General features: G+C 27.1%; 57 protein-coding genes (1 of these 57 cut by a window edge). 15 read left to right on the top strand and 42 right to left on the bottom strand.

The window, feature by feature from the left end:
• The first annotated feature begins 151 nt into the window (after positions 1-151).
• From IR151_RS13615 to IR151_RS13600, 4 genes are all read left to right on the top strand, one after another.
• Positions 152-358 carry a helix-turn-helix domain-containing protein gene (locus IR151_RS13615; RefSeq protein ID WP_227435217.1) on the top strand — a complete coding sequence of 69 codons (207 nt, stop codon included), beginning with the start codon at positions 152-154 and terminating at the stop codon, positions 356-358.
• Between the two features lie 110 nt (positions 359-468).
• The gene (locus tag IR151_RS13610) at positions 469-786 is read left to right on the top strand and encodes a PBECR2 nuclease fold domain-containing protein (protein WP_413927186.1); all 318 of its coding nucleotides are present in this window, start codon (positions 469-471) and stop codon (positions 784-786) included.
• Between the two features lie 535 nt (positions 787-1321).
• A complete protein-coding gene (locus tag IR151_RS13605) occupies positions 1322-1705 on the top strand; it encodes a YtxH domain-containing protein (RefSeq protein WP_227435214.1) in 384 nt (127 codons plus the stop codon).
• Positions 1706-1707: 2 nt separating this feature from the next.
• Positions 1708-2061 carry a hypothetical protein gene (locus IR151_RS13600; protein WP_227435212.1) on the top strand — a complete coding sequence of 118 codons (354 nt, stop codon included), beginning with the start codon at positions 1708-1710 and terminating at the stop codon, positions 2059-2061.
• Between the two features lie 160 nt (positions 2062-2221).
• Here the strand turns inward: IR151_RS13600 and IR151_RS13595 are convergent, their stop codons facing one another.
• The 5 genes from IR151_RS13595 to IR151_RS13580 all read right to left on the bottom strand — a co-directional run bounded on the left by IR151_RS13595 (position 2222) and on the right by IR151_RS13580 (position 6029).
• Positions 2222-3013 (bottom strand): N-acetylmuramoyl-L-alanine amidase, encoded by a 792-nt coding sequence (locus IR151_RS13595; protein WP_227435210.1) that lies wholly within the window; start codon positions 3011-3013, stop codon positions 2222-2224.
• Between the two features lie 123 nt (positions 3014-3136).
• Positions 3137-3580, bottom strand: a complete 444-nt coding sequence (locus IR151_RS13590) for a deoxycytidylate deaminase (RefSeq protein ID WP_227435208.1) — start codon at positions 3578-3580, stop codon at positions 3137-3139.
• A gap of 222 nt (positions 3581-3802) precedes the next feature.
• Positions 3803-3937 carry a hypothetical protein gene (locus tag IR151_RS20265; protein WP_009889851.1) on the bottom strand — a complete coding sequence of 45 codons (135 nt, stop codon included), beginning with the start codon at positions 3935-3937 and terminating at the stop codon, positions 3803-3805.
• A gap of 549 nt (positions 3938-4486) precedes the next feature.
• Complete coding sequence (locus tag IR151_RS13585; RefSeq protein ID WP_227435206.1) at positions 4487-5287, bottom strand: ABC transporter permease; 801 nt, start codon at positions 5285-5287, stop codon at positions 4487-4489.
• Positions 5277-6029 (bottom strand): ABC transporter ATP-binding protein, encoded by a 753-nt coding sequence (locus IR151_RS13580; protein WP_227435204.1) that lies wholly within the window; start codon positions 6027-6029, stop codon positions 5277-5279. The genes IR151_RS13585 and IR151_RS13580 overlap by 11 nt, the downstream gene beginning before the upstream one ends.
• A gap of 169 nt (positions 6030-6198) precedes the next feature.
• Here IR151_RS13580 and IR151_RS13575 point away from each other — a divergent pair, with 169 nt between their 5' ends.
• Positions 6199-7557, top strand: coding sequence for a hypothetical protein (locus IR151_RS13575; RefSeq protein WP_227435203.1), 1359 nt, complete (start codon positions 6199-6201; stop codon positions 7555-7557).
• Positions 7550-8182, top strand: coding sequence for an OmpA family protein (locus tag IR151_RS13570; RefSeq protein ID WP_227435201.1), 633 nt, complete (start codon positions 7550-7552; stop codon positions 8180-8182). The genes IR151_RS13575 and IR151_RS13570 overlap by 8 nt, the downstream gene beginning before the upstream one ends.
• 361 nt (positions 8183-8543) lie before the next feature.
• Here IR151_RS13570 and IR151_RS13565 read toward each other — a convergent pair whose 3' ends face one another.
• Positions 8544-9950, bottom strand: coding sequence for a sensor domain-containing diguanylate cyclase (locus tag IR151_RS13565; protein ID WP_227435200.1), 1407 nt, complete (start codon positions 9948-9950; stop codon positions 8544-8546).
• Between the two features lie 449 nt (positions 9951-10399).
• Between IR151_RS13565 and IR151_RS13560 the strand changes: the two genes are divergently transcribed.
• Positions 10400-11563 (top strand): ComEC/Rec2 family competence protein, encoded by a 1164-nt coding sequence (locus IR151_RS13560; RefSeq protein WP_227435198.1) that lies wholly within the window; start codon positions 10400-10402, stop codon positions 11561-11563.
• Between the two features lie 164 nt (positions 11564-11727).
• Here IR151_RS13560 and lexA read toward each other — a convergent pair whose 3' ends face one another.
• The 10 genes from lexA to IR151_RS13510 all read right to left on the bottom strand — a co-directional run bounded on the left by lexA (position 11728) and on the right by IR151_RS13510 (position 20149).
• Positions 11728-12363, bottom strand: coding sequence for a transcriptional repressor LexA (gene lexA / locus IR151_RS13555; RefSeq protein ID WP_227435195.1), 636 nt, complete (start codon positions 12361-12363; stop codon positions 11728-11730).
• A 102-nt stretch (positions 12364-12465) separates the two neighbouring features.
• Entirely contained in the window at positions 12466-13593 is a 1128-nt protein-coding gene (locus tag IR151_RS13550) for a tyrosine-type recombinase/integrase (protein ID WP_227435191.1), read from the bottom strand.
• Between the two features lie 328 nt (positions 13594-13921).
• Complete coding sequence (locus IR151_RS13545) at positions 13922-14767, bottom strand: hypothetical protein (RefSeq protein WP_227435188.1); 846 nt, start codon at positions 14765-14767, stop codon at positions 13922-13924.
• 29 nt (positions 14768-14796) lie between these two features.
• Positions 14797-15168, bottom strand: coding sequence for an ACT domain-containing protein (locus tag IR151_RS13540; RefSeq protein WP_227435185.1), 372 nt, complete (start codon positions 15166-15168; stop codon positions 14797-14799).
• 153 nt (positions 15169-15321) lie between these two features.
• Positions 15322-15582, bottom strand: a complete 261-nt coding sequence (locus IR151_RS13535) for a stage V sporulation protein S (RefSeq protein ID WP_003424039.1) — start codon at positions 15580-15582, stop codon at positions 15322-15324.
• 188 nt (positions 15583-15770) lie between these two features.
• Positions 15771-16715: an acetyl-CoA carboxylase carboxyltransferase subunit alpha gene (locus IR151_RS13530; protein ID WP_227435182.1), complete on the bottom strand. Its 945-nt coding sequence runs from the start codon at positions 16713-16715 to the stop codon at positions 15771-15773.
• A gap of 20 nt (positions 16716-16735) precedes the next feature.
• Positions 16736-17590: an acetyl-CoA carboxylase, carboxyltransferase subunit beta gene (gene accD / locus IR151_RS13525; RefSeq protein WP_227435179.1), complete on the bottom strand. Its 855-nt coding sequence runs from the start codon at positions 17588-17590 to the stop codon at positions 16736-16738.
• 14 nt (positions 17591-17604) lie between these two features.
• Complete coding sequence (accC, locus tag IR151_RS13520; protein ID WP_227435176.1) at positions 17605-18966, bottom strand: acetyl-CoA carboxylase biotin carboxylase subunit; 1362 nt, start codon at positions 18964-18966, stop codon at positions 17605-17607.
• 15 nt (positions 18967-18981) lie between these two features.
• On the bottom strand, positions 18982-19434 hold the full coding sequence (gene accB / locus IR151_RS13515; RefSeq protein WP_227435173.1) for an acetyl-CoA carboxylase biotin carboxyl carrier protein: 453 nt from the start codon (positions 19432-19434) through the stop codon (positions 18982-18984).
• Between the two features lie 268 nt (positions 19435-19702).
• Positions 19703-20149 carry a hypothetical protein gene (locus IR151_RS13510; RefSeq protein WP_227435171.1) on the bottom strand — a complete coding sequence of 149 codons (447 nt, stop codon included), beginning with the start codon at positions 20147-20149 and terminating at the stop codon, positions 19703-19705.
• 270 nt (positions 20150-20419) lie between these two features.
• On the opposite strand from IR151_RS13510, the gene IR151_RS13505 reads away from it, so the two are divergent.
• Positions 20420-20698, top strand: a complete 279-nt coding sequence (locus IR151_RS13505) for a hypothetical protein (RefSeq protein WP_227435168.1) — start codon at positions 20420-20422, stop codon at positions 20696-20698.
• Positions 20699-20849: 151 nt separating this feature from the next.
• Here the strand turns inward: IR151_RS13505 and IR151_RS13500 are convergent, their stop codons facing one another.
• From IR151_RS13500 to IR151_RS13475, 6 genes are all read right to left on the bottom strand, one after another.
• The gene (locus IR151_RS13500) at positions 20850-21581 is read right to left on the bottom strand and encodes a hypothetical protein (protein ID WP_227435165.1); all 732 of its coding nucleotides are present in this window, start codon (positions 21579-21581) and stop codon (positions 20850-20852) included.
• A 148-nt stretch (positions 21582-21729) separates the two neighbouring features.
• Complete coding sequence (trmB, locus tag IR151_RS13495; RefSeq protein ID WP_227435163.1) at positions 21730-22374, bottom strand: tRNA (guanosine(46)-N7)-methyltransferase TrmB; 645 nt, start codon at positions 22372-22374, stop codon at positions 21730-21732.
• 139 nt (positions 22375-22513) lie between these two features.
• A complete protein-coding gene (locus IR151_RS13490) occupies positions 22514-22834 on the bottom strand; it encodes a Fe-S cluster assembly protein HesB (protein WP_227435162.1) in 321 nt (106 codons plus the stop codon).
• A gap of 343 nt (positions 22835-23177) precedes the next feature.
• Positions 23178-23867: an ABC transporter ATP-binding protein gene (locus tag IR151_RS13485; protein WP_227435161.1), complete on the bottom strand. Its 690-nt coding sequence runs from the start codon at positions 23865-23867 to the stop codon at positions 23178-23180.
• 16 nt (positions 23868-23883) lie between these two features.
• The gene (locus IR151_RS13480) at positions 23884-26364 is read right to left on the bottom strand and encodes an FtsX-like permease family protein (protein ID WP_227435160.1); all 2481 of its coding nucleotides are present in this window, start codon (positions 26362-26364) and stop codon (positions 23884-23886) included.
• A 241-nt stretch (positions 26365-26605) separates the two neighbouring features.
• Entirely contained in the window at positions 26606-28012 is a 1407-nt protein-coding gene (locus IR151_RS13475; protein WP_227435159.1) for a sensor histidine kinase, read from the bottom strand.
• 503 nt (positions 28013-28515) lie between these two features.
• On the opposite strand from IR151_RS13475, the gene IR151_RS13470 reads away from it, so the two are divergent.
• Entirely contained in the window at positions 28516-29376 is an 861-nt protein-coding gene (locus IR151_RS13470) for a YitT family protein (RefSeq protein WP_227435158.1), read from the top strand.
• Positions 29377-29544: 168 nt separating this feature from the next.
• On the opposite strand, the gene IR151_RS13465 is transcribed toward IR151_RS13470, so the two are convergent.
• Complete coding sequence (locus IR151_RS13465) at positions 29545-30099, bottom strand: GNAT family N-acetyltransferase (RefSeq protein ID WP_227435157.1); 555 nt, start codon at positions 30097-30099, stop codon at positions 29545-29547.
• A 254-nt stretch (positions 30100-30353) separates the two neighbouring features.
• Positions 30354-31241 carry a LysR family transcriptional regulator gene (locus tag IR151_RS13460; RefSeq protein WP_227435156.1) on the bottom strand — a complete coding sequence of 296 codons (888 nt, stop codon included), beginning with the start codon at positions 31239-31241 and terminating at the stop codon, positions 30354-30356.
• 118 nt (positions 31242-31359) lie between these two features.
• Between IR151_RS13460 and IR151_RS13455 the strand changes: the two genes are divergently transcribed.
• Positions 31360-32559: a coenzyme F420-0:L-glutamate ligase gene (locus IR151_RS13455; protein ID WP_227435155.1), complete on the top strand. Its 1200-nt coding sequence runs from the start codon at positions 31360-31362 to the stop codon at positions 32557-32559.
• A 139-nt stretch (positions 32560-32698) separates the two neighbouring features.
• Here the strand turns inward: IR151_RS13455 and IR151_RS13450 are convergent, their stop codons facing one another.
• The 5 genes from IR151_RS13450 to IR151_RS13430 all read right to left on the bottom strand — a co-directional run bounded on the left by IR151_RS13450 (position 32699) and on the right by IR151_RS13430 (position 38393).
• Positions 32699-35254, bottom strand: coding sequence for an ABC transporter permease (locus IR151_RS13450; RefSeq protein ID WP_227435154.1), 2556 nt, complete (start codon positions 35252-35254; stop codon positions 32699-32701).
• Positions 35251-35937, bottom strand: coding sequence for an ABC transporter ATP-binding protein (locus IR151_RS13445; RefSeq protein WP_227435153.1), 687 nt, complete (start codon positions 35935-35937; stop codon positions 35251-35253). Before IR151_RS13445 ends, IR151_RS13450 begins: the two co-directional genes overlap by 4 nt.
• A gap of 83 nt (positions 35938-36020) precedes the next feature.
• A complete protein-coding gene (locus IR151_RS13440) occupies positions 36021-36929 on the bottom strand; it encodes a sensor histidine kinase (RefSeq protein ID WP_227435152.1) in 909 nt (302 codons plus the stop codon).
• Between the two features lie 2 nt (positions 36930-36931).
• Positions 36932-37603: a response regulator transcription factor gene (locus tag IR151_RS13435; RefSeq protein WP_227435151.1), complete on the bottom strand. Its 672-nt coding sequence runs from the start codon at positions 37601-37603 to the stop codon at positions 36932-36934.
• A gap of 145 nt (positions 37604-37748) precedes the next feature.
• The gene (locus IR151_RS13430; RefSeq protein WP_227435150.1) at positions 37749-38393 is read right to left on the bottom strand and encodes a TetR/AcrR family transcriptional regulator; all 645 of its coding nucleotides are present in this window, start codon (positions 38391-38393) and stop codon (positions 37749-37751) included.
• Positions 38394-38697: 304 nt separating this feature from the next.
• On the opposite strand from IR151_RS13430, the gene IR151_RS13425 reads away from it, so the two are divergent.
• The 5 genes from IR151_RS13425 (at position 38698) to IR151_RS13405 (ending at position 44804) form a co-directional block, all read left to right on the top strand.
• Positions 38698-39762, top strand: coding sequence for a 4Fe-4S dicluster domain-containing protein (locus tag IR151_RS13425; RefSeq protein ID WP_227435149.1), 1065 nt, complete (start codon positions 38698-38700; stop codon positions 39760-39762).
• A gap of 156 nt (positions 39763-39918) precedes the next feature.
• Positions 39919-40605 carry a response regulator transcription factor gene (locus IR151_RS13420; RefSeq protein WP_227435148.1) on the top strand — a complete coding sequence of 229 codons (687 nt, stop codon included), beginning with the start codon at positions 39919-39921 and terminating at the stop codon, positions 40603-40605.
• Positions 40595-41626: a sensor histidine kinase gene (locus IR151_RS13415; protein WP_227435147.1), complete on the top strand. Its 1032-nt coding sequence runs from the start codon at positions 40595-40597 to the stop codon at positions 41624-41626. The genes IR151_RS13420 and IR151_RS13415 overlap by 11 nt, the downstream gene beginning before the upstream one ends.
• 82 nt (positions 41627-41708) lie before the next feature.
• The gene (locus IR151_RS13410; RefSeq protein WP_227435146.1) at positions 41709-42374 is read left to right on the top strand and encodes an ABC transporter ATP-binding protein; all 666 of its coding nucleotides are present in this window, start codon (positions 41709-41711) and stop codon (positions 42372-42374) included.
• 12 nt (positions 42375-42386) lie between these two features.
• The gene (locus IR151_RS13405) at positions 42387-44804 is read left to right on the top strand and encodes an FtsX-like permease family protein (RefSeq protein ID WP_227435145.1); all 2418 of its coding nucleotides are present in this window, start codon (positions 42387-42389) and stop codon (positions 44802-44804) included.
• Between the two features lie 102 nt (positions 44805-44906).
• Here the strand turns inward: IR151_RS13405 and IR151_RS13400 are convergent, their stop codons facing one another.
• The 13 genes from IR151_RS13400 to miaA all read right to left on the bottom strand — a co-directional run.
• Positions 44907-45698, bottom strand: coding sequence for a class I SAM-dependent methyltransferase (locus tag IR151_RS13400; protein WP_227435144.1), 792 nt, complete (start codon positions 45696-45698; stop codon positions 44907-44909).
• A gap of 32 nt (positions 45699-45730) precedes the next feature.
• On the bottom strand, positions 45731-46318 hold the full coding sequence (locus IR151_RS13395; RefSeq protein WP_227435143.1) for a TetR/AcrR family transcriptional regulator: 588 nt from the start codon (positions 46316-46318) through the stop codon (positions 45731-45733).
• A gap of 176 nt (positions 46319-46494) precedes the next feature.
• Positions 46495-47907 carry a hypothetical protein gene (locus IR151_RS13390; protein WP_227435142.1) on the bottom strand — a complete coding sequence of 471 codons (1413 nt, stop codon included), beginning with the start codon at positions 47905-47907 and terminating at the stop codon, positions 46495-46497.
• 151 nt (positions 47908-48058) lie between these two features.
• Positions 48059-49357 (bottom strand): acyl-CoA thioesterase/bile acid-CoA:amino acid N-acyltransferase family protein, encoded by a 1299-nt coding sequence (locus tag IR151_RS13385; RefSeq protein ID WP_227435141.1) that lies wholly within the window; start codon positions 49355-49357, stop codon positions 48059-48061.
• A gap of 357 nt (positions 49358-49714) precedes the next feature.
• Positions 49715-50590: a kinase gene (locus IR151_RS13380; protein WP_227435140.1), complete on the bottom strand. Its 876-nt coding sequence runs from the start codon at positions 50588-50590 to the stop codon at positions 49715-49717.
• A 182-nt stretch (positions 50591-50772) separates the two neighbouring features.
• Positions 50773-51459, bottom strand: coding sequence for a DUF554 domain-containing protein (locus IR151_RS13375; RefSeq protein WP_227435139.1), 687 nt, complete (start codon positions 51457-51459; stop codon positions 50773-50775).
• A gap of 51 nt (positions 51460-51510) precedes the next feature.
• The gene (locus tag IR151_RS13370; RefSeq protein ID WP_227435138.1) at positions 51511-52050 is read right to left on the bottom strand and encodes a prolyl-tRNA synthetase associated domain-containing protein; all 540 of its coding nucleotides are present in this window, start codon (positions 52048-52050) and stop codon (positions 51511-51513) included.
• A 59-nt stretch (positions 52051-52109) separates the two neighbouring features.
• Positions 52110-52742, bottom strand: coding sequence for a cyclase family protein (locus IR151_RS13365; RefSeq protein WP_227435137.1), 633 nt, complete (start codon positions 52740-52742; stop codon positions 52110-52112).
• A gap of 83 nt (positions 52743-52825) precedes the next feature.
• Entirely contained in the window at positions 52826-53908 is a 1083-nt protein-coding gene (locus IR151_RS13360) for an SIR2 family protein (protein WP_227435136.1), read from the bottom strand.
• A 138-nt stretch (positions 53909-54046) separates the two neighbouring features.
• Positions 54047-55393, bottom strand: coding sequence for a M20 family metallopeptidase (locus tag IR151_RS13355; protein ID WP_227435135.1), 1347 nt, complete (start codon positions 55391-55393; stop codon positions 54047-54049).
• Between the two features lie 69 nt (positions 55394-55462).
• On the bottom strand, positions 55463-56743 hold the full coding sequence (locus tag IR151_RS13350; RefSeq protein ID WP_227435134.1) for a methionine gamma-lyase family protein: 1281 nt from the start codon (positions 56741-56743) through the stop codon (positions 55463-55465).
• Positions 56744-56866: 123 nt separating this feature from the next.
• Positions 56867-57127, bottom strand: coding sequence for an RNA chaperone Hfq (hfq, locus tag IR151_RS13345; protein ID WP_003428780.1), 261 nt, complete (start codon positions 57125-57127; stop codon positions 56867-56869).
• A gap of 115 nt (positions 57128-57242) precedes the next feature.
• A protein-coding gene (gene miaA, locus IR151_RS13340; RefSeq protein ID WP_227435241.1) for a tRNA (adenosine(37)-N6)-dimethylallyltransferase MiaA crosses the window boundary here: on the bottom strand, positions 57243-57671 show its 3' portion. Its footprint extends 507 nt past the window's final position; 429 of the gene's 936 nt are visible here — the last part of the coding sequence; the start codon falls outside the window, past its right edge — the gene reads right to left on this strand; its stop codon occupies positions 57243-57245.

Genomic DNA, 57671 nt, shown 5'->3' with positions numbered 1-57671 from the left:
GTTATTTCTGATTTAGTAGAAATAATTTCTAATTTATTATAAATATAATATGTCTTAAAGTGTATGTCAATACAAAATTCTAATAAAATAGAAGTTTGTTTTGACATTATAGAAATATTGATGTTATCATTTACTCAAGAGAGGTGATAAAATGATTTCATATAAACCTTTATGGAGAATGATGTTTGATAAAAATATTAAAAAAATGGAATTTAAAGAAAAAGCAAATATAAGTAATGGAACTCTTTCAAAGTTAAGTAAGAATGAATATGTTGCATTAGCTGTAATTGAAAAAATATGTTTAGTTTTTGATTGTACTCCAAATGATGTTATAGAAATAAAAAAAGATATTGAGTAGTAAAATTTATGATACTAATGTGATACTAATATGTTTTACAGTGTGTTAGAAAATATGGAAATAATAAAAATAATAGATTAGCTTACATGCAATAGACGAGATTTTATCAGATTATAAAGAAAAGTAATCCTTCTGGTGTTATAAAACATATAAAGAAAAAACATAGAGGTCAATTGAGTAAAGACATTTTTAATGATATACTAGAAACTATAAAAACAGTGCTAAAATCTCCTGAGTATATAGGAAGTCATCCTAAAAAACCTGGTAAAAGTGTAGAATTTGTAAAAAAACTTGATGATTATATATTAGTTGCTACAGAACTAGATACAAAAAAGGGATATCTATATGTCTCTTCATTATACGCCATAAAAGAAGCAAAATTAGAAAGTAGAATTAGTAGTGGAAGAGTATTACAATATGATGGTTAACATAATATTATTAATTTTTCCTAAAGCATTGAAAAATATTATCAAATAAGTTATAATATAAATATATATGTAAATATTTATTTATTAGATTTGAGGTTGGAAAAGGCACCCAATACGCTGCTTATAGGGTAGTTAATAGAGATGCAGGATACGCCGCCCTGCCAAATCTAATTAAATTTAAAAGAGAGGATTAATTCCTCTCTTATTGTTTTTTTAATTAATTTATTTAAAAGGGTTAAAAATATGGAGATATTTAGCACAAAAGAAATAAGATGTTTAAATGCTAATGAAGAATTGTATTTAGAAACTGCATCAAAATTTTTGATATACAGTGAAAGAGTAGGAGACTTATATTAAAGAGTTTTCAGATACTTATATTATAGAATTTTTGGAATGTAGTTTAGAATTCTTATTATATATATAAATACTAGAAAGAACTTTTTATTAGTTTTTAAAAATTTAGTTAGAAACTATATCATTATGGAAAAAAATGTATTATAATATTTAGAAATATTATAATAAGGAGCGATTGGATATGAACTTATCAAAAAAAATAGAAGATAAAAGAAAAGCTAAACAAAGAGCTGAAAAAGCCAAACAAGCTAAAATTGCAACGGCTGGTGTTGTACTAGGAGCTGTTACTGGTGCAGTTGGAGGAGTATTACTAGCACCTAAATCAGGAAAAGAAACAAGAGAAGATATAAAAGATGCATCTCAACAAATTGCGGATAAAATAAACATGAAAACAGTGGATGTAAAAGGTAAGATGTCTGAGAAATTAGAAGACAGAAACGGAAATTTCATTGAATCAAAGCAAAAGATAAGAAATTATATAGATAATAAAAAACGTGTTGAAGATTCTAGCGAGGAAGATAAAGTAATAGACATTGTTGAACCAGTAAGTGTCACTGAGGAATAACAATGAATAACACAATAACAATTAATATTAGTATAATATATGTATTATTAGCTATACTTGGGTGTATCGCTTTAATTTATTTAATTATTGTACTTGCTAAATTACATAAGATTTTAAATACTGTTGGAAATGTATTAAATGAAAATACTCAAAATATAAATACAACTTTAAATAATCTTCCTAGTGTTGTAGATAGTTTTGGAGAAGTAGGCGAGAATATGAAAGATGTAACAGAGGCTGTTACTGAAGTTACAGCAGACTTTCTTGTTACTAAAGACAGCGTTAAATCAAATATGGATGTCATAGTTGATATATTAACTATAATTAAAAATATTTTTTCAGATAAAAAATATTAATACGATAAGCTTTAGTATTTCTGTGAATTTAAAACTTTACTAAACTAATTTTCCAGAAAACACTTTATAAAGTACAAATAAATAAAGATGTATCTATTGATGAATAAACATAATAAGTAGATACATCTTTTTATTATATAGTTATAAAATAATATCTATTTTATAACTTACCTACTTGTCTTAATGCTAATTTTACAGTTTCATATCTATCAGCACCATTTATTATTACATCACCTTTTACAAGATTATTAGCTTCTCCACCTACAACATAAACTTTTTTGCCTAAACCTTGCTTATAGCTAGATGCTTCTACTACTAAAGCATCTTTCAATTGCCAGTATAAAATTTGAGCAGCAACTTTATCAGCGTCCCCCTTATAAACTATTACATTTTCATACACTTTATCTCCCCCTTGAGAATTTGATATAGATTTATTTAATATTCCTTCTGCTATTAACTTAGCAACTTTATCTTTATTATTAACATAGTAATCTGTATCTGCTTTGCTATCTACAAAGCATACTTCTATTAGTATAGCTGTTGCGTTAGTGTGATTAAGCCAATAAAGATCTCTAACATCAGATTTTGCACCTCTATTTTTAAATACTGTAGCTAGTTTAGCATTTACCTTTTCTGCATATGCTTTTCCATTATTAGATTTATATATAGTTTCTGTACCTTCTGGGGCTGAAGTTGTAACATTTGCATTAAAATGAATCTGAACAGCTAAATCAGCTTCTTGTTTATTTGCTATAGCACATTGGTCAGCTAAATGATTATTTGATGCATCAACTTTTCCTGTATAAACAGTAGCCCCTCCTAATTTAAGCCATTTAACTATTAAGTCATTCATTATTCTTGTTTCTTTACTTTCGTTTATATATCCTACAGCTCCTGTACCTTTCCCAGTTAAAGTGTGCCCTGGTATTACTACTACTTTCAAATTATACATCTCCTTTATGATTAAATTTAACTTCTATTTAATATATGCACAATTTAAAATTTTGTTTCTTTTTATACTTTAATTATCTAATATAAAATATTTTGTAAAATTATAGAATAATATGTGTAAGTATTAAAATTGCAATTTTGTATATAACACATTGCTTGATTGTAATAATCTCAAGGCATATTCATCCATCCTATATCCAGTTTTATAGTAGATATGTTTAATTCCAGATTGAATTATGGCCTTAGTACAATTTAAACAAGGAAAATGGGTTACATAAATAGAACAATCTTTAACTGATATGCCTTCTTTAGCACAATAGTAAAGGGCATTTTGTTCGGCATGAATGGTTCTAATACAATGACCATCTCTCATCTCATGACCAACTTCACTACAGTGATTATCTCCAGATATACTACCATTGTATCCAGTAGATACGATTCTGTTTTCTGAGTTAACAATTATAGCTCCAACATAAGCTCTGTCACAAGTACCTCTTTCAGCTACTGTCTCACATAATCTCATAAAATACTCTTGCCATGAACATCTATTTTCAAGTTTACTTTCCAAACTAAATACCTCCAAATCTTATCTTTAATATATAAGATTTATACCTCAAAAACAGTATTAAAAACAAATTTGTTTTATAGCTAAAAGTATAAAAGATAAAATAAATTTTAAATTGTTTTTTTAATAATTAAATCTTATTTCATTAAACTTTTTATAAAATTTTCATCATAAAATATGAAAACTGTCTTAATAAAATCAAGACAGTTTTTTTATAATCAAAATTTATAACACAAGTTCATATTTTTCTTTAAACTCTTTTACAGCTTCAGGCCATGCCTTTTGTTCTGTAATACCTTTTTCTTTGGCTATTTTAATTGCAATTTCTCTTATCATTGCAGCTCCTTCTAATATTCCCATTTTTAATCTCCCTTCAAGTATCTTTTTGTACAGAATATAAATAGTGCTGAAATTTCTTACATATTACATCTACTACAATATCTATACAACATATAACTTATGAATTCCTTTTATTTTTATGCGCCTTTAACCGACATATAATTATATGCATTAAGCCTTAAAATTATGAATTTGATGATAATTATTTTTTATCTTTTATATACAATTGTGTAAGTTGCAAAATAGGGTAATCAGTATTTTAATTGTTCTATTACTTTATAATATACTCAATAAAAAATAAGATTGTATGATACATCTCCAGATATTATGGAAAGATGAATTGTACTATTGGATTTATGTAATAAAATCAGTAAAAATCTAACTTATTTTACTGATTTTATACACTAAAAACTGTAGGTAAATTTGCTTTATGTTTCTCACAAATATTCCTACAGTTTCACATATTAAAGTTATATAGTTATAATTTTTTAATTGTACAATTCTAGTATTTCTAGAAAACTATCCTATAAATACTAGAATGATTAAAATTTACTAAATAATATTTTTTATTTATCTAGAATTATATATTTTTTCAATAATGTTAACTATAGCATACATTGCCCATGCACAAACAGCTAACACGAATACACCCATCATTACTAAATCTAACTTAAATACTTGACTGCCATAAACTATCAAGTATCCTATTCCATATCTTGATACTAAAAATTCTCCTACTATAACACCTACCCAAGCCATACCAATATTAATCTTAGTTAAGTTTATTAAATTTCCTGTATTTGCGGGTAATATAAGTTTAAATAGGATTTGTGATTTGCTAGCTCCAAAACTCTTTAACATCTTAATTTTTTCTTCATCTATATTCATAAAGTAATTATAGGCTGAAAGTATGGTAACAACAACGGAAATAGTTACAGCTGTTACTACAATTCCTTCTATTCCAGCACCAACCCAAACTATAATTATAGGAGCCAAAGCAGTCTTAGGAAGAGCATTTAAAACTACCAAAAATGGGTCTAATATTTTTGATAATTTTTCTGACCACCAAAGAGCAATAGCTACTAAAATACCTAAAACAGTTCCTATAACAAGACCAAGAACTGTTTCATATACAGATACTCCAATGTGTTTAAATAGTTGGCCACTAGATGCATATTGAATAAACAAATTGTAAATATCACTTGGTTTGCTGAATAGAAAAGTATTTATAACATTTAAATCAGCTAAAATCTCCCAAATTATAATAAAGCCAATTAAAATTAATAGTTGATAAAATAATACATTTCTTTTTTCTCTTTTTACACCTTTAATATAGTTTATATATCCTTCAGATCTTTTATTAAGCCTCATGTGTATCTAGCTCCTTCCATAAGATGTCGAAATACTTTTGAAAATCGGGAACTTTACGTGTTTTGAGAGGCGTTTTTGTTCCATCCATATTAAGTTCAATGTCATAAATATTTTTTATAGTAGCTGGTCTTTTAGATAGTATTGCAACTTTATCTGATATGCTTATTGCTTCACCAATATCATGTGTAACTAAAATAGTAGACTTATTTTCATTTTTAATAATACTATAAACATCATCACAAACCAACAGTCTAGTTTGATAGTCAAGAGCTGAAAAAGGTTCATCTAAAAGTAAAACATCTGGATTTACAGAAAGTGTCCTAATAAGAGCAACTCTTTGTCTCATACCACCAGATAATTCTTTAGGATACATACTTCTGAAATCCCATAGTCCATAAGTCTTTAAAAGCTCTTCAACTCTATCTAAAGATTTTTTATCTTTTTTACCTTGAATTTCCAAACCAATAGTTATATTATCCATTATATTTCTCCATTCAAGCAGATTGTCTTTTTGAAACATATATCCAATATTTCCAGTAATCTTTACATCACCACTAGTTGGTTTTAAAAGATTAGTAAGAATATTTAAAATTGTAGATTTTCCGCTTCCAGAAGGACCGAGTAATGTTAGTATTTCACCTTCTTTTAAATTAAAATTGACATCCTTTAATACTTCAAGCTCGCCTTCCTTAGTGTAGAAGTTCATATTGATATTTTTAACTTCTACTATGTTGTCATTCATTATGCCACCCCCTATAACTTTTAGCTCGTATATATTATGTTATTAACATTACAACCTATTTGTACCATTTTTCATAAATATAATATAAATATTTTGTTTATTTACGTATTTTCTTAGTAACTTGTACGTATAAATTATAGATAAATAAATTATAAGGTAGGGGATAAAATTGAGTAACATAATAACTAATTTGATAGAGTCAATATTTACTAATCCAATAACTATATTATTTTTACTTGCAATAACTGTGTATTCTATTTTTAAAATTATGGAAAACAACAAGTTGTATTTGTTTGTAAGTTCAAAACTAGAAGAAATCAACCAAGACTATAAAACGAGTGTATTTTATAGCAAAATAAGGAATGATTACTATACATATAGTAAAGAAAATCCTTATGCTGATGTAAATATAACTTCGTTTGTAGAAGAAGTTGTATCAGATTTAAAATATAATAACTTACCGATATTAGAAAAAATTAGGAGCATAAAAAATTCATCTTCAATAAGTATATTACTTGGAGTTTTAGGTACATTTGTTGGGCTTTCTACAATGCTTTTATGTGTTGATACTAAAGATATTATAAATTCACTTCCTTCGACTATTAGTAGCATGCAAACTGCATTTACAACTAGTATATTTGGAGTGGTGTTTTCTCTAATTATAGGCTATTTTACAAAGATAAAAGACTGTGAACATGTTTTGATACAAATAATGTTAAAAGCTGAGAATCTACTGACTTCTGAGGTAACTCATATTAAATCAGAAAGAATGGATTTAAAAGTAGAGGAGGTAAAAAATACAATAAAACAAATAAGCAAGTCTATAGAAGCTATTGAAAAATTTGATAAAATATCTAAAGACTTAAATGATTTTAATGACGAATTTATTAGTGGAATAGAAGCTTTAAAAAGTCTTTTAGAAGGCTCTCAAAGTTCTATTAAGACATTTGACCAAAGTGTAAGAAAATTAGATAAACAGTTTAATATTTTAAATGTAAAATTTGTAAAACTGTTTGATAAGTATGATAATCAAGATAATATAAATAAGGAAATTTTATTTGATATAAAAGAATCCTCAAAAAATATATATAATTCCACTGAAAGCCAACATAAAATTAAAGATTATATAAGAAATATAAATGCAGGATTTGCTTTATATGAAAGAAGTGCTCAAGATTTGTTAACTAAATTAATGACTCATGAAAACAAAATATCTCAAAATCAAAAAATTCTTTTAGACGAAAAATATACTCTAGACGATTCAATTAAGAATCTTTCAAGTATTATTGAGAACTTTTCTAATGACTTACAAGCCAAACTAGATATAATGTTTGAGAACTCTTTAGACATTCAAGATAAGCTAGATGTTATGTTTAATAACTCCTTCATGCAAGACGAAGTTCCTCTTGATAGTGAAGACTTATTTGAAAGTAATATTGATAGTATATTTAATCCTTTAAGTGAAGAAATTTATGAGATAGAAAAGAAAGAAATAAAGGTCATAGGTGAGGATGAGTTAAATGAATAATAAATATAGAAGAACTGTTAACAGAGAATTTGAAAAGAGTAGTTTCTGGCCAACATTTACAGATTTATTATCCACTGTGTTGATGGTTGTAATTCTTATATTATTTAGTTCAGAAAGTATCTCAGGTTCAGTTGAACAGGATTTAGCTAAAAATGTGAATGCTTCTGTTGAAGATACCTTTAAAAAAAGTGGTATACCTGTGAAAGTGGATAAGGCTAATGGTCAAGTAACTTTTGGTGAAAGGACAATGTTTGATGTAGATAGTGATGTCTTGAAACCAGAGGCTAAAGAGATGTTAAAAATGTTTGTTCCAAAGTACATAGAAACTATTTATAAAGATTATGGCGACTATATATCTAAAATAGTTATAGAAGGCCATACAGACGATGTAGGAAGCTATATCTATAACTTAGATTTATCACAAAGAAGGGCATATAGCGTTGCTAAATTTATAGTAGGAGATGAAATAGGTAATTATAAATATAAAGATAAGGTAACTAAACATATTATTGCAATAGGTAGGTCAAAAGCTGAACTCTTAAAAAACGGAGATAATAGTGTAAATAGAGATGCATCTAGAAGAGTAGAGCTAAAATATGAAATAAATATTAATCAAAATAAATAGTTAAAAAATTATAAAAAAAAAGAAGGCAGTTGGTGTGAGCTTTAAGCCTTCTTTAAGGAAAAAGTTTATTTATTTTTGTTGATATTTAATATATTATAGTTTTTGGAAGAATTTTGCAATATTTTAAACATAAATGGGCGTTTAAAATGCATAACTGGGTACTACTGATGTAAAATAATTCATTTTATATAATATAAAACTTATAAGGTGTCAATTTTCTATGTTATTGCTTTATAAATTATTATTTAAATATTATGTAAAAAAACATCGTAAAAACTCATATCATGTTACAATTAATTAGTAAAAGGGTAATAACTAATTCTAGTTATTACCCTTTTACTGCTGATTAAAAAATTTAGATTTAATCATTTTTTATTAACTGGTAGCCAAAACATATTCCTGAACCGCCAGTTTTTTTAATTTGATACATTGCCTGATCTGCTTTATTAATTAATTCTTCAGCATTATTTCCATCTTCTGGATAGCAAGCTATACCAACACTAGTATTACAATATATAGAACCATTTTTTAAATTCCATGGGTTTTTAAACCTTTCATGTATAAAACTTACTAAATTACGTATGTTATTTTTTGTAATGTCACCACCAATTACAGCAACAAATTCATCTCCACCATTTCTATAAACTGAATTTTTAAGAAGTGGAATTGATGAGAAGAATTCCCCCAATTTTATAAGAAACTCGTCACCAGCATCATGCCCATAATTATCATTAATTACTTTAAAACCATCAATATCGAAAAAGATTACATACCCTTGCTCATCTTCTTTAGCATTGTCAATTCTATTTTTACATTCTTCAATAAGCATTCTTCGGTTTGGAAGACCTGTTAATACATCATAATTTGCCATATATTCAATTAATTCTTCATTCTTTTTATTATCAGTTATATCTGCACTACTAACAAGATGAGCAAGACGACCATCAATCCATCTGAAAGCTGTACTAAATACTCTAAACCATGCTCCATCAAAAGGTCTTTGATAATTCCAGGTATGTACTCCTGTAATGTTGCCGTTTTCATCAATAAGATTTTCTTGTGGGCAAAACTCACAATGAGATGTCTGCCCAGGGAAAAGAACCTGCCAGCATTTCTGACCCAAAAATTGAGATATCCCACCATAAGGTTCAGCCATTGACTTGTTTACATATATAATATCATATGTATAAAAATCAATGACATAAATATCTATGCCTGTATTATTTATTATGCTTTCAAGTGCAGTCTGTGTGAAGAAAACTTTATTTCTATGTATTCTTACACTTAAATACTTTTCAAGTAGTGAAAGGACAATACATAGTGTATTAAGTTCAGAATCAGAAAAATCTATTTTCCTAGATGTAGTATTTAAAAATAAAATAAAGCCATAATTATTAAAATTCTCATCTATCACAGATATTCCAATCAAAGATTCTGCATGAAAAATATTCATAAAATCAATCTCACATGGTTTATAATTTTTATTTTTATTTAAATAAATTATTTTCTGATGAGCTAATTGCTTTTGAAAATCCGATTCAATTTCATATGCATTGAAACTATTACATAATTTTATGTCATTCAAACTGTAATTCTCAATTAAATTAAAATGATTATATTGGTCTACTTCATATACTAGAGCACATTCAAACGAAAAACTATTACATATAAGTTCAAGCGATTTAGTGACTTTTTTTGTATCTATTTGTTTTCCAACAATTATATCAGCTAATGCTAGAATGAGTGTATAATGTGAATTATCTTTCATTTTTACCTCCTGAGTAAAAATTCTGTCAATAACTCATCCTTTAGCTAGGTTTGAAATGGGAATTTCTTTCCTCAAATATAGGTTATGATAGTTAAACTGACAGTTATCAAAATCTAGAAATATATTTTTATATTACTAAGAATAGCTTATTTAGCTATTTTCTCTTGGTTAATACATATATTATAGTATATTTTTCCAATGGATTAAAGCTTAAAAATCCTTTATTTTGTAATTTATCATCATTACTATTATATTAAATATTATTACTTAAAAATATATAAAAAGTTAATAAATTATATTATTAAAATAAAAAAAGTTGAGATATTATTGTTTTATTATTAATACAAGATAAATTAACTGTATAGGATAAATATTGATATCAAATGGCTAATTATGATAGAATAAGTCGGTAGATGACATAAAGTATTGTGAAAATGGAGGAGTAAGTTATGATAGAAGGTAATATAAAAAACAAAAGAAATTGTAAAATTAAAGCTTTGGTATTTTTATTGATAATTTCTATATCTATTTATTTAACTGGATGTAGTAGTGCAACAGACAGTGAAAATAATCAATCAAATAACCAAGAAACTTTATCTAGTAGTATATCAAATGATAAAAATATAAAAATTCATTTTATTAATACTGGAAATAGTGATGCAATATTAATTCAAGAGGGCAAAACTTTTACGTTGATAGATGGGGGAGATAACGATGATGAGAATTTAATGGTAGACTACCTAAATAATCAAGGGGTAAAAGATATTAAGTATCTTATAGCTACTCATTCTCATGCAGACCATCTAGGGGGACTTGATTCTGTTGTAAAAAATTTCAATATAGAAAATGTTTTTGTATCAAATGGTTCAGCAGAAACAAAGAGTTACAGAGATTTTATAAATGCTTTAGCAAATAAGGATTTATCTCCAAGTGTACCTCTTGAAAATAAAAAGTTTTATCTTGAAGACTCCTATTTTGAAGTTCTAAATACAAATGGAGGAGATACTACTAATGAACAATCACTAGTACTTGCATATAATAATGGTAACGATAAAGCCTTATTTACAGGTGATGCTGAGGAAGGTACAGAAAAAGAAATACTATCAAAACTTGGAGAAGTAGACCTTTTAAAAGTAGCTCATCATGGTTCTCGTAGTAGTTCATCTCAGGCTTTTTTAGATAAAGTAAACCCTGAATATGCAGTAATTTTAGTTGGGAAAGGTAATTCATATGGTCATCCACATGAGGAAACAATGAACAAATTAAAAAAGATGGGTGTAAAAGTACATAGAAGTGACGAATGTTCAGATATAGTATTTGAATCTACAGGTGATGGAGTTTTTACAAGCTGTAAAGATGGAAGTTACAAAAAGGGTGTTAGAGAAGATGGAAACTACGAAAATTTAAATAACAATACAGACAAAAACGAATCCTTAAATAAGGAACAAAATGTATCAAATTCGTCAAAAACAGTGTATTTTACTCCAAAAGGGAAGAGTTATCACTCAACTAAAAATTGTAGTGGGCTTTCAAGAAGTAAAAAAATATTATCAGGTACAATTGCAGAAAGTAAGAAAAATGACCCATGTGATATATGTTATGGAAAGCAATAGTTAAAATATCAATAGCTAAAGTATGAGAAATAATAAATAAAAAGCATTAAATATTATAAAAAAGTAAATGCATATAAAAATAAGCTATTCCAAACAGATAAAATAAAGAAATTAAGATATATTTTATCTATTAAATAGCTTATTTTTTTGATATTCTTTAATAGTTATTTTATAACTCTAAATACACCAGTTACAATACCTACAATTTCAACTTCTGAGTCTTTAAGCATAATTGGTTCCATAAAATCATTTTCTGGTTGAAGTCTTATAGAGTTTCCTTCTTTAAAGAATCTCTTGACCGTCGCAGATTCACCATTTATAAGTGCAACCACTATCTGAGAATTTAAGGCTGTATTTTTTTTGTCTACTACAACGTAATCTTCATCTAAAATTCCTGCATTAATCATACTTTCGCCTTTTACTTTTAATACAAAATTATTACTGCCCTTTACTAAACTGGCAGGGAATGGAATATATTCCTCTATGTTTTGTTGAGCTAAAATGGGTTCTCCAGCTGTTATTTGACCTACTAAAGGAAGTTCTATTATTTCCTGGTTAGCTCCAGAAACATCATTGACTTTACTACGCTCTAAAACTTCAATAGCTCTTGGTTTAGTAGGGTCTTTTCTTATGTATCCCAGTTTTTCAAGTTTATTTAGATGAGAGTGCACAGTTGAAGTAGATCGTAACCCTACAGCAGTACATATTTCTCTTACAGCAGGTGGATAGCCTTTTAATATGATTTGAGATTTTATAAATTCCAGTATTAAAACTTGCTTTTCAGTTAGATCTAAATACATAACATCACTCATTTCCAAACATATTTTGTTTTTATTTCCATACATTTATATTTTTAATTATAACATAATCCATTTATATCTGCAAACATTTGTTCCTGATTTTTAATCATCTTCAATCCATTCAAAATTCTTAACTATATCACGTTTTACATTTTTTTTATGTGCGGCATAAAGTTGAGTAGTCGTGACATTATCATGGTCGAGTAAATTTTGAACATCATATATAGAAAATCCTGTTTGAATCAGAGAAGTTGCAGCAGTTGCTCTTAATTTATGAGGGCTATATCCATTATCTCTAGTTGTATCTAATGGAATAGAGGTATATTTTTTTACAAGTGTTCTTATAGCTTTTGCTGTAATCCTCTTATTTTGAAGAGATAAGAACAATGCATCTTTAACTTCATCATCTAGTAAGTCATCTCTTGTTCTCTCATTTTGTAAATAATCTTTTATTACATGTTCACAAGTATGATTTATAGGCATTAAGACTTCTTTTCCACGTTTTCTATATATTTTAAATTCACCTCTTGAAAAATTAAAAGAGGAGATATTAAGTTCTCTGAGTTCATTTAATCTAAGCCCATATGTAACAAATAGAGCTAATATAGCCTTATCACGTAATCTAGTTTTTTTCCAATAAACTTTTTCTTTTTCAGTAAGACCTTCACCTGTTTCTACTGACTCTAACATTTTTGCAACTTCATCTATTTCAAGACGCTTGATAGCATCTGGTTGTGGTTTAGGTAGCTTTATTGGATTAAATCCATCAGTTATGTTACTATCTATTTGAGAATTTCTATATAAAAATTTAAATAGAGTAGAGATGGATGATTTTTTTCTTGCCAGAGCTCTATTGTTATTTTCAAAAATTAATGTATTTTTCTCTGTATTTTTATAATATCTACTGCAATAATCACCTAAAAATAAGTTTATATCTCTTGATTTTATAATGTTAAAATCACTTTCTGTAATGTCCTTTATACAATCTGCACTTGTTAATTCCTTTGTCTCAATCATGTATAAACAGAAAAACTTTATATCTTCTAAATAAGCAAGTCGTGTAGAGACAGCAACAGAACCTTTTAGATATATAAAATAATCTTTCATAAATGCAGGAAGTTTATTTTCCAAAAGTAGACATTTTTCTATAAGTTCGTTTTCTTTGATGACAATATTATCAGGTTTATCAGATTTATTATGTACTTTTATAATTTTCTTATCATTATTCAAATTTAAACCTCCTAAAATTAAAATATGAATATTTGTAAGTTATTTTTATTAATAACAATGTAGCTATGTTAGCATAAATATTTAATTTAATCAATTAATGTATTTTTTAAGAGATTAGTAGTACTCTAATTGGTTTTTGCACTAACTATTCCCTAAATCCACATTTAAAGACTAGTTCAATCCGAATGCTCTTTTTAAATTTCTCAATATATACTTAATAAGTATTTACTAAAATATATTGAGAAATTTTATGTTTTAGTAAACTCTCTTTCAATTTTGAATTTTACTATCTTTTCAATGAAAGTAAAATAGTATAAGATTTAATATCTTAATTAAAATTTTTAAATGGACTTACCAAACTTAAAATATAAGATATTATGAGAGTTACTATTGAAAAAATAACACCTATTGTCATAAAAAAACTTATAAATATATTGTACTTCACTATTAAATTAGAAATATTTAAGCTGTTAAGCCCAAATAAGTATATAATTAAACTAATTGCAAATATAATTATAACTATAAAACTCAAACCCTTTAAACTGCTTTTTAAATCGGCACTACTAAGTGACATATGAGTGGAAATTGAATACATTAAAAACATAAATATAAAATATCTTAATGAATATATATCAGGCGTTAACAATATTATTTTTACAAAATTAAAAATATCATCTAAAATAATCTGTGTAAAACCTGCTATATTAAAGTTATTAATCATACTTACATATAACTTTAAATCTATGCTTTGTATTATTTTAATATAGCTATCTGGTAATAGTATTCTAAAAAGTAAAATAATTATCATTGTTCCACCTATAATTGGAGCGATTCCTATAAAAAAATTTCCTATACTCTGATAAATATTATCTTTTTTATAGCTATGATTTACATATCCTAATACTCCATCATTTTTACTTTCAATTGGTCTAAAGAATTTTACTGAATTTATTTTATGCATAAAAATCAAACACATTATTAAATGACTCAATTCATGTACAAAAGTTCCTATAGCTCCAGTTACAATGACACCAGTTTTTCCAAAAGATAAAAAGATATATTTATTATTTAAATTTTCTATAATACTAAAAATCAATCCAAATACAATAAATATTCCTATAAAACAAAAGATATTTATTATACTTATTTTAAAAATCTCAACTATATGAATCATAAACTATGACCTCGCATTTAAGTATTCAACTACTCTATCTCATATCCATTACAGTTTAAAATTTTACAAGCATTTTTTATATCTTTTTCTTTGATTAAAATATAATCTGTATCATATGTAGAAATTGCAAATATACTTATTTTATTATCAGCTAATAACCCACTTATCTTAGATAAAATTCCTATAAGTGAAAAATCTAAAGGGCCTAAGATTTTAAGTATTCTCCATTCTTTTTCTGACTTAATATCAGAAGGAATATTGTTATTTGAACATACAATGCTCAATTCATCATCAGTTTTAGTTATAGAGTAAAATTTTTCTGTATCTATCCATGTTGGTATTTTACTGTTATTATTTAATCTACATACTGCATACTCTTCTAAAAATAGTTTTAATTTCATAATATACATCTCCTTCAAACTTATTTGTTTAATTAAGATTATACATTAAAATTTATATAAAATAAAATATATCGAAGTAAAAAAGGTTCACTACAGGACATCATTTCCATAGTCAACCTTTAAAACTTGATTAAATTCTAACAAAAAGATATATTATCTAGGTTCAATTATAAGTTTGATGGCAGTTTTCTTATCACCTTCGATTTCTATATCAGTAAATGCGGGAATACACACTAAGTCCATTCCACTAGGTGCAACAAATCCTCTTGCTATTGCAATTGATTTTATTGCTTGATTTAGAGCTCCAGCTCCTATAGCTTGTATTTCTGCAATACCTCGCTCTCTCAGTACTCCAGCCAAAGCTCCAGCTACAGAATTAGGATTAGATTTTGATGAAACTTTTAGTACTTCCATTTCAACATCTCCTTGTTAATTTGTTAAAGTATCCATTACCTAAAGTACTAAATCACAATTGCCATTTACTAATTACAATCATCATTTAAAGTATACTTTTATAAAAATATACTTCTATAATAGATTTAAGAAAACCTTTATTTTTTAAAACCATTTTATAATGAAAAATCTACAAATTTCTTTATATTCTATAAGCATTTTCCAATATTTCTAAATTTATTATACCTTTGAGACATTATTTCTTCTTTAGGCATATCTTTATAATGATTTAATCTTTCTAAAATATAAGACTTCATTTCCTTTGAAACAGCTTCTACATCTTTTTGTGCACCACCAAGAGGTTCTTTTATAATCTTATCTATTATTTTTAAATCATATAAATCATTACTTGTAAGTTTCATAACATCACAAGCTTCCTTTGCTTTAGATGAATCTTTAAATAAGATACTCGAAAGACCTTCAGGTGAAATTACAGAATAAACCGAGTGTTCTAACATACACACATCATTGCCTACTCCAATTCCTAAAGCTCCTCCACTACCACCTTCACCAATTACAAAGGTAATTACTGGAACAGAAAGTTTACTCATTTCAAGTAAGTTTCTTGCAATAGCTTCTCCTTGTCCTCTTTCTTCTGCCTCTAGGCCACAAAATGCTCCTGATGTATCAATAAATGTCACTATCGGTCTGTCAAATTTTTCAGCTTGCTTCATAAGTCTTAACGCTTTTCTATATCCTTCTGGATGAGGCATACCAAAGTTTCTTTTTATATTTTCTTTAGTATCTCTTCCCTTTTGGTGACCAACTATAGTAACATTGAATTTTCCTATTTGCCCTATTCCTCCAACTATAGAAGGGTCATCTTTATAAAGCCTATCTCCATGAAGCTCTAAAAAATTAGAACAAATATGTTCTATGTATTCCAAAGTTGTAGGTCTTTTTATATCTCTACTTAACACTACCTTTTCATATGGTGATAGATGTGAAAAGGCATCTTCTCTAAGCTTTGCTAATTTTTCATTAAGGGAATTTATTTTATCACTTAAATCTATGTTATTTGCCTCAGAAATAGCTATTAATTGTTTAATATCATTTTCCAAGACTTTTATTTTATCATTATTATTTTCAATCAAAACAGTTCCTCCTTTATGCCCTATTTCTTGTGCATAGCAAGAATTTGATACAATACTTCCTTCATTTTTCTTCTATCTACTATCATGTCAATAAAACCTTTTTCAAGTAAAAACTCAGAAGTTTGAAATCCTTCAGGAAGTTTTTGATTTATTGTTTGTTCTATTACTCTTGGTCCTGCAAAACCGATTAATGTATTTGGTTCAGAAATTATAATATCTCCAAGCATAGCAAAACTAGCAGTTACGCCTCCAGTAGTAGGGTCAGTTAAAACTGATATATATGGTAATGACTTTTCTTCAAGCTTAGCAAGTGCCTGAGAAGTCTTTGCCATTTGCATAAGAGATACCATACCTTCTTGCATTCTAGCTCCTCCTGAAGCAGAACAAATAATTATAGGTAAATTGTTTTTGGCAGCATATTCTATTGAGTAAGTTATTTTTTCTCCAACAATAGAACCCATGCTTCCCATCATAAAATCAGGATTCATTACACAAATAACTGTTTTAATTCCATTTAATCTTCCATAACCTGTGACAACAGCTTCTGACTCATTCGTTTTTTCCTTATAAGAGTCTACTTTTTCTTTATATTTAGGAAAGTTTAATGGATTTTGAAATTCTATATCAGAATTAAATTCCATAAAAGTCCCTTTATCAATCAATAAATTTATTCTATTTCGAACTCTTAAACCATAATGTCTTGAGCATTTTGGACATACAAATGAATTTTCTTCTATGTCTTTTCTAAATACATGACTATTACATCCTTTGCAATAAGTCCAAAATTTATCATCTACACTATTCTTTTTAAAGTTGTCATCTAAAGAAATCGTAACATACTTAGATTCTTTTGATGATAAAAATTTTTTTATCATAATCTATTTACTCCTTATAATGTAGCAAATTCTTTCTTCATAAAGACATCTTCTATAAATTTGGTATGATGAGTATCTTTTCTAAACTCTTCACTTGTTACAAGTGCCTTTTGGAATTCTACATTTGTATTAATACCTTCTACAATAATTTCATCTAGAGCTCTATAAATTCTATTTATACATTCTTCTCTAGTCTCAGCCCAACATATTAATTTACCTATCATAGAATCATATAAAGGTGGAATAGTATATCCTGTATATACAAAAGTATCAAATCTAACGCCAAAACCTCCAGGTAAATTTAATGACTCTATTTTACCTGGTGATGGAGCAAAATTATTTGATGAATCTTCAGCATTTATTCTACACTCAATAGCATGACCTCTAAAAACAACATCTTCTTGTTTAAAAGGTATTTCTTCTCCATTAGCTATAGATATTTGAAGTTTTATAAGGTCAAGATTTGTTACCATCTCTGTGACTGGATGTTCAACTTGTATTCTTGTATTCATCTCTATAAAATAAAAGTTTTTATCTTTATCAACTATAAATTCAATAGTACCAGCACCAATATAACCTACACCTTTTACTATATCCACTGCAATTTTATGAAGATTTATTCTTTCTTCATCTGAAAGGTATGGACTTAAAGACTCTTCTATTACTTTTTGATTTCTTCTTTGCATAGAACAATCTCTATCACCTAAATGTATTGCATTTGAATGTTTATCACCAAATACTTGTACTTCTATATGTCTAGGATTTTCTATGAATTTTTCCATATATAAATCGCTATTAGAAAATGCTGCTAAAGCTTCTGAACTTGCCATATCAAAATTTGAAAAAAGCTCTTCTTCCTTTCTAACGATTCTCATACCTTTTCCACCGCCTCCACTTGAGGCTTTTATCATAACAGGATAGCCAATTTCTCTTGCAACTTCTAAAGCTTCTTCCTTAGTTTTTAAAACAGACTCTGAACCAGGAACAACAGGGATATTTAATTCCATCATAGTTTCTCTCGCTCTAGATTTATCTCCCATCAAAATCATTTGTTCTCTTGTTGGACCTATAAAAATAATATTATTCTCTTCACATTGTTTTGCAAATTCAGGGTTTTCTGATAAAAAGCCAAAACCTGGATGAATAGCATCACATTTTAATTTAAGAGCAAGGTATATAATATTTTCTATGTTATTATAACTCTTGCTTATATTGTTTGGCCCTATGCAAATAGATTCATCAGCTATATATCTATGAAAACAATCTTTATCTATTTCAGAATAGATAGCGACAGTTTTTATACCTAGTTCTTTACACGTTCTGATGATTCTAACTGCTATATCACCTCTATTTGCAACTAGTATTTTTTTTATCAACTTAAATACCTCCTACTACAATGGTTTTATCTTAAATAAAGGTTGATTATATTCTACTAGTTCTTCATTATCAACTAATACTTCAATTATTTCACCTTTAATTTCACTTGTTATTTCATTCATTAGCTTCATTGCTTCTAATATACATAAAGTGTCACCTTCTTCAACTACATCGCCAACCTTGACAAAACCTTCTGCATCTGGACTTGGAGAATCATAGAATGTCCCCATCAAAGGAGCTACTACTATTGATAAATTCTCATTAGATACTACAGGTTCCTCATTTACAAATGGCTTTTCTAAAGAAAGATCTACTACCGATTCTTGTTGTACACTTAAAACAGGTGAGCTTGTAACTTCAGTTTTTTTAGATGCTTCTAATTTAAAATCACTACTTTCAAGCTTTACATATTCTAAGTTAGTTGAGTCTATGACCTTTAATAATTCCTTAATTTCATTGATGTTCATGTTGTTACCCCCTTGTATTATTACCTGGTGCTAATATTATATCACAAAAAGCAAATTTATAAAAGAAAAAGTGCTGACTATAGAATCAACACATTCAGATATATTTTAATTTTAAATTAACAACCAGTAAATTCTTTTGTTTTAATTTTCCATTATTAATATAAATTATAAGTATAAAATGAATAAAATTCAATATATTTTGCAAAATACAATAAAATACAAATTAATACCTCGGGAATTTTTAAGACAAATACCAAAATTATGCAATTTAGACTTCGCTTTCTTTCATATTAGTATCATTTTCTTTGTTTTTATATAGTATATCTTTTAATTTAGTGATTAAAATACTACTATATAAGTTAAAAGTCATTAAAATTGCAGGAATTATAAAATAAAATCTAGCACCAATAAATCCAAAAACTACTGTAACAAGTATCAATCGTTTATTTAAAGTAAAAAATGGTATATCAAAAATACTTTTATCAGATGTATCTGGAGTATAAGAACGTATAATTCCAAAAACCAAAGTTAGCATACAAAGTGGAAGTAATACATAGCTTGAAATTATTCCTAAAAATCCTATACTTTCAAAGTAACTGCTAGCACTATTTGTATAAACAAACATATATCCATTTAAATAAGCACATATACATGATATAATACCAAAAGTTCCTCCTAAGGATTGAGTGTACCAATTAAAAAATTTAGATTCCATATACCTCGCCTCCTAAAACTGTATATATAATGATATGCATTTAAATAATGAAATATATCTTTATACACTCATGAACAAAATTTTATTAATTTTAATAATTTATATTTAAGAAATGCAAAGTATAGTGTAGTATATATTAATGTAGATAAAGTTTTATAGAACTTAATTAAATTATCTTATATGGATTTAGTACAAGTTTAAAAGGTTATATTAGGGTTTTATATTTGATTAAGCTGAAAAATTTATTATAAATGAAGGGATGTTTTCGCTTTGGTAGATACATTAGAGTTTGGTCTTAAAGTTTTATTTTTTATATTATCGATAATTTGGATGGGAAAAATAATGATTTTAAGAACTGATAAGCAAATAGTAATTAATCCTTTGCTTATTGGTATATCTGCAGTACTTGTGATGTTGCATACCTCACAAAGTAATATTGAGTTTTTTGGACTAGATGTTCAGTATATAAGAATAGTTTTGTATATAGTATATTCATTGATAATTTTAATAGGAATATGGTCTACTAACAAAAGAAATGGGATTTTTTAGATAATCTATTTATAGATATCTAAAGGTTGCTAGTAACAAAACATTAATATTAGTGCCTTGTTACTAGCAACCTTTGTTTTGATTTAATATTAAAATTAAAAATATAATAATTAAATAAGTTGTATAAATATACACTTTATTTTATTTTATGTTATTTTACATTTACAGTGATTAAAACTTCTTGAGATGTATTTAAATCATCTTTGTCATTTAGTATAACTTTCACTACTGCTTGCCCTTTATTATTACCCTTAATAATCATATCTTTACATGAAAGTATACTCTTATCACTTACAGATACCACAAAGTTTAAATCTTTCGGAAGGCTATTAGTTACTTCCCAGTATTTGTAATAACTATCAATTTTCTTTGTTACTATTTTTCTCAAATCAATACTCTCGCCTTTTGATATGTCAATATTATGGTATTTAGAATCTAATTTATATTGATTATCTTTTGTATCAATAAAATTCAAATCACAATTTACATCTACACCATTATTTGAAAGAGAATTAACTGTATTATCATTAATTAAATAATTATTTGCAAGATTAATTGAGTCCATATCTTTTAGACCTAGTATTTCTCTAGGAAGTTCCTTTATGTTATTGTTCCAAAAAATAAAATTGTCTATGTTTTCAAGATATGATATACCTTTTAAATTTGAAATATTTTCTCCAGTTGCATAAAATTCACCATCCAAAGCCTTTATATTACTTATAGTCATTTCATCTGGATTTACATATCGCTTTACAACTGCTCTCAGGTTAGCATCAGGAAAAATATCTTTAAGTTGGTTTTCACTTAAAATCTTATCGTTTGAATTTATTGGATTTAAAGCCGTCGCAGAAATAAGAAATGGTATTAAATTAGCTAAATTCATAGCACCCTCCCACATAAAACAAAATTTTTTACATAGTAAATTAATTTCTATGAGAGGGCTCTGTTTCCTTGTTATATATGCCTACTTTCGTACACTTTATTAATATAAATTAGCATAAATTTCTACTATTAAACTTATAAACATATTACTAGTTACGTTTTTTAGCTTCACATCTAAATATTCGCATTCCTTGTGACATAAATTTATCCTCATACTCTGTTGTAACATTATTTTTATACTCACTACTGCTTAAATCAAGAGAAATGTTCTTTAAGAGCCAATTATTTGCAGCAATTTCATTTAAACTAAACTCGAATAATTTTTCATTATCTGTTTTGAAATGAATTTCTCCATTATCTTCTAAAATATTATTATACATCTCTAAAAATCCAGAATGAGTAAGTCTTCTTTTACTCCATCTATTTTTTGGCCATGGGTCACAAAAATTTATATAAATCCTAGATAATTCTTTAGATTCAAAATAATTTAGAATATCACTCACATCAGCCCATAAAAATAATATATTATTTAAATTAGAAACATCAGCTTTTTCAACAGCCTTTAAAAGTACTTCTTCCTTTAATTCCATAGCAATATAGTTTATATCAGGATTTTGCTTGGCCAAGGTTGTAATAAATTGACCTTTTCCAGTTCCAAATTCAACATGTATTGGATTATCATTTCCAAATTTTATACTCCATTTGCCCTTTAACTTGTCTATATCTTCTCTTAAGACATATTCTGTATAACTTAAAAGTTTTTCATCTGCACCTTTTTTTCGTCTTCTTCTCACAATAAATTCTCCTTACACATAAAAATTAGTAAAATACATTTTTTATTATACATTATCTTACTTAAAAATAAAAAGAACTCTCTTAGAATAGAAAATTATTTCTATCAAAGAGAGTTCTCAATATACTAAAAAATCAATTCTAGTGGCACCCTGAACAACCAGAGCATCCTCCTCCACCTTGATCTTTCATATTTTCTGGAATTACTCTAAATCCAAATCCTGTATCTTCTATAATTATATCTCCATATTGACTATATTCATCAGAGCTCATCACAAATTGTAATTCTCCGACTTCATAAGTTAAGTCATCTTCTTTTTTCTCATCTAAAGCTAATCCAAAAGAAGGACCTCCACAACCAACACCTGCAAAGTATACTCTTACATTGTTAGGTTTATCTTGATTGTCTTTTAAGATACTTTTTAAAGTATCAATAGCTGTTTCTGGTAAAGTAATTTTCATCAAATCATTCCCTTTCAAGTATTTTATTAAAACAATATCTATTATATACCCATATAACGTATATAATCAATTAGTTTTTGTATATTTTGCCAAAACTTCTACCAATTATTACTTAGGCTTTTAAATATTTTATTGTCTTAAATAAATACCCTAATAATATGTTTAATAAACAATAAATAAAATAATTTACATAGAGTATAATTTTTTATTCATTGTCTTAATATTATAACACATTTAACATATTCTAATTCATATATATAAAAATTATACAATCTAAAAAGACTTGAAATCTTTAAGAATATTTAAAATTATTATGTAAAAATTACCAAAATATATCTATTAATTATTCTGCTATTACACCATCTAGAACTGTAATAATACGATTACTACTTCCAGCAGCTTCAGGTGAATGAGTCACCATAATTATTGTTTGACCACTTTCTTGATTTATTTTACGGAGTAATTGCATTATTTCTGCTCCTGTCTTACTGTCTAAGTTTCCAGTAGGTTCATCAGCAAATAAAATCTCTGGTTTTCCTATTAATGCACGTGCTATTGCAACACGTTGTTGTTGACCACCTGACAACTTACGTGGAATATGTTTACGTTTATCTGATAATCCAACAATTTCCAAAATATCGTTTAATTGATTTTTGTAATCATTCATTTTTTTCCCATCTAGTAATAGAGGTAGCATAATATTTTCTTCAACATTTAAATTAGGTATTAAATTATAAAATTGGAATACAAACCCTATATTTCTACGACGTATTATACTCATCTTATCGTCATTGAAATATGATATATCTGTTCCATTCATATATACTTTTCCACTTGTTGGAGTATCTAGCCCACCTAAAATATATAAAAGAGTACTCTTGCCAGAACCAGATTGTCCCATAATAGAAACGAACTCACCTTTCATCACCTGTAAAGATATATCTTTTAAAACTTTAGTAGTTGTATTATCAACTTTAAATTCTTTAATAATATTTTTTGCTTCTATTGCTATACTTTTATAGCTTGCTTTCATGTGTTATCCTCCATTTTTATTCAAATTTAATTTCTTCTACTAATTTCATTTTCTTTCCTTTTATAATTGGTACTACTGAACCTATTAATGTTACTGTAATTCCTAACATTCCAACAAAAATGAATGTTTTAAAATCTAAATCTGGTGTCATTGAAATCTTTGGTCCTGCAACTATGAAAATCGTCTGAATTTCTAATATAGATATTAATACTCCAATAACAGCACCAAATAAACCTGATGTAAATCCTTCGATTAAAGTCATTTTAATATTCTGTTTATCACTTTGTCCTACAGATTTATACATAGCTATAGAACGTCGCTTTTGAATATAGTTTATCAATAGATTATTAATTATACCTACTGTAGCAAGCAGTAAAATAAAATAGGTCATATTATTCATAGGAGATAAAAAGCTGTTTATAGTATTTAAAGAGTCATTGTTGAATTCCTCAACAGTACGACTCCAATTAGATGTATCTCCAAATAAATCTCTTATCTGAATCATAATCACATCTGGATTGACTGCTGTGTAAGCTAAAAATCCATATGTAGTTTTATCGAAATCACTAACTGCATAACGAGATGGTATAACAGCTTCTACATCATTTGCGCGAGATTTAAAACTTCCAACTATTGTGTAAAAAACCTCTTTATCACCATCAGATACAATTATTTTATCCCCTACAGAGAAACTTGTTTTTTTAAGTGTATCTTCATTTAAAATAATAGAGCGTTCTTTTTCAAAAGATTTAATTGCTACTTCCTTCATATGAGAATTAGTATAATTTATTGCAAACATAGAACTATATAATTTTATATTATCAGTTGCTTCTACTCTTGAAAATTTTATACTGTCACAAGATATTTCATTGTTCATAACATAGATAGGTAAAACTTTTTTAATTCCATCCATGTGTTTAACATTTTCAATAAATTCTTGATTCATATTTCCATCTGCGAATCCCTGTAACTTGGCATCACGAAATACATCGCCTATATATGTCTTGACAAAACTTCCTACAACACTTATTGCAATTACAGCAGAAATACTTATAAATAGTAATGTAATGTTTTGTGTGATATTTTTATTATTCTTCATATTTCTGGCAGCTAATTTACCTTCATTTCCCAAAATCTTTTCATAAATAAATTCAAATACTGTAGACATAGTATCAGTAAAAATAGGAATTAGAATAATGGTAGATACAATTAGTCCTAATAACGAAAATCCTCCAGCTAAATACAAAGTATTTTCAGTTGTTATCCTTGGAAGTAGAATAGATAAAAAAAGTACTATAAAACCTATACAAAATATAGTACGATTTGAAATATTCTTTTCTTCCACCGTTCCCAAAACAACATCTTTTATTGATAACTTACTAGTCTTTTTTATAGGTATATATGAACTAAGTAGAGAAACAATTATCGCTACTACAAAAGAAGAAATAATTACTATTGGAGATATTACTGTTGGAATTGATATACCTTGTTCAAGAGAATTACCAAGACCATGAAGCATGAAATTTAAAACAACTATACCAATCGGAATTCCAAGTAACCCTCCAACACTTCCATATAATATACTTTCAAATAGTAAAATATTAGTTACTGTTTTTTTATTAGCACCAATACTTCGAAATGTTCCAATGATTGGAAGACGCTCTAATGTAATTACCTTGTAACTACTATATATAATAAAAATACTCATAGTTAATGCAAAAAAACTTATTAGGAAAAATGGCATTGTTTTCTGTCTAGCATCTGCAATTATCTGAGTTTCATTTACAGTATTTGATACTTTATATTCTTTAGTTGAAATTTTTTCTGATAATTCATTTATCAAATTTTCTATTGTTATGTCGTTTTTCGGCTCTATCAAAATTTTTGTATATCCACTTTCTTTATTTAAAATTTTGGATAGTGTGTCTTTAGGTATTAATGCATTTACCCCTCTTGTATGTCTCAAAAAGACTGTGTCATATACAGCAATATTAGCCACTTCAAAAGTGTAAGGCTTACTATAAATTTGTAAAGTGATTAAATCACCTTTTTTAATTTTATATTTTGATGTGAAACGGTCTGGAAGAATAATTTTATCACCAGAAAAATCAGTGATATTATTTCCATTTACCAATCGTGGTTTATTAATTTTGTTTAGTTGTGGTAAATCTGCTGCTATAATATCGAATGATTCATAATATCCATCTTCATGATAAACAGCAGAGCTTTCTAATATTCCGACTTTTGATTTTATGGAATGTAAATCTGGTATATCTTCTAAACTAATTAATTTATTTGAACCTGTACCTTGAACAGCTATTGTTGCAGTCCCAGCCATACCTCTTGCCATTTTTCTCTGTGCACTTTCATAAGACAATCCAATTGAAAAGGAAACGAAAAGTAAAACTGTTGATAAAATTACGGATAGCAACATAACTGCTGTTCTTATTTTTCGTTCTTTAATGTTTGTTAGGATATATTTTAATATAATTTTCAAATTTACACCTACTTTCTTGATTTAATGTAACTCTAAAGTTTCTTAATGCTAATTAATACTCCATAAATAAAGTCAGATAAAAAAGCTTTTACTTATGTAATGATAATCATAAAATTTTTTATTTTCATTAAATTTCCTCCTAAAATTAAGTCTCCTCCTAAATAATAAAAGGTTGATAACTACCATATAAATATGATAATTTATCAACCTTAATATATCTTTTATTTAACCTTATTTAACCTTAATTGATAGGAAAGGAAATATGAAATGTAGTTCCTAAAGATAAAATACTCTCGACCGATATAGTTCCTCTATGAAGCTCAATAATTTGCTTTGTTATTGCCAATCCCAAACCAGTTCCTTCTGTTTTTTGTTCTGTATTAGTGCCACGATAATAACGATTAAATAAATTTGATACTTCCTCCTCTGTCATTCCTCTCCCATTATCTAAAACAGTTATATTAATTTTATCATATATCATTACATTCAAAGAAACTTTGGTATCTTGGCTTCCATGCATAAAAGCATTAATAATCAGATTACTAAATGCACGCTTTAGAAGTATAGAATCAAAAGTAAATTTAATATTGTCAATGTTACTGTCAAATTCAATTGTATTAGTTCCATATTCTGGATAGTTCAAAATATCAATAGCTAACTCTTTCAAAAACCTTATCAAGTTGCTATTTTGCTTATTCAACGGAATGATGTCATTTTCTAATTGATATGTTAACTTTAAATCGCTAATAAGTGTATTTGTATATTCTATATTCTTAAGCATGATAGAAGCGTATTTCTGTACTTGTTCATATGAAAGAATATTATCAGTGTCTACAAGTATCTCTGCATATCCTTTTATTGGCGAAAGGGGAGTTTTTAAATCGTGAGTTATATTTGAAATCCATTCTTCTCGTATAATATCTGTTTTCTTTTTCATTTCATCACTGATATGAATTTCTTCATTAAGAGTATTCAAACTATCATAGACATCAGCAAAAGCTCCTTTCGCTTTGGTTGGAAGATATGTTCTCTTTGCAATATCACTAACAGAAGACGTGATTCGTGAAATAAATTTTGTTATCCAATATCCATAGGCAATTCCAGAAATTAAAACTATTAAAAATATAATACCTATTATTGAAAGCACAATAGGTTTTCCACCTATAAATTTAGTCCCATCAAAAAACATTGTTACTTTAGAAATATTAAGTGGAAAGTGTATAATATAAATAAATTCATCCTCATTATTTTTAATAGTACTCAAGTATACCGTATCAGCATTTGGAGTATCTTTCTTGGCTAATTCCAATAACTCAGAATTAGAATAATGATTTTTATGATTTTTTGGTTCTGAAAATCCATAAACTCTATTTCCATAACTATCTAAGATTTGTATCCATAATTGATTTTCCCGAAGCTTTTCCAAACCAGATTGTTTTATTTGTGGTTTATTATCTATAAATATAATTTGCTCAGTAAAACTTTCCATAAAATTTTGAGGCCAGTTACTACGTATGCTTTTTCCATTTGGATGCTGGACATTAATAAGTGATAAGAAAATTCCTATTGCAGTTAAAGCCAGGCAGAAAAGCACTAAGAAAAAAATAATGTACGAGTAAAGTATTGTCCTGTATCCAGACTTACGCATTTAATCAACTCTTTTCCAAAACTTATATATTTGTGTTTTTTAACTATTTTTAAGGTAAATCTTATTAAATATGATACTATCTTAAATTATATGTGTATAGTTTTATATTATCAAGTTATCTGTTATTTAATAAAGCACTATGACAATATATAAAACAGTGATGATATATAAAACAATTTAAAATTACTTATTAAATATTAAACTATCTAAATCTGAATACAAAATAATATGTGTATATTAATGAAAATAGAAAAGCATATCATAGAACCACTTTTATAGGGGATACTTTAATAAAAGAATTAAAAATTATAACATATAAAAAATTTCCACTAAAAAATAATCGTGTTAGAAAAATGACAGAAAATCATGTACTTTGGAAATATTTCACAAATATTAAGAATAATAAAACACTTGAAATTGCTTATGTCAAGAAATTTTATATAATATAAACTGGTCAAATATGTTATAATATTAAATTGTGACAAGTTCATGGAGGTGTTTATATGAAAAAACAAAAGTCGCCAATTTTACTTGAAATGCTTGGGTTATTTTTTGGTTGTATATCAATGAGTATTGGTATAAATATGTTTTTAAAACCACATACAATTGCTCCTGGAGGGCTTAGTGGTCTATCTTTAGTATTAAATAAAGTTACAGGGCTTCCAGTATCAGCTATCATGTTAATCATAGGTGTTCCATTAGTAATACTTGCTTTCAGAATTATGGGTACAAAAAATTCATTAAAAACGTTATTTGGGACAATAGTATTCTCTGCTATAGTCCAATTGACAGACCCACTATCAAAATTGAGATTAACTGATGACTTACTACTATCAGCTATTGCAGGAGGAATTTTAGTTGGGATAGGTTTAGGAATAATGTTTAAATCAGATGCTTCTACTGGAGGAACAGATTTAATTGCACTTATACTTAGTAAAAAGTTTCCAGGGATAAAAGCTACAAAATTTATGTCTTGTTTAGATGGAATGGTCGTTATATCTTCTGGTATAGTAAATCGTAGTATAGAAACAGGCCTTTACTCTGGGATAGCACTTTGTGTCTTAATAAAAATAGCAGATATGATAATGGAAGGATTTGATCATTCAAAAGCATTTTTTATTATTTCTGAAGAACCTGAAGGTTTAAGACAAGCTATAACAAAAGAACTTGATAGAGGTCTTACTATTCTTGATGGTAAAGGTGGTTACACTAGAGAAAACAAGGAAGTACTACTTGTTGTAGTTTCTAAAAAGCAAGAACTTTATCTTAAAAGATTAGTTAAAAAGACTGACCCTACTGCATTTGTTATTGTTACAGATGTACATGAGGTTCTTGGAGAAGGATTTAAAAACTTAGAAAATTAATAAGTTGTTTTATAACTTTGTTTATATAGTTTTTAATAACTTATAGATGCCAAAATCATATCATATTAAAGTGTGAGCATATTAATTAATATACTAAACCTTTTTAGTAGATATAATATGATTTTGGCATTGTTTTTATCTAACATTTATTAGAATACTAAATACTCATTATTTTTTCAATTCATACTGATAACATGGGACATTTTTTATTGTGCTTCCAGTATGAATTTTTTTGATATATTTTCCTACACATTTAAAACCCAATAAATCTAATGATTTTGTAGAATTCGCATTTTCCTCATAGGTTATCGCAATGATTTTATTTAGATTTAGTTCTCTAAATCCATATTGTATTACTCTTTTAGTTATCTCAGTAGCAAAGTCATGACCCCAGTAATTGGGATTAATACATACGCCAATTTCAGCTTCCAATGCCTTTGGATTTATATTATTAAACCCCATATTCCCAATAACTTTATTATCTCTTTTGTACACTATTGCAAAGTGACCTATTTTTCCTTTTTTATATGGATTTAAAAAAAATGATTTTATAAATTTTCTTGTGTCTTCTAAAGACTTATGCTCATTAAATGGTAAATGTTTTACTACTACTTTATTTTTATAACAATCAAAAAAATCCTCAGTATCATTTAATGATGCAGGTCTTAGTATGCAGTTTCTAGTTTCTAAGGTTTTCATTTGAGGATATTCAGAATCAGACATTTCTAATCCTCCTTTATACATTAATCTAATATACTGTTCATATTTAAAATACGATATTAATTATATAAATGTGCTCAAATTAACCTTATTTCTAATTTAATAAAAATTAGCTTATTATAAATCTCTCAAATCTACAACATTATTAGTAATAATATAAGTTCTCTACTAGTTCTATTTATTGTAAGATACATGTATATGTAGGTACTTTTTAATTTATTTTTATTAAACTTATTTTAGAAATGCCAAATATAAACTTACATATTATTAGATATCATACTTAAAAACTCTTTTGTTGCTAGTGATAGAGAGATATTTTTCAAATGGCAATAACCTATACTTCTTTTAGGTATTGGCTCTTTTATGTCTAATTTGAATAATTTTCCACTATTTAAGTAATCTATGCTAAATTCTTCTATAACACAAGATACTCCAAGATTTATATATGCAAATTCTAAAAGTAATTCATGAGAGCCTAATTCTATATCTGGATTTAGCTTTATACCTTTTGATAAAAAATATTCATTTACATAAAGCCTTGAATTTGCTTTATTTTCTAACATTATCAAAGGTAACAAATTTAATTCTTCTAAAGATATTTGCTTTCCTTTGTATTCTATGTAATCATTTGCACATACAAATATGTCATGTATCTCAATACATTCAACGATATTTAATGTTTCATCTTCTATTGGCATATTTATGATTGCTATATCAATATTACCATCTTTAAGTAAGGATATAAGTTCTCTACTAGTTCTATTTATTGTAGATACATGTATATGTGGGTATTTCTTATGAAAAATTTCCAAATACTTTAATAGAAAAAAACGTGCTGCTGTATCTCCTACTCCAATTTTTAATGAACCATATTCCAATTTTTTAAATTTATTTATTCTATCTTCTCCTGATGCGATTAAGTTTAATGCAGTAGCAACATGTTCACTTAAAATTTTCCCTTCTGGAGTTAACTTTACACCTTTATTATTTCTATAAAATAATATAGTATCTAATTGTTCTTCTAATTGTTTAATTGATTGGCTTACAGCTGGCTGTGACATAAATAATTCTTTGGCAGCAACAGAAAAGCTCTTATGACTTACAACTGCATTGAAAACTTTATATAATTCAAGTTTTACGTTCATACATAACTACTCCTTATATCAAATATTAGTATTATTTATTTTACTTATGATTATATTTGAATTATAATATACATGGTACTAATATGACAATATTAATTCTTTAGGAGGATTTTAAATAATGGATAGATTAGTTGGAACTGTTTCAAGAGGTGTTAGAGCACCTATTATAAGACAAGGAGATGACTTAGTTAAAATAGTTGTTGATTCTGTCTTAAATGCATCAAAGAGTGAAAACTTTGAAGTTAGAGACAAAGATGTAATTGCTGTTACAGAAGCTGTTGTTGCTAGAGCACAAGGAAACTATGCTCATGTTGACAATATAGCGAAAGATGTAAAGGATAAATTTGGAGATGATACTGTTGGTGTTATATTTCCAATTTTAAGTAGAAATCGTTTTGCAATATGTCTAAAGGGTATTGCAAAAGGATGTAGAAAAGTTGTATTAATGTTAAGCTACCCTTCTGATGAGGTTGGAAATCACTTGATAAGTATTGATGAACTTGATGACAAAGGAATAAACCCTTGGTCAGATGTGTTAACAGAAGAAAAATATAGAGAACTATTTGGATATAATAAACATACATTTACTGGTGTTGATTATGTTGATTATTATAAAAATTTAATTAAAGAGTGTGGTGCAGAAGTAGAAATAGTTTTTGCTAACAACCCAAAAACTATACTTAATTACACAACAAGTGTTTTAACTTGTGATATACATACAAGACAAAGAACAAAGAGAATTTTAAATCAAAATGGTGCTAAAAAGGTATATTCTCTTGATGATATAATGACATCAAGTGTAGATGGTAGTGGGTATAATGACCAATATGGACTTTTAGGTTCAAACAAAGCTACAGAAGAAACTGTAAAATTATTCCCTATAAATTGTGATGAAGTTGTAAATAAAATTCAAAGCAATATAAAAGAAATTACAGGTAAAAATGTAGAGGTAATGGTTTATGGAGATGGAGCGTTCAAAGACCCTGTAGGGAAAATATGGGAGCTAGCTGACCCAGTAGTTTCTCCTGCTTATACAAAAGGCTTAGAAGGTACTCCAAATGAGGTGAAATTAAAATATTTAGCTGATAATGATTTTGCTGACTTATCTGGAGATGAGTTAAAAGAAGCAATTTCAAAATACATAGTTGAAAAAGATAATAAATCTGATGATTTAACAGGAAATATGGTTTCTCAAGGTACTACTCCAAGAAGACTTACAGACCTTATAGGTTCTTTAGCAGATTTAACTTCTGGAAGTGGAGATAAAGGTACTCCTATTATTTACATACAAGGTTATTTTGATAACTATACAAAATAATATATTTTAAAGCATTTTATGTAATTTATTTAGATTAAAAACTAATATAGACCTCTTAATTGACATAACTTTACTGTATATCAATTAAGAGGTTATTTAATATTTACATAGTTTAATTTATTAATCTTTATTAAGAATTTTAATCTCTATTTATTTCTGAAATAATATCACTCTTTAATATTTGTTTTACTGGAATGATAACTGCAATAATACTAATAGTAATATTTAAAATAATCATACCCACATATAGAGACATATTTATATTGAAAACTGGATTTATATATAAATATACGCGTTTTACTATAAAATAAATCATAGATTGCCCAATAATACTTCCAATTACCATTATAATACTTGCATATAGTCCATATAAAAAACCTTCCCTCATCATCATAATCAAAAACTTATTATCTGTGATTCCCATAGCTCTTAAAATTCCAAATTCATGTCTTCGTGAAAAAACTAAATAACTTACTGTATTGATAATATGAAACAAACTTATGCTTAGAAGTACAAATACGATACCATATATAAACAATAATTTCTGGTTTAAATAAATATTATTTTTTTCAATAGCAATAGTATAATCTGTCACAATACATCGTTTTATATTATGTATAACATTTTTTATTTCTTTAGCTACTTCCATACTATTGCTTTCTTTCGTCTTTTTTATACTGGCCATATTGTAATTTATGATATTAAAATTACTTTCCATTTGTTCATTTGTCATAACTATATCCATGCCATAATCGCCAATAAAGTATATATTATTTGCCATTACACGTTTTACAGTAGCAGCAACTACAAATTCTTTTACTGTATAATCATTTTTATCTTCTTCTTTAAACTTAATAGTCTCATCAGTAGGTTTCATTGTTTTTGGCACTTTAACTTTGATAGTATCTCCTGGCTTTATGTCAACTGCACCATATATACCAGTACCATCCATAGGAAGTCTAACAATCACTTTATTATTTTTAACCATGTCAGAATTATCAATTTTTCCATCAATAATATAAGGATTTAATCCTTTTAACATGTTAGCATTATATCCATAGATATTTGTCTTTAAAAGGTGTCCCCCATCACTTTGTTTAGTGCAAATTCCATTGAAAAAATTCTTTATTCTGTAATCTTTTTCAAGAGGTTTAAAGAAATTTTTCCAAAGTAATTGTTCATCTCTAATGTGTATACCGCCAAAAAAATACCTTACTGGGTGAATACTTGATACACCTTCTACTTCGTTTAGTCTTGAAATTTTATCTTTTTGTATTCCTATATCAAAATCAGTTGTTTGCATAGCTATTTGATAATCAGAATTTAAACCATCATCAGCCTTCATTGTAAGCTCGTTATTATTTCTAGTAAGCTGTATAGAATAGCTAGAACATAGAAAAATAATTCCCCCAAGTGCTAATGAACACAAAATCCCTATAAACATTCCTTTTTTTTGAGTCATATATTTATGAGATAATACTGATGTCATGTTAGAAAACTTTATACTTTTTATCTCTCTATTCTGTTTACTAGTAACTTCAAAATTTTTCATTGACTCAATACTAGAATATTTGTTTAGCTTATATACAACTCGTACAGTGATTAAAATTAACAATAATGCTAAAAACAAAAATCCTAAGTAAATAGATTTTTCACTTATAAAAAATGACCCTGGAATAATATCACTACCTAAGAATATATGAGGAAATTGTTGATGTATTGTTGAAGCTACTCCTATGCCTAAAATACATCCTATAGGAAAACCTATGATAAAAAGTAAAAATAATTCTAAAAACAAGAGTAGTAAAAGTTGCTTATTATTAGCACCTAACACTTCTAAAACGCCATATTGTGATATTCTTTGAAGTATCGAAACATGGAAAATACTATATATTGCTGCTGCACTAAATATTCCAATAATCAAAACAATTGCATTTGTATTTAATTTTAAAGAATTTAAAAATTGAAATACACTATATCTTTCAAAAGTTATTGGAGGTTTTACACCAAATTCACTTGATAAATTCCAGTTTACATAGGAACTTTTTTTCGATATACTAAATTCTCTCATAAATCTAGCACTCTGTTTTTTTATATTTTTATTTTCATCAAATTTTACATAAACCATATAATTACCATTTTCTTCAGAAAATGTAGAACTATCTACAAAGCCCTCTAAAGCAGTTTCTGGATTTAAAATATCAGATAAAATCCCACATAACTTATAAGTTTTTCCGTCTAATTTTATCTCTGTTCCAATTTTTTCTTTTATATTTAAATTATTTAATGAATAGGTATCAAGTGCTATTTCTCCTCCTTTGCTAGGAAGCTTTCCTTTCAATAATTTTCTACCTGTCATATCTAAATAAGATGAATCCACATTTAAAAAATTCATAATGAAAGGTTCATCTATAGAACCTTTAGTATTTGTGATACCAAGTCTATTTACAGTGTATTCATTTGATTTTTTGTCTTTCTTAATTTTTTGTAGTTGTTTATTATCTACCTTAAAATAAAAATGATAATCTCCATTATCCGCTCTTATTTTCTCAATTTTACTTTTATTTGCACTATTTACTAAAGAACCAATTCCTGTCAATAAGGCTACTGATAGTACGATGCTTAAGATTATAGATATAGATTGTTTTTTATAATGTTTAATATATTGAATTGCAAACTTCATTAAAGATATCATAGTATTTCACCACCATTATTTACTACAATTCCATCTTCAATATGTATAATAGAATCGCATATTTGTGCTATATTTTCATTATGTGTTACCATAAGTATTGTTTGGTGAAATTTTGCACTACTTTCTTTTAGTAAACATACTACTTCCATTGTAGTCTTACTATCGAGATTTCCTGTTGGTTCATCAGCTAGTATAAGTGCAGGTTTATTTGCTAAGGCTCTAGCAATTGCTACTCTCTGTTGTTGTCCACCAGAAAGTTCACTTGGAAATTTTAGACGTTTGTCCCAAATACCTAATGTATTCATTAACATTTCAATATAGCTATGATCTACATAATTTCCTTTATCCAATGTAACAGGAAGAGCAATATTATCATAGACATTTAATACTGGTATTAAACTGTAATTTTGAAATATAAAACCTATATTCCTTCTTCTAAATACAGTCAAATCCTTTTTTCTTAATTTAGATATGTTTTTACCCTTAATTATTACATCTCCTGATGATGGGCTATCCAACCCACCTATAATGTTTAATAATGTACTTTTACCAGACCCAGAAGTTCCAACTATAGCAGTAAATGTAGCCTTTTCAATTTCTATGCTTACCCCATTTAGTGCATTGACCTTGTTTTCATATTCTCCATAATGTTTTACTAAATGATTCGTCACTAATATACTCATTTTATTTCTCCTTTCAACATAACTTAAAATATAAGTTCTTATAAGATATTGTAAGTGACGATAATTACACCCATCCTACAAAGTTAATTTAAACTCTTACAATTTTGTAAGAAGATACTAAAACAACTTCCACTTCCTAATTTGGATTCTACTATAATATTCCCTTTTTCTTTTTCTAAAATTAATCTTGTAAGATAAAGACCAATTCCTGTACCATTTTGATTTTCAACATTTTTACCTCTATAAAATCGTTTAAAAATATTGTTCAATTCTTTACCATCAATGCCTATTCCTTCATCTTTGATTATAATTTTAGTATATAGTTCCATTTTTTCTACAGAAATAGTAATCATACTATTTGATGGTGAATATTTTATTGCATTTTCTAAGACATTTACAATTGCCTCTATAGTCCATTTTTTATTATGAAATAACTTTATATCTGAAAATATTTCTAAATTTATTTTTATGTTTTTAGATTCTGCTTTATTAAAAACAGTACTAATACTTTGAACAATAGTGTCTTTAATTAGTAGTTCTTCTGCTTCAAATTTGATAACCCCATCTTCTAATTTAGTCATCTTAAATAGAGACTCTAATAACCAGTCAATTTTAAAAGTTTGATTTTTCATTTTTTGTAAAAATTCTACTTTTTTTGATGTAGGAAGATTACTATTTTCTAAAAGTTCACAGTAAATGGTAATATTTGAAAGTGGTGTTTTTAATTGATGTGACATATTTGAAATTAAACTTTTAATTGCTTCCTTTTCTGATTTTGACTGCTCTACTTCTATCTCTATCATATCTTTAACTTTTTTTACTTGGTAAGAAATTTTTGATATTCTTGTATCTTTTGTATCTGGATAAGAAATTTCTTTACCTTCCAATAATTGATTTAGCATTAGACTTAATTCGTCACATGTATTTTGACTTTTTTTAATAGTTATTATAGCTATAATTATCATACATATTGCAACAAATAATAGTAACATATTTATTCCACCTCATTCCATAGATAGCCCATTCCATAAGCTGTTTTTATATACTTTGGATTAGATGGATTATCCTCTACCTTCATTCTAAGTCTTCTTATATTTACAGATATAATATTCTCATCAACATAATTTTCTTCACTATCCCATATATGATGTAAAATTTGTTCCTTCAATAATATTTGTCCTTTATTCTCAATTAAATAATTAATAAGCTTATATTCTACAGCACTAAGTTCTAAATCTACTTCATTTTTATACACCTTTAATAACTTTTGGTCTAATCTTATACCATTAGAATACAGCACTTTATTATTTGATTTTTTTCTTATTGCTACTTTAACCCTCGCTTTTAATACAGACAAAGAAAACGGCTTTGTGATATAATCATCTAAACCTATTTCTAATCCTGTTACCTCATCAATCTCTGAATCTCTTGCAGTAAGCATTATAATTGGAATATCTGACATTTCTCGTATTTGCTTACATATATCAAATCCATTTCCGTCTGGCAGGTTACAATCTAAAATTATAAAATCTATATTTTTATTATTAAATATATGTAAGCCCTCTTGTTTTGTATAAGCTTTTAAAACATTAAATCCTTCACTTTCAAAAGCATAAAAAAGACCTTCATTTAAGTTTGTATCATCTTCAATAATTAATAAATTCAATTTTCTACTCCTTTTATTTTTAAACTTTTAAAATAGTATTTCTTCTTATCTTTTGTTAAAAATATATTGATACACCTATTTTACTAAAAAAACTGTAATTAAATTTGTTTTTTCTCAAATCTAGTTACAGTTTTTTATTTATAGACTATTCACCTTTAGAACATTCTCTATAAAAGGCTTTAATTGATTTTAAATCATTATCAGTTATAATATGTACACCACTTGCACTTAATAAATTAGCAAGACACTCAATACGTTTGAAATGTTTTTCTGTACTCTCATTAAACAATACTGGGTCTAACCAAATATTTATTAATATTATAAATACTTCAGACATTTCGTTTGGATAATCAGTTTTAAAAATGCCTTCTTCAACACCTTGTTTTATTAAGCAAGATAGTAAAGGGGTCATTTCAAGCGTAGATGCTCTTATACTCTTCATAAATAAGATAGGTTTTTTTTGGAGGCACATATAATCAATCAATTTTTTCCTTATTTCTGAACTAGATATGTGTAAGATAAATTCAGACACTTTTTCTCTAATCGTAAAGTTAGGATTATTTAATATTAACTTTAAATTTTCCATCTCTACTTTTAAATTACTTGATATAATCTCTTCGAACAGGAGTTCTTTATCTTTAAAATGGTAGTATACAGATTCTTTAGATATATCAAGAGTATCCACAATTTGTTGCATAGTTACATCATCATAGTCATTTTCTTCGAATATTTTCCACGCAACGTCTAATATCTGACTTCTCATCTTGTCAGAATGTTTATTTCTTGACATATAAATTCACTTCTTTCTTTATCAATTTATATTAATTGTTCATACATTTATTATAATAAGATTTTTTACAGTATGTCAATACACACCATTTAAAGACAACAAATCGTATTTATTCTTAAATTTCTTATTATTTATCATTAATATAATTTATATGTAAAAATATTATAAAACATATATAAATACATATTATTTAATTTAATGACGCTTAAATTGAAAATATAACCTTATTCTTATATAATTAAATTATGTAAGGATAAGGATAAGGTTATATGATTTAATTATACTTTTACTAGGGGGAATAGAATTGAAAAGGGTTGATGAAAGAAATACTATGTTTGCAAGAGCAAATTATAAAAAAAATGGTTTTGCTTATAATGACTATTATGAGAAAAATCCTGAAAAAAAAGAAGTTGATGATAGTATAAGAAGTAGACCAAATTTATGTAGTGAAGGAACTATGACTTATAATGAGATAAATTCTCCAATGGCAAGTAGTGCATTTGACTTTTTATCTGATATAAAATCACTATGTGAAGGAAAAGTTTGTGACAATAAAGTGGATGTAGATGCAAAGTCTATGACTAAAAAGATAAAAGGGTTTGCAAAGCAATATGGAGCTTCTGTGGTTGGTATAACTAGATTAAAAGATTATCATATTTATACAAATAGAGGTAGACATGAAGAAAACTATGGTGAAGAAGTTAATCTATCTCACAAATATGCAATTGTATTTGGATGTGAAATGGATAAAGAAATGATAAACAGAGCCCCGATGATATGTGAAGTTATAGAAACTTCAAAATGTTATGTAGATGCATCTATTGTTGGCATGATTTTAAGTTATTACATAAGAAACCTAGGATATGATGCTAGAAATCATATGGATGCTAATTATCTAGTAATGCCTGTTTTTATAGCTCGTGATGCTGGATTGGGTGATATAGGAAGAAACGCAATACTTACAAATAAAGATTATGGTTCTAGACTTAGACTAGGGGTTGTTACTACAGATATTCCACTTATAGAAGATGAATATGTTGATTTTGGACTTGAAGACTTTTGCAAAGTATGTAAAAAATGTTCTTTTAATTGCCCTTCTCACTCACTTTCTAATGATATTAAAATTGGTGATGATGGAAAATATAATTGGGTGATTGAACATGAAACATGTTACATTAAATGGAGATATTTAGGCACAGACTGTGGTATGTGTATATCTGCTTGCCCATTTAGCCAAAACCTTGAAACTATAAAAAACACTACTTCTTTTAAAGGCAATAATGAGCTTATTGAGAAAGCTTTGGATGAATATACTTCAAAATTTGGTAAAAGAATATTTGTACCTGGAAATCCATCTTGGTTAAAATAATTTTATATATTTAATAAATAGTCTGTCCCATGATAAATTCTAGGACAGATTATTTATTAAGTATTTTATTTATATGAATATAATATGATAATTTAGCAACATTTTGATTATATAATTAACTTTATATAGAATATTAAACATAAAAGGAGTGAATATATGAAAAAAATATTAGTAGTTGAAGATGATACTATATTAAATAAAACACTATCGTACAACTTAAGTGAAGAGGGATATATGGTTATTTCAAAATTTACAGCTATATCTGCTTTAGAATCTATTGTTAAGCACAAATTTGATTTAATTATTTTAGATGTTAATCTACCAGATAGAAGTGGATTTGATTTGTGCAAGAAAATTAAAGAAAATTATGATATCCCTATAATTTTTTTAACTGCCAATGATATGGAATATGATATGATTAAAGGTTATGAACTTGGAGCTTTGGATTATATAACAAAACCATTTAATATCAATGTGTTTAAACAAAAAGTAAGAGCACTTTTAAATCATATTACAACAAAAACAAAACAAGATTGTTATGATGATGGATATCTCAAGATTAACTTTTCTGAGTTCTGTGCATATATAAATGACAATCAAATTGTATTTACACCATTAGAATATCGTACTTTAAAACTATTTATTGAGAATCCCAAAAACATTCTAACAAGAAAAATACTTTTAGAAAAACTTTGGGATATAGATGCTAATTTTGTAGATGAACATACTTTGACATCTGTTATAAGTAGAATTAGAAGTAAAATTGAAAAAGATGGCTCTCAATACATTAAAACAGTATATGGTATGGGATACATGTGGATAGGTGAAAAAAATGAATTTTAAAAATTTTTCTTTTAATACTATTTATTTAATAATTGCTGTTAGTATGGCTCTTACAGCTATTCTATTCAATATAGCAATTTATATAATAACTAATGATTTTAAAATAGTTGTTCTATTATTGATATACACAATAATATTCTCTGGTTTTATATTATTAATCATGCTCTTACTTCATAAAAAAATAACTCTATTTTGCTCTGAGATATGTTTAACCTTAGATAAGATGATGAATAGTAAAGATAATCTGGAAATTACTTTGGAGGAAGAAACACTTTTGTCACGTATTAATCATAGACTGATTAGAATGTATGAAGTCATTCAAGAAAATCGCCACAATATTGCTATGGAAAAAGCTGATTTACAAGAATTAGTTTCTGATATCTCTCATCAAATCAAAACTCCTATTGCAAATTTAAAGATAATTAATAATACTCTACTGAATCAGAATCTTAAAACTGAAATTCAAAATGAGTTTTTGATGGATATGCAAGGTCAATTAGATAAATTAGAATTTTTAATGCAGTCTATGGTAAAAACTTCAAGACTAGAGACAGGTATAATTTCATTATCTAAAAAAAAGAATTCGATTTATGAAACAATTGCGACTTCACTTAGTGGAATTTTATTTGATGCTGAAAAAAAGGACATTGAAGTTACAGTTGATTGTGATTCAAACTTATATATATGTCATGACAAAAAATGGACTTCTGAAGCTATTTTCAATATATTAGACAATGCAGTGAAGTACACAAGTCCTAAAGGTAAGATACATATATCTACAGAATGCTGGGTTATGTATGCTAAAATAGATATTACTGATACTGGAAAAGGCATATCAGAAAGTCACCAAGCAGAAATTTTTAAGAGATTCTATCGTGAGGAAGATGTACATGATATAGATGGTATTGGAATTGGTCTATATCTTTCAAGAAAAATTGTATCTCTTCAAGGTGGATATATCAAAGTTACATCAAAAATTGGAGAAGGCTCTACTTTTTCTATATTTTTACCTAATAAATAAATTTTTAAATATTTTATTTGTGATAATTCTGCAACATTTTGATTATATACTGTATTTACAATATATAAAGGAGGTCTTTATAGTGAGTATTTTACAAGTAACAGACTTAAAAAAATATTATGGGAGAAATACAAACATTACAAAAGCTCTTGATGGTGTGAGCATATCTGTTGAAAAAGGTGAATTTATTTCTATTGTAGGTACATCTGGTAGTGGTAAATCTACATTATTAAATATTATGGGAGGTTTAGATAATCCTACATCTGGAAATGTCATTATAAGAGGAAAGGATTTATCAACTATGAATGATGAACAACTTACAATTTTTCGACGTAGAAATATAGGTTTTATATTTCAAAATTATAATCTTGTTCCTTTACTTAATGTATATGAAAATATCATTTTACCAATTGGATTGGATGGTGAAACACTAGATAAAGATTTTATAAATGAAATTATAAGTTTACTTGCACTAGATGAAAAATTATATGATGTACCAGGTAATCTTTCTGGAGGACAACAGCAACGTGTTGCTATTGCAAGAGCACTTGTGACGAAGCCTGCTATTATACTTGCTGATGAACCAACAGGTAATCTTGACAGCAAAACGAGTGCAGATGTATTAGGCTTACTTAAGATGACAAGTGAGAAATTTAACCAAACAATTGTAATGATTACCCATAACAATGAAATTGCACAATTAGCAGATAGAATCGTTCGTATTGAAGATGGAAAAATTTATAACTAGGAGGTGAAATATATGTTTAAAAATAATAATGGTGCTTTCATTAGAAAAATAGCATTGAATGATTTAAAAATTAATAAACTTAAATTTTTTCTTTCAGGTATTATTATAATGATTTCCACATGTTTATTATTAACAACTACTTTAGTTTCATATAATGGCTCTATGGATTTGGTTAATTCATCTCCCTATCATGCGAGATATCAATCTGTAAATGAAAAATCAAAAACATTATTACAGCAAAATAAAAACTTTAGTAGTGTAGGAGTTTATAAGTCACTTGGTAGTGAGATAAAATCAGATTATAAAATGTCAATGATATATGTAGATAACACTGCAATTGAGCTTCTGAATTTTCAACTATTAAAGGGCGGTATGCCAACAAATAAATATGAAATTGCTATTTCAGAAAAATATCTATCTGAACTTGGCTTGAATAAAGACCTTGGAGATAGCATTACATTAAAATATCGCGACAATATTACTAACAAAGAAATACAAAACGATTTTATTATTGTTGGATTTGTAGAAAATTACTATCAAGATAATGCTAAGCAATACTATACAGTTGTTTCCAATGATTATCTCAAGCATATGGCTTCTACACCTTTACAAATCAAAAGTAATAATTTTAATGAAGCAACTCCAAACACTGTAGATGTATTAGTTAGATTATCAAAAGAAAATACAGAAAAATCCCCTACTTTAATTAAGACTCAATTAAGTGAAATTGGTTCCTCTTTAAATATTAAAAAACATAATATATATTTAAATGATAATTATATTGAATCAAATTTAATTGATGGTGAACAAGTTATTACAGTTTTAATAGTAGGAGTAATTATTCTTTTTTCTAGTTTGTTTGTTATTTATAGTATTTTTTATATTTCAGTTGTTAATTCAGTTCAAATGTATGCAAAGTTGAAAGCACTTGGTATGACTTCTTTTCAGTTGAAAAAGATTATTTACCTACAAGGAAATATTTTATCTATTATTTTTATTCCAATAGGCATTATATCTTCCTGCATAATTACATATATAATTCAGCCTTTAGCATGGCAAATGACTACTGACTTATTTATTATTCTAGTATTATCAATAGTAATATTTTTGACTGTAAGAATTTCTTTAAATAAGCCAGCTAGAATTATTTCAAAAACTTCCGCTATTGAAGCTATGCAATACACAGAAATTAAATCTAGAAATAAAATTAAAACACTTAATTATATAAATATTAAAAATTTAGCACTAAAAAATATTGAGGTAAATAGAAAGAAAAATTTAATAGCATTGATTTCATTGAGTATTAGTGGAATATTATTTATTTCAATTGCTAGTCTGTCTAATTCTATAGATTTTAATAAACAGATGTCTCAGACATTCGTTTATAATGAAAATTATATTATTGGAAATAAAATTGACAATTTGTATGAACGAATTACACAAATTCAGCAAAATAATCCATTTACAAACACTCTTAGAAATGAAATCAAATCAATTTATGGAGTACAAAAAGTAATTGAATCTAAAGGAATAAAATGTGAAGTTATATCCCCTTCTATTAAGGATAAAGATGGAAGTAATGTTACAACTTTGATTGAAAGTGTCACACCAGAGCTTGCAAAATCATTCCAAAAGTATATTGTAAATGGTAAAGTTGATTATAAGCAATTGGATTCAAACAGCTTGATTGTAAATAAATATAGGACAAAATCTTATGGAGTTGATTTGAAAATTGGAAATACAATTACATTTAATATATTTAGTGGAAATGACATCATCAAAAAACAAATGAAAATAGTTGGAATAATTGATAATTCAAATACAGGATGCATGTTCTTTACTTCAGACAAGGCTTTAGATAAAATAACACCATATAATACAAATTTACATTTTTCAATTTTATCCGATAAAAAGTATTCAAAAGAAGTTGAAGAAAAACTATTAAATATTATTCAAAATAATTCAAATTTAATCCTTTATTCATATGATAGCGATTATAAAATGCTAACTAGAGCTTTTAAGTATATGATTATAGCTGCATATGTATTTGTTGGTTTAATTTCCTGTTTTGGTATCCTTAATATGACAAATATCCTTGTAAATAGTGTATTAACTAGAAAAAAAGAGTTTGCCTTACTTCAGGCGGTTGGAATGACAAAAAAACAGTTGCGCAAAATGCTCTATCGAGAAGGTTTAAATTTGAGTATTAAAGCTGTATTTGTATCAATTACATTGGGTTATTGTGGTTCAAAATTACTCTGCTTTTTTATAAAAGATGTTGTTAGATTAGACTTCATTAATTTCAATTTCTCTATACTTTCTATTTTAATTTTTTCATTTATATTAATAGGCATGCAAATATTAATAATTGAATTCCTTATAAGAAATCTAGAAAAACAATCAATTACAAAACGTTTACGCTCTCTATAAAAATAGCTACTTTTATACTACACTCAACATAGATTTTCAAGATTTAGAGGGTCTGAAAACTTTGATTTTACGACCCTCTGTTTGTTTTTTAACTTCTATTATTTATTTTCTGAATATATCAATCGCATGACTCGTAACGCCTATTAAATCTTCGCGTTCACAAGTAGCAAAGTGATATTTCAAATATAACTCAAATTCTTCATCATCCATAGCATCGACTGCTTCACGCATACATAGGGCTAAACCATCCGATGCGACGTAATGCAGTCTTGTTACAGGAAAAACAGACATCAAATCGTCAATGTTTTCTTTACGGACAAGTTCAAACAAATCCTTAGGACCTGACTTGGTAGCAAATGTCTGTGGGTCAATCAAGCCCTTTTCAATATATTCAGCTACATTGATATTTCCTCGGTTGAACCCTTCATCAATAAGGCAGCCATCAGATATAACATATGCAGCAAAAATCACACCACCATGTTTTGTTACACGGATAGCCTCATGTAGAGCTTGTTGTTTATCCTCTTTGCTATAAAGATGATACAACGGACCTAACAACAATGTAATGTCATATTCATTGTCTGAGAAAGCAGACAAATCCATAGCATTACCTTGAGTAATAGTTATATTTTCATTTGATTGAATATTTTTACGGAAAATTTCTATGTTATGTTCGACCAATTCGACTGCATCAACGTCATATCCCTGACGTGCCAGCGTGTGAGAATATCGACCAGTTGCAGCACCAATTTCAATCACACGGTCGCTAGGTTTTATGTACTTTTCAATGTAATGCATAGTGGTTAGGAATTCAACTGTTCCATGCTTTAATGCCAACCGACTATCTTCGTCGTAATTATTGTAAAAATCAATTAAGTATTGGTTTGTTTTCATATTGCACCCCCTTCTGTATTAGTTAGTAAACATCAAATAGATAAATTCCAATCCTTTTTTTCTTGTCTTATAAAAGCTGATAATATATTTTTCAACATTTTTTCGGCACTATTTCTATCTAATGTCAATTTTTTCGTTGCTGTTAAGACAGCTATGCCATGAGTATAAAGAAATAAATCTAAAAATATGACTTTTGCACATTCTAACTCTATTCCAATACTTTCAGAAAAAAGCCTTGCCTTTTTTTCATTATCAATTTCTTTGTAGAAATCATTTGGATCTTCCATCATCAAATCTAAATCGTTTATAAACAACAACTTAAATAAATGTGTTTCTTCTTGAGCAAATTCAATGTATGAAAGTGGAAGTAATAAATATTGACTGACATTTTCAGAATTATGATAATTAATAACATACTGATTATAGTATTCATATGCAAAAGCAAGAAATTCACCTTTTAATTCATCCATATTTTCATAGCAAGTAAAAATTGGTCGAGTGGAACATTGTAATTTACTTGCGATACTCCTTGCATTTACAGTTTCAAATCCTGTTTCTCTTGTAATATCCAAGACAATATTCAAAATCATTTCTTTCGTTATTTTTGCTTTAGGTGGCATATAAATTCACTTCTCCATTAAATTTTTATAAAATACATACGTTATATAACAATTGTTGCACATTAAAAAATTTATGTCAAGAAATAGTTTTGCATTTTTTATCATTCCTGAAGCTGACAAATAAAATATGAGTTGCAATTAATCTATTAATAGACGATTGCAACTCATATTTTACTTTAAATACTTTTCTTTTTACATGATATTTCATATACATAATCTTCTGATGAATTAATATCACTTTCTTTTGAATTAATATTACTTTCTTTTCTTTTTTTAGAATCAATTAAGACAAAATATAGTATAAAACCTACAACAAGTCCCCAGGTTCCACCTTTAGCAGCAATCACGCCACCCATCAGCCCAATTAATCCTCTCTCTACGCCAGTATCACATAGTTCCATTGATAGTTTAGTACATAAGTAACCTTGAACTAAAAGTGTCACTGATAATGCTAATGGTATAAGAGGCGTAGCTATTTGGGCAATTGGATAAAAGCAGATAAAAATAGCTGAAACCCATACTAATGTACCCATACCACTAAAAATAGACTGCATTGCTTCCTTTCCAACCTTATATCTTTGAGCAACACTTCCAGTAAGAGTTGCAGCTAATGGACCACACATAGCTATATATGGAGAAATAACTGCCATAACAATATTTCTTATCCCACTTATAATATTAGACCTATTAGAATTAAAATCAATATACTCATCTGTTCTGTTTTTACTTTCAGAAAGAACTAAATTTTCACCTGTTATAAAATCACCAAATGCAATTATATATATCATGAAAGCCATTGGCAATCCTTGTATAAATAATATTAGACTTGGAAAACCTATTCCAAAAGGAGATACTGTATCTATTAATTTTTGAAAATCCATTATATAAATAATATTTTCAAAATTAAAGCTAGGAATTCCTATTTCTTTACTAAATATTCCTATAATTAAACTCACTAAAATAGCTGGAACTACTCCATATTGACCTAATCGAAATAAAAACTTATTCTTTACTTTTAGAGCATCGAATTTTTCAGAAAACATTACAAAGCAAGCAACTAAAATCCCAACTGTTATAGATATTGGATAAGATTCAAATCTGCCTTTAGGGCTAAATTCTGCTATTACAGTTGATATACCAACTCCCATAAGTATTCCACCTTTGATGGAATTTGGGATTCTATTTACTAGTTTTCCAGCTATACCTGTTATACCCATTAAAATAAATATAATTCCTAAATCTATTTGTAAAGCTGTTAATGCTTGTATTCTTTCAATACCAATATTGAACTTTAACAAATATGCAGTTGTAAGAGTTATAGAAGCTGTAATCCAGCCAGGAACTACTGGGTCTCCCATAAAAACATGCAGGCAATACAATATTGAGTTAATGATAGCCATACTCCATGCTACTTCATAGGGTAATCCTAATATTTGCGTGCTAAGTCCAATAGTTCCTAAGCTTGTCATACTTGATATTATGCCTTGAATAGCTTCCGGTTTCTCAAATCTGTAATGTATAAACGGAATTCGTATCTTAAACATTCCAAATTTTATGTGAGGCTGTTCACTTCTAGTGAGTCTTTCCATAATTTCACTCCACCTTTCAATAACTCTTATTAATTGTTTATAAATTATCAATCTTGTTAAAACTAGTATATAACATATAAATTACATAAACAATAAATTAAAATTGTAAAATTGATAGATTTTGTGCATATATAGAAAGATATATCCATTTTTATTTTTTTATATCGATTGATAAAGGTTCTTTATAAAATTCAATAGTTCTTTTCCATGATTCAAACTGTCCTTTTGCATTACCTTTTACAGTTCCTCCTGAAGAAAATATTCCTCCAGCCATATTCATAGATAAAGTTTCACTTAGAGGTACAATATATGGAATTGGTAAAGGATGTCCCATCTTATCATATGTTAATAGTTCCACATTATATTGGTAGTTATTTCTTTTAAGTTTTTCTATGATTTCTACACAACCATCATAACTATTCCAAATATTATCTTCTTTTCCAGAAATCATAAGAATGTCAGCTTCAGAATTTTCTACTTTTATCCTAGCCTCTTCTTTATTGTCTGCCCTTTCAATACTTTTCTTATAAGTACTGGCAAATCCAAATGGAATTCCTTTTTCTATATCTTTTTTCTGGTCTTCAAAGAATATATTATTGTCTACCTTGATATATGGAAGTGGCTTACCTTTATATGACCATGATGAAGTATCTTTTCCATTCATTTGTCCATCAAGTGCTTGAAAACAATACGCATGAGGCTGTGATACTACTACTTTTTTAATTTGTTTATATCTTGAAGCAAGTAAAAGTGCTAACTCACCACCTTTTGATGTCCCATGTACAAATATTTCTTTAGTATTAGTGATTTCATCTTCACTAATCCATTTAAATATTTTTTCAAAGTATTCTAATGGTACTTCTTCTAACTTACTTGGCAATCCTTCTAGAGCAAAATAAGCAACTGCTAGTACATTGAACCCTCTAGATGCAAGTGGAGCTGCCAGGAGTTCTAAAGCATCTAAATTTCCATCAGAACCCCCTAAAACTAAAATTGTTTTATTACTAGAGTTTTGTTTATAAAATAATTTTCCTATAAATTCATCAGATATATCTTTTGTGATAATATCTTCTGTTTTGAACAATCTCTTCAACTTAACTTCTTTTCTTTCAATATCAGATTCAAATATCATATTCATGATTATTGGTTTATCAATAGATATATTTTCTGCAAAATTTTCACCTTCAGTTTTTGATTTTTTCAGAGAATAAATTAACCCCATGCAGTCAGTAGTTTTATAAGTCCCTTCTACAGGTTCAATTGAATCTAAATCCACTTCTCCTTTTTCATTTGAATAAAATACCCCATAAGATGAGAATTCCTCCCCTTTACACCATGGAAATTCCATTTTCATAGATACTCTTAATTTACTATTTGGAATTAAGCCTGAAACTATAACTTTAATTTTATCATCTACAAGTGATTCTGCATTGTATATATTTACTTTCATAATTGATTCCTCCATATAATAATTATTGCTCATGATTTATATATTTGAAATAGCTTTCTTTAGCAAGCTATGAATAATCCAAATATAAGACATTATGTTGACTATTTCATTATATCAACTCGAACCAATTTAGTCAATATATTGTCTTTTTTATTTACTTAAAATTATTTTAATAATATGAGCTATTCGTAATTTAAAATTTTGCTTATATTGAGTGATAGAAAAAATAAAACCACTCCTTTAAAGAAATGGTTTTATCTAGAAAATATAAATTATTTTTTAGTAAGCTTAATAAGTATTTTTTATTTAAAATTTTAGTACAAACATGTATTTCTTTATTTATAAATTTCACAAAATTTATGCATTGGCAAAAGTGTATATGGCATTAACCCTTGCTATATATAGATTTTCATCACTACAACCAATATATTTAGCATACTTTTCAATCTTCTCTCTTGCATTTTCAGCATCACTTTCATCGCTCTCTACTAGTTCATTTATATAAAGGTCCATTAAAGAAGCCTTATATTCTTTTATATTATATCCTAAAAATTCAGTTAATCTTTCAATCTCCTTACTAAAATCTCCATCTTCCTTTACCAAAAACTCGTATACATCTTCTCTATATGGATTTAATGTTATTATTTGTTTTACAACCTTACACTCATCTGCTTTTCCAATAAAACCATCTTTGTAATTATTAAACAAGGCATTAGATTTTTTTATAGATTCTTCATCAATATAAGAATGGACTTCATTGACTCTATTTTCTATAAGTGCATCTATTACAGCATAATGAATTTTGAAACAATCATTATACAAATAATTGCTCATTTTTTTTACGGTAGATTCGATTTCTAAAAAATTTGCATGATTATTTTTTTTATTCTTATTTGGTATGATAAAAGTTTTATTTAAGTTATTAAAAAGCCTTTTAAAATCTAAATATTTTTCACAATAAACACTTTTAAAGGTATCAATATCTATAGTTATAATTCCAAAACTCACTATAGTCTCGATTCCTTTCTTAAAAGATTCCTCTATATATTTTTCTCCTAGATTTAGACCTCTATCTGATATTTGTTTTAGATTTTGAAAATTATTTAAACAATCTCTCTCAAAGTTTTTAGAAATTTCTAAAGCATACAATTTAAAAATTTTTCTTATCTTATTATAATTATTTTTTGTATCATCAAACCTGATAATAGCTCCATTTACATCAAATGTAATCATTGAGTTTTAACCTCCCCCATTAGTTTCATCAATAAAATAAATTTAATATAAACTTTATAATCATAATATTAAACTTATTTCTACTATAATTATTAATTTGATGATGAAAGCCATTTTCCTTCTAAATAAAAAATTTGTCTAAAGTTTTTAAAAAAATTAGACAAACTTTAAGTTTTTAATCTCTAAATTACTCCAAATACACCAAATAATATTGGTATAAATATGGCTGGTAATAGATTTGCTACTTTTATATTTGTTAGCTTAAGTACATTTAAACCAAGTCCTATAATTAATAAACTTCCTGCAGCTGTCATTTCTGTAACTACAGGGTCACTTAAAAATCCATTTAAAAATGATGCCCCTAAACATATAATACCTTCATATAAAAATACAGATACAGCAGAAAACATTACACCTATACCTAAAGAAGCTGTAAATATAACAGAAGCTATCCCATCTATTACTGATTTTACAAATAAAGTATCATGGCTTCCTGTAAGTCCACTTTCTAACGAACCAACTACTGCCATAGCCCCTATACAAAATAACAAACTAGATGATATAAAACCTTCAGCAATAGAATCCTTTTTATTGCCTTTAGAAAACCTACTCTGCAAAAATGCACCTAATTTATTTACCCATTTATCAATATCTATTAACTCTCCTATTAAAGCTCCTAAAGCTATAGATATTATTGTCACTAGTGTATTCTTTCCCTCTAGTGCTCCTGATATCCCTATATATAATACACATAGGGCAATTCCATTCATTATAGTATCACTTACTCTTTGAGGTAAACCACCTTTGATTATAAGACCTACTATACACCCACCTGCGATTGCTAGACTATTTGCTATTACTCCAAACATTTTTTCTCCCCTCGATTAGTTAATTAAATTTTGCTTAAGTTCATTAAAAACTTAAATGTCAATGATTTGTAGTGGATATTCCAAATATTCCAAAAATTTTTCAAATCCTTTTTTTGATATATTTACAGTTTTAGTATTTATATTTGGATGAAAATTTAAATACTCTTCTTTAATTACATCCTCATCTATGTAAAGCTCTACTTTTCTTTCTGTATCATTTACTAATGAAAAAGGATTTACACTTCCAGGAAGAAGTTTAAGTACATTGTATAATCTTTCAGGCGAAGCAAATGATAACCTAGAACTTCCTATTTTTTCTTTAACTGAATTTAAATCAACATGTTTATCCCCTCTAACTACAATTAGATAGTATTTGTTTCCTTTAGCATTTCTTAAAAATAAATTTTTACACTGACATCCTTTTGTTATATCATTTAAAATTACTAACTGCTCTGCTGTATATACAGCTTCATGTTCTACTACCTCATATTTAATATTTAACTTATCTAAAATATTGTATATTTTAGTTTCATTTAAATTTACTTCAGTTGCATCTGATAATTCTGTTATTTTATCTTTTACATCACTCATCATGCTATATTCTCCTTTAATACTTTGTATATTACACTTCTCCTGTTTTATAGTAAATATTATTCTACTATGGCTATTGCTCTTACTGGAGCACCATCAGCGTCATTATACTTAAATGGAGCTGCTATAAATAGAAATCTTTCTGGCACAGCTTCTAAATTTGTAAGATTCTCTATTATTATTTTACCTTTTTCAAATAAAATGTGATGTACCTTAAAAGCTGATGTGTCGTATCTATCTACAGATAACATATCAATTCCTATTCCCTTTAGATTACTATCAGCTATATAGTTTGCAGCCTCTTCTGTTAATGTAGGATAACCTACATAATATTGCTTTTTATCCCAAAACTTTGACCAACCTGATTTAAATATTATAAACTCACTACTTTTTATTTCATCTTCATATTTTTTTAGATATTCTAATTCTATGTTTTTGCTTCCTTGCTCAATTTCTAATACATAAGCCTTACCGACAAAATTTTCTATATCCAATGTATCTAAGGATTCACCTTTAGTATACATATGTTTTGGTGAATCCATATGAGTTCCATTGTGAGAAAATACACTGATTAATGTTTCTTGATATCCATTTTCTTCAATAATAGCTACTTTTTTTATATCAGGTCTATTAGTCTCTGCATATACAGGCATATCATTATGTGTCACATGAGTTAAATCAAAAACCTTCATTTTTTATACCCCCTATGTTTTATTTTCTATTATATACCTAAATTCACTTTATTTCTATTGGATTTTATCCTATTATTGCCAAATTAGTATATACTTTTTATAAAATTTAATGGGTTCATAGAAAAATCTTGAAAAGAATTATCAGTAAATATAACATCTTCTCCTAAAAAACGCTTATATCTTCTTTCTTCTTTTTTTAAAGTAATCCTTTGTTTTTGTGAATGATTATTAAACACCATTATTTTAAGAGGTGTTTTTCCACCATTTGTTTGTACTCTTTTTAACATATATTTTATATGCATATCAGCCTCTGGAAATGAATACCCACAAAATACCAGAAGGTCAGCCTCTCTCAAAGTTTTTTCTGTCTCATTCCAAACATTACTTAAAAATATATTTGACATATTCTTAAAATATGTTGGTGGAACTATGATTGGTTCTGTCAGTTCTCCACACTCCAAACATTTTGTTTCTGAACTATTTTCAATTAGTTTCATAACACCACCTTCATGTGGTGTAAGAGTTAAACTGTTGCAAATAGGACAGTAAAGCCAGTTCAATGAACCATGTATCTTATAGAGTTTAATTAATGGTTCTTTTGGTTTTCTCCAGTTTAATTCTTCCTTAAAATTAGTAAATTCTACACCATAATCAAGCATAATAGGCAAATCATTTTTATCTCTTAAGCCAGTAACTGTATTGTCTATATGTATATCATAATTTGCACTAATAAAAGTTGTATCAAGGAGTAAATCATTTTGTAAAAGATTTTCAACTAAAAGTTTGTGATATTTATTATCTGTTCTAGGTGTATTATGAATTGCTTCAGCCATCAATAGTATTAAATACTGTCTTAAAAAACGTATACTATCACTTCTATTATTTAAATTTTCAAGTCCAAAATTTCTAAAGGCTTCTCTTCTTTGTTCTGCTAAATCTAAAAGCCCTAAAACTTCTTCAAATGTTGGAAAATTTGCATTATCTAGATTATCTTTTCTTATGTCAATATTAAACATTTGTTTAAAAAAGGCATACAATTCTCTATTCATATCAGTATCATAATTTTTAGGTTTTAATTTCTTAAAGTATTCACTAAATAATTCATTTTGAATGGGTAAATTTTCTGCAGCTGAAGCTCCTGCTCCCAAAAATATAGCTATTTTCATATAATTCCTCCTATATAAACATTACTATTATTTTTTATATCTATTAAATATTTATCTTATTAACTTATTTAATAATACAACAATAAAGCTGTCTTTTACTAGAAAAAATCCTATTACAAGACAGCTTTATATTTATATTTAAATCTTTAATAATTCATAAATAGAAAGAGCATATATTTGAGCAGCTTTTACAATATCCTCTACTATCAAATGTTCATTAGCTTGATGCTCAGTTTCTGGTTTCCCTGGGAAAATAGCTCCAAAGGCAACACAATTGTCTAAAGCTCTTGCATAAGTTGCTCCTCCAGATGAAAGAGGTGTTCCATCAAGACCAGTTTCCTCTTCATATACTTTTCTCAATGTTTTAACAAGAAGTGTATCTTCTGGAACATAAATTGAATCTAAGAAATCATATTCTTTATAATCTAAATTATATTTATCTGTTATTTTCTTTAGTTCTTTTACAAAATCATCTTTTTTATATGTTACAGGAATTCTTACATCAATTCCAGCAAATTCTTTTTTACTATCAATAGTTACTTTACCTATATTTACTGTTAATTTTCCTGATACATCATCCTTGCAATTAGGAACTATATTGTTTCCATTAGCATCTTCACCAATAACTTCTGCTAAAAACTTAATTATATTAGAATCTATTCCTATATTATTAAGAGCTATACAAAGTCTAGCTACTGCATTTATACCAGTATCACTAGCTGCTGAATGAACACTTTTTCCTATTATACATATTTTATTGCCTTCAACAGTGTATTCAAAACCTAATTTATCTAATTCTTTTTTTAACTTATCAGAATATTTTCCAATATAAACTGCTTTTCCTGGAACTGCATTTAAAGCCTTCCCAACTGATAATTCTATATCACTTTTACTCTCACATGTTAAATGAACTTGTAAAAGACCTTTTTCTGCATTTGTTATTGGAAATCTAGAATCAGGAGTAAATCCATAGTCTGGTACTTCTTCATTATTTTCTTTGTATTTATTTATACATCTCCAAAGATTTTCTTCATCAGCTCCAAAAATGAATCTTATTCTCTTATTTAAATCTATATTTAAATCCATAAGAGCTTTTACTGCATAAATTGCTGATATTGTAGGTCCTTTATCATCTTGTGTTCCTCTTCCATATAACTTACCATCTTCTAAAACACCTTCAAATGGTGGATAATTCCAGCTTTCTAAGTCACCTTCTGGAACTACATCAACATGACCAAGTATACCTATCATTTTTTCACCTTGTCCTATTTCTGCATAGCCATAATATCCATCTTTATATACTGTTTTAAACCCTAAAGATTTACATAAGTCTAAAATACCTCTTAAAGCCTTATCTATATTTTCTCCAAATGGGAAATTTTTAGTTGGCTCAGATATAACACTAGGTATTTTTACACTTTCTTGTATTGAAGAAATCATTTCATCTTGTAGAGAACTCACTTTTTCTTTAATTTGTTCTTTCATAATTATCACCCTTCAATTCTCATCATAATATACTAGTAAATATTTTGACCTTTTAAAAGAAAAATATGCTTACTTTTTTAGTTTTTTTATAAATTCAATTGCTTTTAAAGTACCCATTTTAGAGTGGTCAAATGTAAGCCCTCCTTGGAAGTAAACATTATAAGGAGGTCTTATTGGAGCATCTGCACTTAGTTCTATAGAAGAACCTTGTATAAATGCTCCTGCTGCCATTATAACTTCACTTTCATATCCAGGCATATCCCAAGGTACAGGTTTAACATAAGAATCAACTGGAGCAGCTTCTTGTATTCCTTGGCAAAAACTTATGACTTCATCAGCATTATTAAGTCTAATACACTGAATAATATCACTTCTTAAATCATCATGTTTTGGCAATACATCATATCCTAATTTTTCAAAAGCTCTTGAACAAAATATAGCTCCCATCACAGCTTGAGATACTACATATGGTGCTAGGAAAAATCCTTGAAGAACATTTCTAGTAGTTCCAAAAGTAAGACCACATTCTTTACCTATTCCAGGAGAAGTCATTCTATATGATATAAGCTCAATTAAATCCTTTCTACCAGCTATATACCCACCTGTTAATGCAAGTCCACCTCCAGGATTTTTTATTAGAGAACCAGCCATAACATCTGCTCCAACATCAGTTGGCTCTTTAGTATCTAGAAACTCACCATAACAGTTATCAACCATTACTATAACTTCTGGTTTAACAGATTTTATTACATCAATGGCTTCTTTTATATCACTAATTGAAAGTGATTTTCTCCAAGAATACCCTTTTGACCTTTGTATCATAACAAGTTTAGTTTTATCATTTATTTTTCTTTTAATTCCTTCTAAATCTAAATTTCCATCTTCTAAAAAATCTACATCATCATATGTAACACCATATTCTTTTAAAGAGCCTTTTTCTTCTCTTATACCTATAACACCCTCTAAAGTATCGTATGGTCTTCCAGTAACAGATAGAATTTCATCTCCTGGTCTGACTATTCCTTGTATACATAAAGTGAGTGCGTGTGTTCCATTTACAATTATTGGTCTTACAAGAGCATCTTCTGTATTAAAAACTTTTGAATAAATTTCCTCTATTTTTTCACGTCCAATATCATTATATCCATATCCTGTAGTCCAATTAAAATGCATGTCACTTAATTTAGATTCTTGCATAGCTTTTAAAACTTTATATTGATTGTATTCTCTTATTTCTTTTATTTCCTCAAACTTATATTTTATATCTTCCATTATTTCTTGTGATAATTTAAAAGTATCATCATCTATCCCATAGTAACCTTTCAATAATTCTTTTGTCTCATTAAGCATTTTATCACCTGTCTCTTTGTTATTTTATTTAAACATATCAAAGGAGACTATTTTACTAAAACAAATAAATTGTAGTTTATAAGTTAGCATAAGTCTCCTTTTAATTATCTTAAATTAAATTAGTTATCTATTGTTATTGTTGTTATTATTTTGATTTTGATTAGTTAAATTAATATATTTACCAGGTTGTATAGTCGAAACAGCATGTTTATAAATCATGTTTTGTTGTCTATTGTCCCCTTCTATCAATATTATATAACTGTCAAATCCTTTTACAAGCCCTTTGACTTGAACTCCATTGACTAAATATATAGTAACAGGTATCCTTTCTTTCCTAGCATTATTTAAAAACAAATCTTGTAAATTTAAAACTGTATTTTTCATTAGATTTGTACCCTCCCAAGATTAAATTGAACATCTAAAATATTCCTATCTTATATTCTATATAAGTTATGATAAATTTTCAATATGAAGTTGTATACTTAAAAATTTATATATATTATTTTATAGAATTTTTAATATATATAATTATTTCATTTTTTAATAAATCTATATCTTCATATTTATCCAAATCAAACCATTTTGCTGTTTCATATCTTTTAAACCAAGTTATCTGACGTTTTGCATACCTTCTAGAATCCCTTTTTATTATTTCAATGGCCTCTTCATATGTATATTCTCCATCTAGATACTTCAATATCTCTTTGTATCCTATACCTTGCATTGATATCATATCTTTTTTAAATCCCATATTTAGGAGTTTTTTAACTTCTTCAACCAAACCACTCTCTATCATGATATCGACTCTCATATTTATTCTTTCATACAAATGCTCTCTATCTCTATTCAAAACTATTATTATAGGTTGATAATCGTCATTAAATTTTAAGTCACTTGAAAAATCATTCATTTTCTTACCACTTAAACA

Origin of the sequence: Clostridioides sp. ES-S-0006-03 (assembly GCF_020662275.1) — a bacterium.
GTDB lineage: Bacteria > Bacillota > Clostridia > Peptostreptococcales > Peptostreptococcaceae > Clostridioides.
This window is presented reverse-complemented; position numbering and strand designations above follow the sequence as displayed.

Excerpts from the sequence above, each read along its gene's own strand:
- IR151_RS13615 (WP_227435217.1), top strand. The coding sequence starts at position 152 with ATGATTTCATATAAACCTTTATGGAGAATGATGTTTGATAAAAATATT.
- IR151_RS13605 (WP_227435214.1), top strand. The coding sequence starts at position 1,322 with ATGAACTTATCAAAAAAAATAGAAGATAAAAGAAAAGCTAAACAAAGA.
- IR151_RS13600 (WP_227435212.1), top strand. The coding sequence starts at position 1,708 with ATGAATAACACAATAACAATTAATATTAGTATAATATATGTATTATTA.
- IR151_RS13595 (WP_227435210.1), bottom strand. The coding sequence starts at position 3,013 with ATGTATAATTTGAAAGTAGTAGTAATACCAGGGCACACTTTAACTGGG.
- IR151_RS20265 (WP_009889851.1), bottom strand. The coding sequence starts at position 3,937 with ATGGGAATATTAGAAGGAGCTGCAATGATAAGAGAAATTGCAATTAAA.
- IR151_RS13585 (WP_227435206.1), bottom strand. The coding sequence starts at position 5,287 with ATGAGGCTTAATAAAAGATCTGAAGGATATATAAACTATATTAAAGGT.
- IR151_RS13580 (WP_227435204.1), bottom strand. The coding sequence starts at position 6,029 with ATGAATGACAACATAGTAGAAGTTAAAAATATCAATATGAACTTCTAC.
- IR151_RS13570 (WP_227435201.1), top strand. The coding sequence starts at position 7,550 with ATGAATAATAAATATAGAAGAACTGTTAACAGAGAATTTGAAAAGAGT.
- IR151_RS13565 (WP_227435200.1), bottom strand. The coding sequence starts at position 9,950 with ATGAAAGATAATTCACATTATACACTCATTCTAGCATTAGCTGATATA.
- IR151_RS13560 (WP_227435198.1), top strand. The coding sequence starts at position 10,400 with ATGATAGAAGGTAATATAAAAAACAAAAGAAATTGTAAAATTAAAGCT.
- lexA (WP_227435195.1), bottom strand. The coding sequence starts at position 12,363 with ATGTATTTAGATCTAACTGAAAAGCAAGTTTTAATACTGGAATTTATA.
- IR151_RS13545 (WP_227435188.1), bottom strand. The coding sequence starts at position 14,767 with ATGATTCATATAGTTGAGATTTTTAAAATAAGTATAATAAATATCTTT.
- IR151_RS13540 (WP_227435185.1), bottom strand. The coding sequence starts at position 15,168 with ATGAAATTAAAACTATTTTTAGAAGAGTATGCAGTATGTAGATTAAAT.
- IR151_RS13535 (WP_003424039.1), bottom strand. The coding sequence starts at position 15,582 with ATGGAAGTACTAAAAGTTTCATCAAAATCTAATCCTAATTCTGTAGCT.
- accD (WP_227435179.1), bottom strand. The coding sequence starts at position 17,590 with ATGATAAAAAAATTTTTATCATCAAAAGAATCTAAGTATGTTACGATT.
- accB (WP_227435173.1), bottom strand. The coding sequence starts at position 19,434 with ATGAACATCAATGAAATTAAGGAATTATTAAAGGTCATAGACTCAACT.
- IR151_RS13510 (WP_227435171.1), bottom strand. The coding sequence starts at position 20,149 with ATGGAATCTAAATTTTTTAATTGGTACACTCAATCCTTAGGAGGAACT.
- IR151_RS13500 (WP_227435165.1), bottom strand. The coding sequence starts at position 21,581 with ATGAATTTAGCTAATTTAATACCATTTCTTATTTCTGCGACGGCTTTA.
- IR151_RS13490 (WP_227435162.1), bottom strand. The coding sequence starts at position 22,834 with ATGAAAATTACTTTACCAGAAACAGCTATTGATACTTTAAAAAGTATC.
- IR151_RS13485 (WP_227435161.1), bottom strand. The coding sequence starts at position 23,867 with ATGAAAGCAAGCTATAAAAGTATAGCAATAGAAGCAAAAAATATTATT.
- IR151_RS13475 (WP_227435159.1), bottom strand. The coding sequence starts at position 28,012 with ATGCGTAAGTCTGGATACAGGACAATACTTTACTCGTACATTATTTTT.
- IR151_RS13470 (WP_227435158.1), top strand. The coding sequence starts at position 28,516 with ATGAAAAAACAAAAGTCGCCAATTTTACTTGAAATGCTTGGGTTATTT.
- IR151_RS13465 (WP_227435157.1), bottom strand. The coding sequence starts at position 30,099 with ATGTCTGATTCTGAATATCCTCAAATGAAAACCTTAGAAACTAGAAAC.
- IR151_RS13460 (WP_227435156.1), bottom strand. The coding sequence starts at position 31,241 with ATGAACGTAAAACTTGAATTATATAAAGTTTTCAATGCAGTTGTAAGT.
- IR151_RS13455 (WP_227435155.1), top strand. The coding sequence starts at position 31,360 with ATGGATAGATTAGTTGGAACTGTTTCAAGAGGTGTTAGAGCACCTATT.
- IR151_RS13450 (WP_227435154.1), bottom strand. The coding sequence starts at position 35,254 with ATGATATCTTTAATGAAGTTTGCAATTCAATATATTAAACATTATAAA.
- IR151_RS13445 (WP_227435153.1), bottom strand. The coding sequence starts at position 35,937 with ATGAGTATATTAGTGACGAATCATTTAGTAAAACATTATGGAGAATAT.
- IR151_RS13440 (WP_227435152.1), bottom strand. The coding sequence starts at position 36,929 with ATGTTACTATTATTTGTTGCAATATGTATGATAATTATAGCTATAATA.
- IR151_RS13430 (WP_227435150.1), bottom strand. The coding sequence starts at position 38,393 with ATGTCAAGAAATAAACATTCTGACAAGATGAGAAGTCAGATATTAGAC.
- IR151_RS13420 (WP_227435148.1), top strand. The coding sequence starts at position 39,919 with ATGAAAAAAATATTAGTAGTTGAAGATGATACTATATTAAATAAAACA.
- IR151_RS13415 (WP_227435147.1), top strand. The coding sequence starts at position 40,595 with ATGAATTTTAAAAATTTTTCTTTTAATACTATTTATTTAATAATTGCT.
- IR151_RS13405 (WP_227435145.1), top strand. The coding sequence starts at position 42,387 with ATGTTTAAAAATAATAATGGTGCTTTCATTAGAAAAATAGCATTGAAT.
- IR151_RS13400 (WP_227435144.1), bottom strand. The coding sequence starts at position 45,698 with ATGAAAACAAACCAATACTTAATTGATTTTTACAATAATTACGACGAA.
- IR151_RS13395 (WP_227435143.1), bottom strand. The coding sequence starts at position 46,318 with ATGCCACCTAAAGCAAAAATAACGAAAGAAATGATTTTGAATATTGTC.
- IR151_RS13390 (WP_227435142.1), bottom strand. The coding sequence starts at position 47,907 with ATGGAAAGACTCACTAGAAGTGAACAGCCTCACATAAAATTTGGAATG.
- IR151_RS13385 (WP_227435141.1), bottom strand. The coding sequence starts at position 49,357 with ATGAAAGTAAATATATACAATGCAGAATCACTTGTAGATGATAAAATT.
- IR151_RS13380 (WP_227435140.1), bottom strand. The coding sequence starts at position 50,590 with ATGATTACATTTGATGTAAATGGAGCTATTATCAGGTTTGATGATACA.
- IR151_RS13375 (WP_227435139.1), bottom strand. The coding sequence starts at position 51,459 with ATGTTTGGAGTAATAGCAAATAGTCTAGCAATCGCAGGTGGGTGTATA.
- IR151_RS13370 (WP_227435138.1), bottom strand. The coding sequence starts at position 52,050 with ATGAGTGATGTAAAAGATAAAATAACAGAATTATCAGATGCAACTGAA.
- IR151_RS13365 (WP_227435137.1), bottom strand. The coding sequence starts at position 52,742 with ATGAAGGTTTTTGATTTAACTCATGTGACACATAATGATATGCCTGTA.
- IR151_RS13360 (WP_227435136.1), bottom strand. The coding sequence starts at position 53,908 with ATGAAAATAGCTATATTTTTGGGAGCAGGAGCTTCAGCTGCAGAAAAT.
- IR151_RS13355 (WP_227435135.1), bottom strand. The coding sequence starts at position 55,393 with ATGAAAGAACAAATTAAAGAAAAAGTGAGTTCTCTACAAGATGAAATG.
- IR151_RS13350 (WP_227435134.1), bottom strand. The coding sequence starts at position 56,743 with ATGCTTAATGAGACAAAAGAATTATTGAAAGGTTACTATGGGATAGAT.
- hfq (WP_003428780.1), bottom strand. The coding sequence starts at position 57,127 with ATGAAAAATACAGTTTTAAATTTACAAGATTTGTTTTTAAATAATGCT.